This is a genomic window from Acetobacterium bakii, from assembly GCF_001263355.1.
Taxonomy (GTDB): domain Bacteria; phylum Bacillota; class Clostridia; order Eubacteriales; family Eubacteriaceae; genus Acetobacterium; species Acetobacterium bakii.
Map to the genome: position 1 here is coordinate 173,014 of NZ_LGYO01000007.1, position 55,106 is coordinate 228,119.

General features: G+C 42.8%; 52 protein-coding genes, 1 tRNA gene and 1 riboswitch (1 of these 54 running past the window's edge). Of the genes, 18 read left to right on the top strand and 35 right to left on the bottom strand.

From position 1 onward, the window contains the following. On the bottom strand, positions 1-198 hold the 5' end (the start) of the coding sequence (locus tag AKG39_RS03080) for a 5'-nucleotidase (protein WP_050738887.1). Its footprint begins 720 nt before the window's first position; 198 of the gene's 918 nt are visible here — the first part of the coding sequence; its start codon is at positions 196-198; its stop codon lies off the left edge, out of view. A 647-nt stretch (positions 199-845) separates the two neighbouring features. On the opposite strand from AKG39_RS03080, the gene AKG39_RS03085 reads away from it, so the two are divergent. The 3 genes from AKG39_RS03085 (at position 846) to AKG39_RS03095 (ending at position 4,236) form a co-directional block, all read left to right on the top strand. Beyond that, complete coding sequence (locus tag AKG39_RS03085; protein ID WP_050738888.1) at positions 846-1,886, top strand: GGDEF domain-containing protein; 1,041 nt, start codon at positions 846-848, stop codon at positions 1,884-1,886. Positions 1,887-2,039: 153 nt separating this feature from the next. Further along, positions 2,040-3,572: an ABC transporter permease gene (locus tag AKG39_RS03090; RefSeq protein WP_050738889.1), complete on the top strand. Its 1,533-nt coding sequence runs from the start codon at positions 2,040-2,042 to the stop codon at positions 3,570-3,572. Between the two features lie 13 nt (positions 3,573-3,585). Further along, complete coding sequence (locus AKG39_RS03095) at positions 3,586-4,236, top strand: ATP-binding cassette domain-containing protein (protein ID WP_050738890.1); 651 nt, start codon at positions 3,586-3,588, stop codon at positions 4,234-4,236. Positions 4,237-4,340: 104 nt separating this feature from the next. On the opposite strand, the gene AKG39_RS03100 is transcribed toward AKG39_RS03095, so the two are convergent. Genes AKG39_RS03100 through AKG39_RS03120 form a run of 5 tightly spaced genes read right to left on the bottom strand, consistent with a single transcriptional unit; the run spans position 4,341 to position 9,262 of the window. Beyond that, on the bottom strand, positions 4,341-5,282 hold the full coding sequence (locus AKG39_RS03100; protein ID WP_050738891.1) for a tocopherol cyclase family protein: 942 nt from the start codon (positions 5,280-5,282) through the stop codon (positions 4,341-4,343). 56 nt (positions 5,283-5,338) lie between these two features. Next, positions 5,339-6,184: a DUF92 domain-containing protein gene (locus AKG39_RS03105; RefSeq protein WP_050738892.1), complete on the bottom strand. Its 846-nt coding sequence runs from the start codon at positions 6,182-6,184 to the stop codon at positions 5,339-5,341. A 12-nt stretch (positions 6,185-6,196) separates the two neighbouring features. Next, positions 6,197-6,868, bottom strand: a complete 672-nt coding sequence (locus AKG39_RS03110) for a diacylglycerol/polyprenol kinase family protein (protein WP_050738893.1) — start codon at positions 6,866-6,868, stop codon at positions 6,197-6,199. Positions 6,869-6,899: 31 nt separating this feature from the next. Then, positions 6,900-7,763, bottom strand: coding sequence for a phytoene/squalene synthase family protein (locus tag AKG39_RS03115; RefSeq protein ID WP_050738894.1), 864 nt, complete (start codon positions 7,761-7,763; stop codon positions 6,900-6,902). Then, positions 7,763-9,262 carry a phytoene desaturase family protein gene (locus tag AKG39_RS03120; RefSeq protein ID WP_050738895.1) on the bottom strand — a complete coding sequence of 500 codons (1,500 nt, stop codon included), beginning with the start codon at positions 9,260-9,262 and terminating at the stop codon, positions 7,763-7,765. The genes AKG39_RS03115 and AKG39_RS03120 overlap by 1 nt, the downstream gene beginning before the upstream one ends. Positions 9,263-9,771: 509 nt before the next feature. On the opposite strand from AKG39_RS03120, the gene AKG39_RS03125 reads away from it, so the two are divergent. Then, positions 9,772-10,659, top strand: coding sequence for a LysR family transcriptional regulator (locus tag AKG39_RS03125; protein ID WP_050738896.1), 888 nt, complete (start codon positions 9,772-9,774; stop codon positions 10,657-10,659). A 1-nt stretch (position 10,660) separates the two neighbouring features. On the opposite strand, the gene AKG39_RS03130 is transcribed toward AKG39_RS03125, so the two are convergent. The 10 genes from AKG39_RS03130 to AKG39_RS03175 form a co-directional block, all read right to left on the bottom strand. Continuing rightward, positions 10,661-11,182: a hypothetical protein gene (locus AKG39_RS03130; protein WP_050738897.1), complete on the bottom strand. Its 522-nt coding sequence runs from the start codon at positions 11,180-11,182 to the stop codon at positions 10,661-10,663. Beyond that, a complete protein-coding gene (locus AKG39_RS03135) occupies positions 11,158-12,492 on the bottom strand; it encodes an MFS transporter (RefSeq protein WP_242852542.1) in 1,335 nt (444 codons plus the stop codon). Before AKG39_RS03135 ends, AKG39_RS03130 begins: the two co-directional genes overlap by 25 nt. Before the next feature lie 196 nt (positions 12,493-12,688). Further along, a complete protein-coding gene (fadK, locus tag AKG39_RS03140) occupies positions 12,689-14,374 on the bottom strand; it encodes a medium-chain fatty-acid--CoA ligase (RefSeq protein ID WP_050738899.1) in 1,686 nt (561 codons plus the stop codon). A gap of 172 nt (positions 14,375-14,546) precedes the next feature. After that, complete coding sequence (locus AKG39_RS03145) at positions 14,547-15,902, bottom strand: MFS transporter (RefSeq protein WP_050738900.1); 1,356 nt, start codon at positions 15,900-15,902, stop codon at positions 14,547-14,549. A 19-nt stretch (positions 15,903-15,921) separates the two neighbouring features. Then, entirely contained in the window at positions 15,922-16,935 is a 1,014-nt protein-coding gene (locus AKG39_RS03150; protein WP_050738901.1) for an electron transfer flavoprotein subunit alpha/FixB family protein, read from the bottom strand. 17 nt (positions 16,936-16,952) lie between these two features. Continuing rightward, positions 16,953-17,741 carry an electron transfer flavoprotein subunit beta/FixA family protein gene (locus tag AKG39_RS03155; protein ID WP_050738902.1) on the bottom strand — a complete coding sequence of 263 codons (789 nt, stop codon included), beginning with the start codon at positions 17,739-17,741 and terminating at the stop codon, positions 16,953-16,955. A gap of 12 nt (positions 17,742-17,753) precedes the next feature. After that, positions 17,754-18,896, bottom strand: a complete 1,143-nt coding sequence (locus AKG39_RS03160; RefSeq protein ID WP_050738903.1) for an acyl-CoA dehydrogenase family protein — start codon at positions 18,894-18,896, stop codon at positions 17,754-17,756. Positions 18,897-18,913: 17 nt separating this feature from the next. After that, positions 18,914-20,137 carry a CaiB/BaiF CoA transferase family protein gene (locus tag AKG39_RS03165; RefSeq protein ID WP_050738904.1) on the bottom strand — a complete coding sequence of 408 codons (1,224 nt, stop codon included), beginning with the start codon at positions 20,135-20,137 and terminating at the stop codon, positions 18,914-18,916. 83 nt (positions 20,138-20,220) lie between these two features. Then, positions 20,221-21,387 carry an acyl-CoA dehydrogenase family protein gene (locus AKG39_RS03170; RefSeq protein ID WP_050738905.1) on the bottom strand — a complete coding sequence of 389 codons (1,167 nt, stop codon included), beginning with the start codon at positions 21,385-21,387 and terminating at the stop codon, positions 20,221-20,223. A 306-nt stretch (positions 21,388-21,693) separates the two neighbouring features. Beyond that, the gene (locus AKG39_RS03175; protein ID WP_083439394.1) at positions 21,694-22,227 is read right to left on the bottom strand and encodes a GNAT family N-acetyltransferase; all 534 of its coding nucleotides are present in this window, start codon (positions 22,225-22,227) and stop codon (positions 21,694-21,696) included. Between the two features lie 203 nt (positions 22,228-22,430). On the opposite strand from AKG39_RS03175, the gene AKG39_RS03180 reads away from it, so the two are divergent. Then, positions 22,431-23,858, top strand: coding sequence for a sensor domain-containing diguanylate cyclase (locus AKG39_RS03180; protein WP_050738906.1), 1,428 nt, complete (start codon positions 22,431-22,433; stop codon positions 23,856-23,858). Between the two features lie 130 nt (positions 23,859-23,988). On the opposite strand, the gene AKG39_RS03185 is transcribed toward AKG39_RS03180, so the two are convergent. From AKG39_RS03185 to AKG39_RS03225, 9 genes are all read right to left on the bottom strand, one after another. Beyond that, the gene (locus tag AKG39_RS03185; protein WP_050738907.1) at positions 23,989-24,633 is read right to left on the bottom strand and encodes a BMC domain-containing protein; all 645 of its coding nucleotides are present in this window, start codon (positions 24,631-24,633) and stop codon (positions 23,989-23,991) included. Between the two features lie 81 nt (positions 24,634-24,714). Further along, positions 24,715-27,255 (bottom strand): ABC transporter permease, encoded by a 2,541-nt coding sequence (locus tag AKG39_RS03190; protein WP_050738908.1) that lies wholly within the window; start codon positions 27,253-27,255, stop codon positions 24,715-24,717. Then, positions 27,252-27,929: an ABC transporter ATP-binding protein gene (locus AKG39_RS03195; protein WP_050738909.1), complete on the bottom strand. Its 678-nt coding sequence runs from the start codon at positions 27,927-27,929 to the stop codon at positions 27,252-27,254. Before AKG39_RS03195 ends, AKG39_RS03190 begins: the two co-directional genes overlap by 4 nt. Before the next feature lie 184 nt (positions 27,930-28,113). Next, the gene (locus AKG39_RS03200) at positions 28,114-29,031 is read right to left on the bottom strand and encodes a sensor histidine kinase (protein ID WP_050738910.1); all 918 of its coding nucleotides are present in this window, start codon (positions 29,029-29,031) and stop codon (positions 28,114-28,116) included. Next, the gene (locus AKG39_RS03205; protein ID WP_050738911.1) at positions 29,018-29,710 is read right to left on the bottom strand and encodes a response regulator transcription factor; all 693 of its coding nucleotides are present in this window, start codon (positions 29,708-29,710) and stop codon (positions 29,018-29,020) included. Before AKG39_RS03205 ends, AKG39_RS03200 begins: the two co-directional genes overlap by 14 nt. A gap of 93 nt (positions 29,711-29,803) precedes the next feature. Continuing rightward, entirely contained in the window at positions 29,804-31,798 is a 1,995-nt protein-coding gene (locus tag AKG39_RS03210; RefSeq protein WP_050738912.1) for an FAD-dependent oxidoreductase, read from the bottom strand. Positions 31,799-31,845: 47 nt separating this feature from the next. Continuing rightward, entirely contained in the window at positions 31,846-32,301 is a 456-nt protein-coding gene (locus tag AKG39_RS03215; protein ID WP_050738913.1) for a redoxin domain-containing protein, read from the bottom strand. Between the two features lie 887 nt (positions 32,302-33,188). Continuing rightward, the gene (locus tag AKG39_RS03220) at positions 33,189-33,650 is read right to left on the bottom strand and encodes a hypothetical protein (protein ID WP_050738914.1); all 462 of its coding nucleotides are present in this window, start codon (positions 33,648-33,650) and stop codon (positions 33,189-33,191) included. A gap of 404 nt (positions 33,651-34,054) precedes the next feature. After that, entirely contained in the window at positions 34,055-35,257 is a 1,203-nt protein-coding gene (locus AKG39_RS03225) for a cation diffusion facilitator family transporter (RefSeq protein ID WP_050738915.1), read from the bottom strand. 353 nt (positions 35,258-35,610) lie between these two features. After that, positions 35,611-35,670, top strand: a riboswitch (Fluoride riboswitch). Between the two features lie 109 nt (positions 35,671-35,779). Here AKG39_RS03225 and AKG39_RS03230 point away from each other — a divergent pair. After that, a complete protein-coding gene (locus AKG39_RS03230) occupies positions 35,780-36,211 on the top strand; it encodes a fluoride efflux transporter FluC (RefSeq protein ID WP_050738916.1) in 432 nt (143 codons plus the stop codon). Between the two features lie 18 nt (positions 36,212-36,229). Then, positions 36,230-36,589 (top strand): fluoride efflux transporter CrcB, encoded by a 360-nt coding sequence (crcB, locus tag AKG39_RS03235; protein WP_050738917.1) that lies wholly within the window; start codon positions 36,230-36,232, stop codon positions 36,587-36,589. Between the two features lie 340 nt (positions 36,590-36,929). Here crcB and AKG39_RS19265 read toward each other — a convergent pair whose 3' ends face one another. The 3 genes from AKG39_RS19265 to AKG39_RS03245 form a co-directional block, all read right to left on the bottom strand. Beyond that, on the bottom strand, positions 36,930-37,316 hold the full coding sequence (locus AKG39_RS19265; protein WP_201780241.1) for a type I restriction-modification system subunit M N-terminal domain-containing protein: 387 nt from the start codon (positions 37,314-37,316) through the stop codon (positions 36,930-36,932). Next, positions 37,267-37,398: a type I restriction-modification system subunit M N-terminal domain-containing protein gene (locus tag AKG39_RS20415; RefSeq protein ID WP_242852543.1), complete on the bottom strand. Its 132-nt coding sequence runs from the start codon at positions 37,396-37,398 to the stop codon at positions 37,267-37,269. The genes AKG39_RS19265 and AKG39_RS20415 overlap by 50 nt, the downstream gene beginning before the upstream one ends. A 613-nt stretch (positions 37,399-38,011) precedes the next feature. Continuing rightward, positions 38,012-38,102: transfer RNA gene (locus tag AKG39_RS03245), tRNA-Ser, on the bottom strand. 267 nt (positions 38,103-38,369) lie between these two features. Here AKG39_RS03245 and AKG39_RS03250 point away from each other — a divergent pair. Both AKG39_RS03250 and nrdG read left to right on the top strand, forming a co-directional pair. Continuing rightward, positions 38,370-40,715: an anaerobic ribonucleoside triphosphate reductase gene (locus AKG39_RS03250; RefSeq protein ID WP_050738919.1), complete on the top strand. Its 2,346-nt coding sequence runs from the start codon at positions 38,370-38,372 to the stop codon at positions 40,713-40,715. Further along, a complete protein-coding gene (nrdG, locus tag AKG39_RS03255; RefSeq protein WP_242852545.1) occupies positions 40,699-41,154 on the top strand; it encodes an anaerobic ribonucleoside-triphosphate reductase activating protein in 456 nt (151 codons plus the stop codon). The genes AKG39_RS03250 and nrdG overlap by 17 nt, the downstream gene beginning before the upstream one ends. 16 nt (positions 41,155-41,170) lie before the next feature. Here nrdG and AKG39_RS03260 read toward each other — a convergent pair whose 3' ends face one another. Then, positions 41,171-41,848 carry an NAD(P)H-dependent oxidoreductase gene (locus AKG39_RS03260; RefSeq protein ID WP_083439395.1) on the bottom strand — a complete coding sequence of 226 codons (678 nt, stop codon included), beginning with the start codon at positions 41,846-41,848 and terminating at the stop codon, positions 41,171-41,173. A 306-nt stretch (positions 41,849-42,154) separates the two neighbouring features. Between AKG39_RS03260 and AKG39_RS03265 the strand changes: the two genes are divergently transcribed. The 4 genes from AKG39_RS03265 (at position 42,155) to AKG39_RS03280 (ending at position 44,976) form a co-directional block, all read left to right on the top strand. Beyond that, entirely contained in the window at positions 42,155-43,039 is an 885-nt protein-coding gene (locus tag AKG39_RS03265) for an ABC transporter ATP-binding protein (protein WP_050738921.1), read from the top strand. A 1-nt stretch (position 43,040) separates the two neighbouring features. Next, complete coding sequence (locus AKG39_RS03270) at positions 43,041-43,838, top strand: ABC transporter permease subunit (RefSeq protein ID WP_050738922.1); 798 nt, start codon at positions 43,041-43,043, stop codon at positions 43,836-43,838. 9 nt (positions 43,839-43,847) lie between these two features. Next, positions 43,848-44,645 (top strand): ABC transporter permease subunit, encoded by a 798-nt coding sequence (locus AKG39_RS03275; RefSeq protein WP_050738923.1) that lies wholly within the window; start codon positions 43,848-43,850, stop codon positions 44,643-44,645. A 76-nt stretch (positions 44,646-44,721) separates the two neighbouring features. After that, on the top strand, positions 44,722-44,976 hold the full coding sequence (locus tag AKG39_RS03280) for a GlsB/YeaQ/YmgE family stress response membrane protein (protein WP_050738924.1): 255 nt from the start codon (positions 44,722-44,724) through the stop codon (positions 44,974-44,976). A gap of 92 nt (positions 44,977-45,068) precedes the next feature. Here AKG39_RS03280 and deoC read toward each other — a convergent pair whose 3' ends face one another. Genes deoC through AKG39_RS03295 form a run of 3 tightly spaced genes read right to left on the bottom strand, consistent with a single transcriptional unit; the run spans position 45,069 to position 48,334 of the window. Then, positions 45,069-45,734, bottom strand: coding sequence for a deoxyribose-phosphate aldolase (gene deoC / locus AKG39_RS03285; RefSeq protein WP_050738925.1), 666 nt, complete (start codon positions 45,732-45,734; stop codon positions 45,069-45,071). Positions 45,735-45,773: 39 nt separating this feature from the next. Further along, a complete protein-coding gene (locus tag AKG39_RS03290) occupies positions 45,774-47,279 on the bottom strand; it encodes an FGGY-family carbohydrate kinase (protein WP_050738926.1) in 1,506 nt (501 codons plus the stop codon). Between the two features lie 5 nt (positions 47,280-47,284). Continuing rightward, the gene (locus tag AKG39_RS03295) at positions 47,285-48,334 is read right to left on the bottom strand and encodes a galactitol-1-phosphate 5-dehydrogenase (RefSeq protein ID WP_050738927.1); all 1,050 of its coding nucleotides are present in this window, start codon (positions 48,332-48,334) and stop codon (positions 47,285-47,287) included. A 314-nt stretch (positions 48,335-48,648) separates the two neighbouring features. Between AKG39_RS03295 and AKG39_RS03300 the strand changes: the two genes are divergently transcribed. The 5 genes from AKG39_RS03300 (at position 48,649) to AKG39_RS03320 (ending at position 52,566) form a co-directional block, all read left to right on the top strand. Next, positions 48,649-49,494, top strand: a complete 846-nt coding sequence (locus tag AKG39_RS03300) for a MurR/RpiR family transcriptional regulator (protein WP_050738928.1) — start codon at positions 48,649-48,651, stop codon at positions 49,492-49,494. A gap of 209 nt (positions 49,495-49,703) precedes the next feature. Further along, on the top strand, positions 49,704-50,747 hold the full coding sequence (locus AKG39_RS03305) for an NAD(P)H-dependent glycerol-3-phosphate dehydrogenase (protein ID WP_050738929.1): 1,044 nt from the start codon (positions 49,704-49,706) through the stop codon (positions 50,745-50,747). Between the two features lie 63 nt (positions 50,748-50,810). After that, entirely contained in the window at positions 50,811-51,452 is a 642-nt protein-coding gene (locus AKG39_RS03310) for a TVP38/TMEM64 family protein (protein WP_050738930.1), read from the top strand. Continuing rightward, the gene (locus tag AKG39_RS03315; protein WP_050738931.1) at positions 51,452-51,949 is read left to right on the top strand and encodes a hypothetical protein; all 498 of its coding nucleotides are present in this window, start codon (positions 51,452-51,454) and stop codon (positions 51,947-51,949) included. Before AKG39_RS03310 ends, AKG39_RS03315 begins: the two co-directional genes overlap by 1 nt. Before the next feature lie 83 nt (positions 51,950-52,032). Next, positions 52,033-52,566 carry a PH domain-containing protein gene (locus AKG39_RS03320; protein ID WP_050738932.1) on the top strand — a complete coding sequence of 178 codons (534 nt, stop codon included), beginning with the start codon at positions 52,033-52,035 and terminating at the stop codon, positions 52,564-52,566. Positions 52,567-52,734: 168 nt separating this feature from the next. Here AKG39_RS03320 and AKG39_RS03325 read toward each other — a convergent pair whose 3' ends face one another. The 3 genes from AKG39_RS03325 to AKG39_RS03335 all read right to left on the bottom strand — a co-directional run bounded on the left by AKG39_RS03325 (position 52,735) and on the right by AKG39_RS03335 (position 54,335). Further along, complete coding sequence (locus AKG39_RS03325) at positions 52,735-52,932, bottom strand: YwbE family protein (protein ID WP_050738933.1); 198 nt, start codon at positions 52,930-52,932, stop codon at positions 52,735-52,737. Then, positions 52,929-53,198, bottom strand: coding sequence for a TIGR03905 family TSCPD domain-containing protein (locus tag AKG39_RS03330; protein WP_242852544.1), 270 nt, complete (start codon positions 53,196-53,198; stop codon positions 52,929-52,931). The genes AKG39_RS03325 and AKG39_RS03330 overlap by 4 nt, the downstream gene beginning before the upstream one ends. Before the next feature lie 117 nt (positions 53,199-53,315). Continuing rightward, complete coding sequence (locus AKG39_RS03335) at positions 53,316-54,335, bottom strand: PLP-dependent cysteine synthase family protein (protein WP_050738935.1); 1,020 nt, start codon at positions 54,333-54,335, stop codon at positions 53,316-53,318. Between the last annotated feature and the right edge of the window lie 771 nt (positions 54,336-55,106).

The window sequence follows — 55,106 nt, forward strand, 5'->3', positions numbered from 1 at the left end:
CATGATGGTATTGAGCTTAAGTAGGGCCTTAATCAGGGCAAATCCGGTGCCGGGTTTTAAAATATCGGCTTCGTGTTCAATTTGATATTTTGTGTAGGCTTCAACACCTTCATTAATAAAAATCTGATTTTCTTCTTCCAGATCAAACAGTGCCCGGGAGGATATGCCAACCACTAAACAGTTTTCAAATTTATGCATGCTGTACCTCTTCTCTCTCAATTTTCCCACAATAACTGTTTACGCTTCTCAATCTGCGCTGTTTTACATTTTATTATTTATCCACAATTCTCAGCTTTTTATGCCCTTTTGTGGATAAGTTTTTTCTATTTTATCACTTTTTACTCAAAATAAACTAAAAAAACATACAAAACTCATTTGCATGCTTTTTTAGTTTCAAAATTGTCGGAGCTAGTTATCAACAATCACTTTCTTCCAGTGTCGGTGTCAATTTCCCCTTCTTTTGCGGTGAGCTTTTCGGACTTAATGAGAATTCCGATATTGATCAGGGTCAAAACCATCACTTTAACTTTAAGTTTCACCTCTGGGTCCGTTTTAAGAGCATTATTTTATTCTAATATATAATCGGCTTAAATTCAAATTAATTAATAACTATCCTGAATAATCACCGCAATTTCTCAGTAACTATTGTTAAATCATCTAATGGTCATGCTTGTTGTCCCAATAGCGCTTAATGAATAAACCGTCTATTATTAAATGCATAAAAGAAAGAAATATTATCCTTGTTTATTAGTACATTATGGTTCATACTATTATAATAACTCTTTATTAGGATGCATCTCAATCAACTATTTTATTGAATTTTAAAGTAAAGTGAGGTTTGGATAATGTCAAATGACCCAGAATCCACTGATTCGGAGCCAACTTTTTTTAATCATACTTTTGAGGAAACAACACTTCCCAAAGAATCAGCTTATGCTGTATGGATCAAACTGTCTCTTAGTGTTTTGCTGTTCGCCTCTATTACCATCATACTGATTAAAAGCAATTTAACCCCAAACCAACCCGGTGTGATCACGCAGTTTCAGGTGATGATTTCTGTGTACCTCACCATGAATTTCAAAAAATTGGGAACCCTGATCGCCATTGTAATAAATGGGTTTCAAGGTCTTATTTCACTTACCGCATTGGTTGTTTATTCCAATCCCAACGCTTTAGCCGGGGTGATTTTTTCTGTATCCTCGATCATCATCATCTTCATTATTTCAACCTGCATGGCTTGTCTGAGCAAAAACATGGAAGAAGTGCTTATCAAAAACACAAAGCTGGCCAGCCTCAATGAAAAGCTGGCAATGGCTCATAATGAAATGGAGCAGCAGAATGAACTGCTGATGGCCTACAACCGCATCATCAAGGAAAACGAAAAGAAGCTGAGCTACCAGGCATTCTTTGATACATTGACGGAACTTCCCAATCGAAATGTACTGATTAATCGAATGGATATGTTAATCACATCTCCGGAAAATGAGAACCTGAGTTTTGGGGTTGTTTTCATGGATCTGGATAATTTTAAAGAGGTTAATGACACGCTGGGCCATCACATCGGAGACTTATTGCTTAAGGATGTGGCCGTTAAATTAAAGCGAGTCATTCATCCCGATGATCTACTGGGCCGATTGGGCGGTGATGAGTTCGCCTTAATCATAAAAAGGCCGCTTGAAAAAGAAGCAATCCTGGCATACATGGAAAAACTTGAACTATCCCTGATGAAGGATATCGTGATTGAAAATAAAGAACTAAGCGTCTCCGCCAGTTTTGGTTTTGCTATTTATCCCCAGGATGGGCACAGCTCCACCGAGCTTTTAAAATGTGCTGACGGGGCCATGTACAAAGCAAAAAATCATAAAAAGTTGACGATTGATCTCTAAACAGAAAAGAACCCTTCGGAACGAATTTAAAAAATCGTTCCGAGGGGTTCTTTTCTGTTTACAATCACCTTATAGTCACACAACAGTCAAAGAATAACCACATCTTTAAGTTAAAATGAAAGAAGTTAATTAATTTCATTATGGAGGTTAGAGATGTACATCCTGAAAAACAGTATTCGCAACGTAACCCGTAATGCCGGACGCAATATTCTTATTGGAATGATTGTGTTGGTCATTGCCATATCCAGCTGTATTGCCTTATCGATTAAGCAATCAGCAAGCCAGCTTCAAACCACTGGTCTTAGCAAAATAGAAATCACCGGCAGTATTTCTGTTGACCGGCAAGCCTTAATGTCCCAGGCCCAGGATTCAGGCACCGATATGAGAGCTCTGATGCAGGAGTCTGAAAGCCTTACCCTGGCAGAAATGCAAAATTATGCAACTTCTGTTAATGTGAAGGATTTCTATTACACTTTATCCAGTTCCATGAGCAAAGGCACTGGCCTTGAACCGGTATCAACCGACGCGGTTACCACTGCCGCAACGACCCAAACCCAACCAACAGCACCAACCGAATCGGAAGAATCAAACAAAGCCATCAGCCCTTCGGGAATGGGCACCCAAGGTGATTTCACTCTCACCGGTTATAGCGGTGAAAATGCCATGACCAGCTTTATCAGCGGAACCAATCAAGTGACTAGTGGTCAGCTATTTAGTTTTGATACTGCTGATATGACCTGCCTGATCAGTGAAGAATTGGCGACTTTTAATGGGTTATCCCTGGGTAGCACCATCCAGTTGACTAATCCCAATGCAACCACCGAAGTGACAACCTTAACGGTTGGAGGAATTTACAAGACTACCACCGCCACTGCTGATTCGGGGGCAATGCGTTTTTCCACCGCTGCTGATCCGGCCAATCAGATTTACACCGGTTACAACACCTTAAACGCAATTAGTGGACAATCCCTCAGTGTAGCAACCCTGGGTACTGATACCAGCGGAAATCAGACAACCACCGCGCTGCGAACCCAGGAAAGCGGGATCTATACCTTCTCGGATATGACCGCCTATGAAAACTTCAAAACTGATGTCACGGCCATGGGCTTGCCCAGTTCATATACCGTTACCTCAACCGATGTCACCAACTATGAAAACAGTCTGCTACCCTTGGAAAACCTGAATACTTTTGCCACCATCTTTCTGGTCCTTGTTTTACTCATTGGCGGCAGTATTTTAGTAGTACTAAACATTTTGAGCATGCGCGAACGCAAATATGAAATTGGTGTCCTTACCGCCATTGGCATGAAAAAGAAGCATGTGGTGTTTCAGTTCATTGCCGAGGGCTTTATTGTAACACTGATTGCCATTCTTCTGGGAACAGGCATTGGCGCAGCGGTTTCTGTGCCAACGGCCAACGCTTTGTTATCCCAACAGGTCGCCTCGATTCAAACCCAGGAAGAGTCCCAGCAAAGCAATTTTGGCCGCGGGGGATCCAGTAGTGGTGGCCGTCCCGGTGAGCAAGCCACGGTTAATTATGTCCAAAGCATCAGTTCAGCCACGGATATAACCGTTGTTATGCAGCTTATCGGGATCGGTATTCTTTTAACCCTGCTTTCCAGCTGCGGCGCCATGGTCTTTATTTTAAGATATGATCCTTTGAATATCTTAAGCAATCGTTCGTAAAGGAGCAATCAATATGAGTGTATTAAAACTAGAGAATTTATCCTATACCTATCAGGGTGCACCAATAAAAGTTTTGGATCACTTGAATTATGAGTTTGAAAACGGGAAAATCTACTGCATCATGGGAAAATCCGGGGCCGGTAAAACAACCTTGCTGTCGTTGTTATCGGGTCTGACAACCCCCACCGACGGAAAAATATTTTTCAAGGATCAGGATATCAGTCAAATAAATAAGTATAACTACCGCAGCCAAATGGTCGGGGTTATTTTCCAGGGATATAATTTACTGCCCCATTTAACCGCCGCGGAAAATGTCCAATTATCGATGGATATTTCCGAGAAAATCTTCCCTGATAAAGTCCGCCATGGCTTTGCTGCTCTTGCTAAAGTGGAATTGGGCGAAGAAAAAGCCACCCGCCGCATTCTCAAGCTGTCAGGCGGCGAGCAGCAACGGGTGGCCATCGCCCGGGCTCTGTCCTATGACCCGGAGATCATCCTCGCTGATGAACCCACCGGAAACTTAGATGGCGAAACCCAGGAGGGCATCATCACTATTTTTAAAAAATTGGCCCATGAAGAAAATAAATGTGTGATTATTGTCACCCACTCTCCTGAAGTGGCCAAGGCCGCGGATGTTTTATACGAGCTAACCCCGGTAAGTTGAATAAATTGGATAATAACTCCTGCTAATTTTACCTAAATTAAATGATTATTGCCAATTTCACTACCTAAAAGCATCCTTTCATTTTATGAAAGGATGCTTTTTCTTTACAGGCAAATTTCCATGCCGGCTTCACTGCTTGATCCCTGGAAGAGAACCTCACTATGCCTGCTGACGAGGCGCACGGACACATGGGCGGTGATGCTTTCAATAATCTCCCGGTCCATGAGCCCGTCAACCGGGGCTCTGAGGGTGCCGCCGCCGGACATTTGGGCCTTAAAGCTCAGGGTTCCGGCAGGTCCCGATAATTCCCCGGAACAGGTTCTGTTCACGGGATCAACCTGCCAGTTGGCAAGTTTCGAATGGTTATAGGTGGCAAAACGGACTTTAATGTCCTTAAAATCAGTGAAATAGGCGAAAAATCCCGGGAACTCCCGTCCCAGAAACGGAATCCGCGCTCTTGAAAAAACAAAGGAGGCGTTGGATGAATCAAAATGACTGGCTTGCAGCCAGAGGTAGGTTTTCGGAAAGGACCGGCCATAATCCTTCTCGATATAACCAACACCCCCGTCAAAATCCAGGATCTCCCCATCCAACTCGATTTTTCCCTGAAGCTCATGGTATAAATGAATAATGGCGTGGTAACATTCCATCGGCAAGAATGTAAAAGGCCCCATAATTCCCGGGTTGTGCCAGGTGGTTGGAAAGGCATGAATATCCCTAAAGGCCAGGCATCCTTTTAACAAACCTTCATGAGTATCGATGTTCAGGTCTAAACCCGTTGCGCTAAAGCGATTGTTCCCGATACGCAGATCAAAATCATCTGAAAGACAGAGAAATTCTGAATAGGAAAAATGATGATACCAGGTCTTTCCGGTTACCGCATTGATCACCTGAATAAAGGCATGCTTCTGCCCCTGAGGATCAATGGCCATGCCGGGGATGATGGCAATGGCATGTTTGCGATCGGCACTGATACATTTAAAATACCAGCCTTCAAAATATCGCCTTTTACGATGCTGTCCCTGAAAATATTCCTGTTTTTTCATAAATTATCTCCACTTATTTTTCTTACCCATTTTCCTCTGATCCCTCAACCTTGTATTTAATAAAAGAATAAAACCAACACGGATGCCAGAAAAGAGCTGGCAAAATTCACGAAGTCGTTATTGACAAAGCGCCAGCCTTTATGCAATGCATTGGGTTTGTTTTCATAGGTCGGCTTTTCGGTTAATTCGCCGGTTTTCAGGCTGATATATTTGGCCTGGATGGTTCCGCCCATGAGGCTATCCAGGATGGAGCCCATAAAACCGCCCAATGTAATCAAACCCATCTGAAATAATAAAAATTCCCCGGCGTTTCCGGTCACTAACTCATAAAATCCAAAAGTCAGGGCAATGAGCGCTGCGCCTCCGCAGGAGGCAACTAAACCCAAAGGGCTGACCCCTCCCGATATCCCTCGTTTTACCGGACGAAAGGTCAGCAGTGACACCGGCGCGCGCTTGCTGAGGATCCCGATTTCGGATGCCCATGTGTCGGCATTACAGGCCGCGAAGGCGATTGCCACCGCCATTACGTAGACCTCATTCTGAGAAATCACAAAGAGGATGCCCATGATCAGTGCCGCTCCGCCATTTGCGGCAACCTGAAAGAGATCCCGGGGCCCGGCCTTGGCATGAAGCTCAGCCTCAATGGGATCTTTAATACTGGCCTTAAAGTGGGACAACAGCGTTGCGCTCACAAAGAAGACCATGAGCAGGAGTAAAAAGAGCGGTCCTCCGGTATAATAAAGAGCCACGGCCAAAAAGAAAGCCCCCACCGACGCCGCTGGCGTCAGCGACCTACGTTTAAAAGCAACTCCGGCAAAAAGCAGGGATAGCAATACGAAAAGAATCTGTTGTATATATGTTCCGGTTTGAATAACCAGGTTAGCATCAAGTATGTTTTCCAAAAAAAGTCCTCCTCACAAGACAAACCAAAGATAATAGGCCCCGGACGTCAGCAGCGGCACCGTTAAATTATCAAGACCAAGAGGTGTTACCGCTTCAACGATGGTCGCCAGCACCGCCAACACCAGCGCCGGCAACAGTACCTGAGGCTGGCCCGTGACACCCAGTAAAATGGCGGCGACTGAGAACGACACCACCAGCATGGTGGCACTTCCGGAAAGGCTCTTGGTTGCCCCCAAAATTTTATAGGGTCCCACTGGCCAACGGGTTCCCACCACTGCCGCGAAACCATCCCCATATCCCATAATTAATATTCCGAGACCACCGACCACCGGGGCCGCGATCGGGCCAAAGGTAACCAGGGCAAGAATTAGCAGCGACACCGCATAATAAACCGTCCCCAGATCCCCTTTTCCTTCCCCCCGCTCCATAGCTGAAAAAATCTGAAAACGATATGACAGGTAGTTAATGACAACAAAGCAGGCCGGAACAATGGCTGCCCAGATGGCACTGTCAAAAAACGCCATGGCCAGAAGCCACCAATTGCAAACAAGAATATGAACGGTTTTACGGCTCATCTCTTTTCCGAATCGTTCCAGGTATCGGGCTAAAAAAATAACACCAAATACATAAATAAACGAAAAAACAATCCCCCAGGCATTATGATAGTTCCAAATATTTTGCATCCGCTTTCCCCCAAATCATCTTATTCGCATTTCATTGATGCAATCCCAGTCGAAAAACCTGCCACCGGGCCAAACCAAAAAGTATTAGCTTTTGCCAACCGAAAACATAAATCCGCCGATCAAGAAAGTGATACTTAGATTTGCGACAGCGCTTTAGAATCCGGCGATAATAAAGCAGTGACAATAAAATCGGAAACCGCGCATCCTTATCAAAAGCTTTAAGTCCCTTTCTGATCCTATTATATCTGATTTCAGATTCCCCGGCAATTTTTTCCCAAAGAGAAATAAGCTGGGTTGAAGGTTCCGGTCCCGCTAAACTTTCAGTTGACACACCAAAGTCATCCATAAGATCCCGGGGCAGGTAAATACGATTAATTCGGTAATCCGTACCGATATCCCTTAAAATATTCGTGAGCTGCATAGCGATTCCCAGCTCAATCGACTCTTTTTTAGCCGCCGCCGTTACCGGCGTGGCCAAAATCGGACAGAGCATCAAACCCACGGTTCCGGCCACCAGATAGCAATAATCCAACAGGGCCTTGAAATCCTCTGGCTGCTGAAACTCAGAATCCTGGAGCTGGCCTTTAAGCATGTCCCGAAAGGGTTCGATCTCCAGGGAAAAGCTATCAAAGGCCCAACGCAGTGACCGCCACATGGGCTCATCCGGGGTTTCACCCCTGGCAAAGGCCTCGAGTTTTTGGGCCATGTCAAGGACGGCCTGGGGATTATTGTCCACATCAACATAGTCGTCCGCAATCCGACAAAACGCATAAATGGCAAATATCCCCTGGGCCCGTTCTCTGGGCAGGTTTCGAAAGGCCCGATAAAAACTGCTGGAATTTTTTCTGATCAGTGCCTCACACCAGTCAAGATCACTTTGCAGACGGGATTCCATTATTGGTAATCCCGGACTATTTCCTGAACCCCCAGCTTGGCAGAATTCAAAACAATCGGGACACCGGCACCGGGATGGGCGCTTGACCCGGCAAAATAAAGATTTTCATAATTCATGGCCTTGGCTTGGGGGCGCCAATAATTGCTTTGAAGCAGCGTCGGCCGAAGTCCGAACGTTGCACCAAAAACTGCATTAAAATCGCCCTTAAAATCCAACGGCGTGTAAACTTTTTCAAAAATAATATGCTTTTCAAAATCTTTCAGGGGGACAATTTCTTTAACCTTCTCCAAGGCCTGTTTTCGATAACCTGCCACCATTGAGGCATCGGCCCAATCCAGGGGGCCATCCTTTAAATTCGGTACCGGTGTCAATACATAAAGTCCCAGCTGACCATCCGGCGCCAGATCTTCATCCAGCAGCGCCGGAGCATAAACATAAATAGAGGGATCCGCCGGGAAATGGCCGTCAAAAATGTCCTTAAGATTTCCCCGAAAATCACCGGAGAAAACCATGCTGTGGATATTGAGTCCCGGGAAATCACGTTTATCCAGACCCAGATAAAGCACGAAAGCCGAACAGGCGTAATCTAGGTCTTTTACCTTGGCCGGAGTGTATTTTCCATGTTTGAAATCAATCGGCAACAGGGATTCCATGGCATGGGGAAAATCTGCCGAACACAGAATGATATCGCCCGTTTTTTCCAGACCCGCCACGGTTACACTGCGGGCCCGCTTTCCGTCGAAGTTGATTTTCTCAACTGGTGCGTTCAGAAATAGCTTCCCGCCCATTTCCAGAAATAATCTTTCCATAGCCACGGCCATACTGCGCATCCCACCCTTAAGAAACCAAACCCCATAGACCAGTTCAATCATCGGAATGATGGTATAAATAGATGGACCGTTGAACGGTGAAATGCCAATATAAAGGGTCTGAAAGCTGAGTAATTCTCTGAGTTTATTATCTTTGACAAATTTCCCCACTGAATCGAATGCGTTGTCAAAGGTTCGCAGCCGCAGTCCGGCTAAAAGGGTTTTGGGATTATAAAAATCGCGGGGACTCCTAAAGGACCGGTCAATAAAAAAATATTTTGCCACCAGATAGCGTTTATAAACATCGGAAAGGTAGGCTAAATAACCCTGGGCCTCTTCCGCGCTGACACTTTCCAAGGTTGTCACCAGACTGCTGAGTTCAGACGATGCCTCATGGGTGGTACCATCATCAAAATAGACCTTGTAGATAGGATCCAATCGCTGCATTTCGAGATAGTCATCAGGATTGCGATCGCAATAGGAGAACACTTCTTTAAAAATCTGGGGCATCATCAGAATCGTCGGGCCCAAATCAAAGGAAAAACCATTTCCGCTGACCACCCCCATCCGACCGCCAATGGTCGAATTCTTCTCATAGAGTTCAACCTCAAATCCCTGTTTGAGCAAGCGAACTGCGCTGGCAAGTCCGCTGACTCCTGCACCAATGACAATAACTTTCTTCTTGCTCATGCTCCCATTTACCCCTTTACTTCGATTATTCTTATTTATACCCCATATTTCCCATATAAGCTCACTTTTGAGTTTAATTCTGGAATTTAACTGCCGGTATTCATTAAAGAATGTTGAATCTGATTATATCAAAGTAGAATATAGTTTACAATGATTATAAATAATTCCCTTACTTGTTCCGGTAAATTAATTAAAAACCTTATCCCTTTTATATTGAATTCACCCGTTTTTTTTCGGTCTTAAATCTCCAGTTGGCAGCTTATAAAACCACCTAAACTGTTTTTCTGAAAACATAAAAAAATCCACTCAAACGTCATCCCAACATCCCGGAAATGGCTGTTTTTTAGTGGATAATTCTAGTTTTTTATGATAATATATTACTATCTTCTGAAGAAATAATTGATTTTTTCTTTGTCCTGAAATCGTATGCATTCTGGCTGATCATCAACTTCAAATTTATTGTTTAATTTTCAAGATTATGCCTGAAACAGGCAGAGATGGAGTATCTCATGAATCTAAACCAATTATATTATTTTAAAAAGCTGGCTGAATTAGAACATTATACCCAGGCCTCAAAAGAATTATTTATTACCCAGCCCAGTTTAAGCGGCTCTATCTCGTCACTGGAGGAGGAGCTTGGCATTGCATTGTTTCAACGACAGGGACGGAACATTAAACTGTCAAAATATGGTAAAGAATTTTATCAATATGTTTGTTCATCTTTAGTCGAACTGGAGAGGGGCATTGAGAAAGCTAAAGAAAAATCAGATTCTTATGGTGGTACTGCTGATGTGGGTTGTATTCCCACCCTGGCCGGCAATTTTCTCCCCGTAGCCGTTAATGGCTATTTGAAAAATATTGATTCAAAGACAACATTTAATATTTTTCACGGTATGACTCTGGCTGTGATTGAAGGCATTGAGTCTGAGAAGTATGATGTGGGTTTTTGTTCATATGTAGAAAATAAACCTAATCTGGAATTTCACCCGATTATTGCACAAGAACTCATTTTACTGGTAAACAACAATCACCGATTGGCCAAAAAAGATTCGATCTGTCTAAAGGAGCTTTCTGATTATCCTATCATCACCTACCGTCAAAGTCTACCCATCGGAAAAACAATCATGAAATATCTTAAAGCGAACCACTTGAAAGCGCTCTATGCCTATGATGATGAAATCACCATAGGTGGTATTGTCGCTAATACCGATAATATTGCCATTACTGCCCGCACTTCGTTTTTACTTCAGTTTCAGGATTTGAAAATGATTTCTTTAGATATTCCCAGCGATGCCCGTCTTATTTATATGGTATACAAAAAAGATATCTACCAAACTTTTCATGTCAAAGCTTTTATTACTTATGTCCTCGAAAGCCAGTGTCACTTACCAAAGTAAACTACCAGTTTGCCTGCATCCGGTCCATCGGCAGTTTAATCAGCCCGGCTTTATTCAGATACACATATATTTCAAATCCCCGTTTGCAACGAAAGGTGCATTCCAAACAGGGATCTTCATTGCAATATACATAAGCATCTTCATCTGCTAATGCAAATATAAAGGATGATTTTTCGCTGTTTTTCACATACTTCAGCTGTCCCCCTGTAAAGGTTTTAAGATAAATCCATTGTGGAGCAGCTGACGCTTCCTTTATTTGCCAGAAAACTTCGATGGCATTTTCGTTATAGCCGCCAATAATCCGGTAATTAATTAAAATCTTTGCTGAAAAATCCAAACATTCTTTGGCTTCCAGTATATCCATCGCACCATCGCAGCATATCGGAATACTTTCATTTCTTACACTGGTTCCTTGAAAGACACTTCCACAGCAGCTGCAATAATAAAATATAACCTCGGGACAATCTACCTTGGGTTTTGTTGTTTCCCGAGATCTTTTTACACCAAATTTTTGTTTTTGCAATCCTGTTCCTCCAAACCCTGAACCCGTTTATTCCAAATTCTTTCTGCTATTGGTATGATCGGCCGAACTTGACTCGTCAACAGGATAATTGCTCCCAGAATAGACATTCCCGCACCTACATATAACGCATAATTATAACCATAGGCGTCAACAATTATTCCTGTGATCAGCGGCGCTGTTATCCCGCCAATTGTTGCGCAGGTTGCATAAAGTCCGGTAATCTTCCCCGCATTCTTTGGAGAAAAAATCAGTGGCATGGAATAATATCCGCCCATCGTCAGGCATAATACGCCGTTTGATGCAGATATAAGGGCTACTGCAGAAACAGAATTGGTAGCTTGGGATCCCAATACCAATAAAATGCCCGCCCCTAACATGCCAATGAGCGGGATTAGCTTTCTGCCCATATTATGCCCGAATTTTTTAGCAGCCTGATCGGCCAGCCATCCGCCTAAAGGATATGTGACTGTTGCCACAATATACGGCATCATTGAATAGATCGCACTTGTACCCATTGAGAATCCTCTGCCATTGACAAAATACGTGGGCAGCCAGGTCATAAATAAGTAGAATAAATAGTTCGTACAAAAGAATGAGATCGCCCCAGTCCAAACGGATGGTGTGGAAAATATATCTTTTGACGTTAAATTAACCACTGCTCCGGAACTATCTACCATAACCACTTGATCTGATTTTATATAATCTATTTCTGCTTTGGTAATTTTAGGATGATCTTCCGGCTTATCCTTCCCAAACTTCCACCAAACAAAGACCCAAACAGGCGCAAGAAATGCAAATGAATGAAAGACCATCTGCCAACCCCAATTATTAATAATCCATGCGGAAAGAGGCATTGCCAGAGCGATCCCAATAGAAACACCCATGATACTTACTCCCCAGGCCAACCCGGATTCCTTTTTTGGCATCCATTGCGCAATGATTGAACCCATGGCGGGCAACGAAACGCCTTCACCCCAGCCCATTAAAATGCGGATTAATAACATCGCCCCTAATGTTGCTCCAAATGGTGTTATAAAAACAAAGACTGACCACCAGATTGCCCCAAACATGACAATCTTGCCACCGCCAAATCGGTCGGCTAACCATCCGCCGGGGATCTGGGTACAGGCATAACCAATAAAAAATGCTGTTGAAACTAAACCAAACTGCGTTGCTGTCCAACCATAGTGTTTTATCATGCTGGGGCCTGCCATGGACATACAGGATCTGTCCATATACAGAATAATATAGCAAGCGGTCAACAGAAAAACAGTATGCCATCGTTTATTGCCAATTTTTAAATTCATCATCATTCCTTGTGTAATGAACTGCAGAAAATAAAATTACACATTTTCCTCTCTGGATTTTTGATATTATTTATTATGCTGCTTTATTATTACTTTTATTTCCATAAACTTTTTTAGTTAGTCGTTTACATAGCTCTGCCTACTGCTTTGCAATTACTGCAATGATTTAACAAGGCATCCCCAAAAATAACCATAGATTTTACTGCTTCTCTGGATCTTCACTAACCAAATTTTTATTTTTGCAATAAAATTCCTCAAAATTTAACATCCGGTTTTTTAAATCCTCCTGCAACCTGTTTTTCTTCACTTTTCCACTATCTGTTCTTGGAATCGTATCGATAATTTCCAGGCGTTCCGGCCAGTAGCGTTTCGGTACCTTTCTCTTATCCAGGTCGTTCAGAAGATTTTCTAAATCCAGAAACCCCTTTCCTTTTTTGAGTACCGCATAGGCGCAAATTCGTTCACCTAAACGTTCATCCGGCATCCCGATCACTGCCTGATCCAGAACATCAGGATGTTTTGATATAAAATCGCTGATATGATTGGTGTTGAGGTTTTCTCCGCCTCTGACAATAATATCTTTTTTTCTTCCGATAACCTTGATATTTCCTTTTTCATCTGCCACACATAAGTCTCCGCTATAAAACCAACCATCGTCATCCAAGGCCATATTGGTCGCTGCTTTATCGTTCAAATAACCCACAAAGACATTTGGCCCTCTGGATGCTTCTTCACCAATGGTGCCTAATGGTACTTCCTCGCGATTGTCATCCACGATTTTTACTTCAACACCCTTAAGCGGTCTTCCTGCTACACTCCCCATTAATTCAAATGTTTCTTCCGGTCTGACAAATACATGGGGAACACTTTCCGTTGATCCGTAAACTTCACATAATTTAATTCCGGATTGATAGGCACATGCGACCATATCCCCGGGAATAGCAGCGCCCCCACAGAGATAAAATTTTAGGGTGTTCAGTTGCTCATTCCCGTTTTTCAGATTTTTTAAAATGTCATAAATAAAAGGTGTTGAACCCATGGAATAGGTGCATTTTTCCTGGTTTATCAATGCAATAGCCTTTTGGCTTTCAAACCTACTTTGTAAAACCACCTTCCCACCGATCATCATTGGTGCGATGATCCCATGATGAAAGCCCGTCGCGTGATTCAATGGTGCCGGCATAAACATAGTATCCTCATTCGTCAGACCCAGCTCTCGGGTAAAATACTTTTCGCTGAAAATAATATTGTTATGGGTCAGCATAACCCCTTTCACGCCTCCTGTCGTCCCGGAGGTGTAGAGAATTGCCGCAAGATCATTGCTATCGATTTTATTTATGTCCTTATTTTCGTTCAAAAGATATAAATCATCATTCAATATTTCGCGTAAGGTTATCGTTCCGCCGACTTTTTTTTGCAGATTATCCAGCAGAACCACACTTTTAAGACTGCCCAGCTTCTTTATCCCCCTCTGAATCACCTTTTCATAATCGGTTTTGCGATAATAGGTTGGGCAAAAGAATACCTTACTTTGGGTTAGATTCAAAAGGTACTCCAACTCATTATATGAATAACACATCCCAATGGGATTGATCACCGCACCAACTTTCAAACAAGCGATGGTAATCAAAATAAACTCGTACCACACCGGTATTTGGAAAGAAACCACATCTCCCGGAGCAGTTTCAACCTTTTGTAAATAGGCTCCGATGATGTTTGCCTTCGCATCCACATCCTGATAGGTCAAACGATTTCCCAGATCATCCACAACAAATTCCCGTTTCCTGTTTCGTTCTACTGTACGATTCCAGTAATCCAAAAGGGTTTCTTTTCCCCAGTAATTCAATTCTTCATAGATATCTTTTTGATGCTTGTTTATTTTCATTCCTTTCTCATCCCCTTGTGTTTGAAAGAGTCTTGTCTATCCTAAACAAAGGCCGGCAATCTCAATGCAATGTGATTAACAATTGTCCGATCAATTCACTCTTTGAAAAATCGCAACGACACCCGGCCTTCAGTCTTTTTTCCTAATTTTTTAATCTTGCGGTACGATTTATTTAGTTCTTAATCCTTTTTGGCTTAACCACTTCAATTTTTGCCAGCAAGGCCAGAATGGAACCAAGAATACAAACCGCCGCACAAACCCAGAGCGCATAACCATAGGCAACGGCATTGCTGGCGCCGGCATTCAAACCCGCATCAACCACCAATCCGGTAACAGTTGGGGCAAGGACACCGGCAATCGCTCCAATGATACCTGCCAATCCTGTGTAAACACCTACGTTAGCCGGACAGATCGCTGAAGGTACCGAGAAATAACCACCCATTGTCAAACAAAGAAATCCATAGGATAAGGATACCGCCGCAACAACAAGGGTTGGATCTGTTGCATTTGCTCCAATAAAAATCAAAACAGCGGCGCCGATCATGCCAACGACCTGTACTAATTTTCGGCCGATTTTGTCTCCGAGTTTTTTTGAAGCACCATCTGCAATAAAGCCACCAACAAAATATGCAAAGAATCCCACAATAAAAGGCGTTGCACCGGCACTGATGCTCATACCACGTCCAATGGTAAAATAATTGGGCAGCCAGGTTGTTGCAAAGAAGTACATATATACCGCACAGCCATATGATAAACACATTAACCAAACCGCCGGTGTTCTAAAGATATCTTTTTTAGCCAGAATCACAGGTTTCGTATTTTCCAGCCCTTCAGGCCGTTGCTGAATCCACTCAATTTCTTTCTGATTAACCCGTTTGTGTTCTTTCGGCGAGGATTTCCCGACAGTCACCCAGATAATACACCAGATGGGGAAAATGATTGCGTAAATATAAAAGAGATTCTGCCAACCAATCAGTGGCAGCATGGCTGCTGCGATATACATATTAAGGGCCGAACCCAGCGGACAACCAGCTTGTACCAATGCCGAAGCAACCCCGAATTCCCTTTTGGGAAACCACTTACCTAAATTTGACATCGCTCCTGGAACAATGCAACCCTGGGAAGCACCTTCTAAAATACGTACCAGGATCATCAGGAACATGGTGACTCCGATAATCGGGGTAAAGAACGTAAAAATACCTGACAGCAATAAACTGATGATCAAAACCTTGGTTGCACCATATTTATCTGCAATCGATCCCGAGGGAACCATTGTAATCATATAGCCAATAAAAAATGCGGTGGAAGCATAACCAAATTGAGCTGACGTCCAGCCGTACTGTTCCATAATCGCTTTTCCGGATACCGAGAAAACTGTTCTGCCCATGAACATCGCCATGAAGGAAAGGGCGAGTACCACAGCAACTGCCCATCTTACATTTGATTTTTTTTCACCTGCTGCTAATGGTACCGCTGCCACTCCATTAGTGTCTGCCAATTGCACATTTACTTTTTTTCCATTACTCATCGGAATTTCCTTTCCTGTTCTAATCCAGATTTTTTACTGCTCTTATTTCCTTGATCATTGCCGGTATCATTTCCAGTGCATCCCCCACTATACCATAATCTGCCACTTCAAAAATAGGCGCCGAGGCATCTTTGTTGATTGCAATAATGGTATCTGCTTCATGCATTCCGGCCAAGTGTTGAACCGCGCCGGAAATGCCACAGGCAATATATACTTTTGGGGTAACGGTTTTTCCGGTTTGACCAACCTGCTTGGTTTGGGGTACCCAACCGGCATCCACCGAGGCTCTCGAAGCGCCAACGGTCCCGCCTAATAAGTCGGCTAATTCCTGAAGCATTTCAAAATTTTCCGGACCCTTCATGCCCCGACCGCCGGATACAATATACTCTGCTTCCTCAAGCTTCACGCCGGACTCATCATGGGCTTTAATAAAACCAACAACTTTTGTTAAAATATCTGCCTCAGCGGTTCTGATGTTTTCCCGAATAATCACGGCTTGGTTATTTTTGCATTTTTCAAGCTTTTTAAAGGCTCCCGGTCTTACTGTGCCCATTTGCGGACGGGTTTCACTGCAAAGAATACGAGCGTAAAGGTTTCCGCCAAAGGCGGGTCTTTCCCAAACCACATTGCCAGTATCTGCTTCTACGCTAAGGGCAGTACAATCGGCGGTAAGCCCGGTATGCAGACAAATGGCCAGCTTTGATCCCAGGTCTCTGCCGTTGGCTGTTGCCCCAATGAGAATGGTATTGGGATGGTACTTTTCGCACAATTCCAAAAATGCGTGCCCATAGGCGTCGGATGAATAATTTTCATATTCAGCCCCCTGAACCACATAGATTATATCGGCACCGTATTCCGTTGCCCCTTTGATTCCTTCATCCACATCTTTACCAATAACAACTGCACATAATTTCTGCTGTAATCCATCGGCTAATAATCGGCCTTGTCCCAGCAGTTCAAAACCAACGTCTCTGGGCTGTCCCTGAAAACACTGGACAAATACCCATACATCCTGATACTCTTTTAACTCCATGCTTTTAAACCTCCTTATTAAAGTAATTTCGCTTCTGCCAGCTTACCAAACAGCACCTTTGCGGTCTCCCGGGGATCGACGATCTCGAAAATTTCACAGCAGGATTGACGTTTTGGCGTAAAGGTTGATTTAACCCGGGTTGGTGATCCTTTTAAGCCAATCTTTGTCGTATCCATGTTTGGTAAATCCGCTAAGGTGATGTCGTCAATTTCTGCTTTTAACGAATCAATTTTGCCTTTAATCGTTGCGTATCTTGGTTTGTTGGTTTCTTTGGTTGCGGTACAGAGAATGGGAAGCTTCGCTTCGACAATTTCAATACCTTCTTCGATTTCCCGTTCTACAATACATTTATTGCCGTCAATTTTAATACTCCGTATATGGGTCAGTCGGGCAATACCCAGGTGTTCTGCAATACTCGGGGCAGTCTGTCCGGTATCTCCGTCGATAGCCTGTTTGCCACCGAGAATTACATCAAATGGTCCCAGCTTTTCAATGACCTTGGCTAAAATATAGCTTGTCGCATAGGTATCCGATCCGCCAAACGCGCGGTCCGTCACCAAATGGGCTTTGTCTGCGCCCATTGACAGGGCTTGTCTTAATGTTGCCTTGGCCTGTTGCGGACCCATGGAAATAACCGTGACGGTACCGCCATATTCTTCTTTTAATTGAAGTGCCTCTTCCAGGGCATTTTTATCAAATGGGTTCATAATACTTGGGACGCCTTGACGAATCAGGGTGTTTTTCACGGGATCAATTTTAATTTCAGTTGTATCCGGAACCTGTTTTACACAAACAACAATGTTCATTTCCTCGCCTCCTTACTTGTATTCGTTTTCTAATTCGCTTGCAATGGTCATTCTTTGAATTTGATTGGATCCTTCAAAAATCTGGAATATCTTGGCATCTCTCATGAGTTTTTCAACCGGATATTCTTTGCTGTATCCATAACCGCCAAAAATTTGAACCGCGTTGGAGGTTACTTCCTGAGCACAGTCGGATACAAAGGTTTTGGTAATTGATCCTTCTTTTCGGACCAGGCTGCCACTGTCCATCATGCGCATGGTATTATTCACAAGCACTCGGGATGCTTCGATTTTAATTGCCATATCCGCCAGCATCTGCTGAACCATCTGGAACTTAATAATCGGTTTTCCAAATTGTTTTCGTTCTTTTGCATATTTCACCGATTCATCCAAGGCTCTTTGCATGATCCCCACAGCCAGGGTTGCCACAAAAGCCCTGGAGAGGTTAAGGGCATTGAGTGCCAGTTTAAAACCGGAGCCCTCCGGTCCCACCATGTTGGATGCCGGTACTCTGACATTTTCAAAGGTCACATCGGTGGTATTGGATAAGCGCAGGCCCATTTTATTTTCATGCTTTCCGATAATAATCCCCGGGGTCTCCCGGTCAATGATAAAAGCCGAAATGCCTCGGTGTTTGGCCGCTGGATCGGTTTTGAAGAAGCCAACGATCACTGAACACAGCTCTCCGTTGGTGATATATGTTTTCGCCGCATTTAAAATGTAGTCATCCCCATCTTTTACCGCAGTTCCCCGCATTGATGCCGGATCAGACCCGGCACTGGGTTCGGTCAGAGCAAAGGCTGCAAAATTACCTTTGGCGATAATATCCGCAAAGTATTTTCCCTGTTCCGGAGTCCCGGAAAGGATTACATTTCTTAACGCAACAAAGGTCGTTACCAGACTAATCGCATAACCGGCATCGACTTTTGCCAATTCTTCAAAAATCATGGCGGTGGTTTCATAACTTAAACCGGTGCCGCCATATTCTTCTGGAATCTCCAGCATATGAAGACCCATATCAAATGCCCATTTAAACAATTCTCTTGGGCATTCACCTTTTTCGTCCAGCTCCTGTACAAATGGCATAATTTCAGTTTCTGCCATTTCCTTTACAAGTGCAATGAGTTCCTTTTGTTCATTGGTGTATAATAAGCTCATTTATTTCATCCCTCCTTTTACTTTTTAAGCAACGATAAGCCCACAATGGCTCCTTCGCTCATATATTCTTTGATCTGGACAGCATCATAGCCCAGCTCCTTCATGATTTCTTCGGTATGCGCCCCCTGGGGTTTGCAGGTTTCCAATTGTGGTTCTGGCATAGAGTTAAATAAAACCGGATTCGTGGGCAACATTCTTTCCCCCGACGAATAATTAACTTTGGTTAAAATATTATTTTCCCAAACCTGTTCATCCTTATAAATATCCAGCGGTTCGTATCCGGCTTCACAGGCCAGGTCATTTTCCTTCATGATCTTCATGAATTCGGCCCGGTTAAGATTAGCAATCGCATCATCGAGAATGTCTACCACCTCACGATTGCGTTGATTGGCATTCACTACCGCACATTGATTCAATTTTGTATTACCTACCATATCCTCACGGCCCATCAGTGTCATAATCTTATTGAAATCTCGGTCATATTCGGGACAACACATAACCACCCATTTTTCATCTTTGGTGCGATAGCAATTATTAAATGGATTTGGTATTTCTTTTCGGCTTTTCGGATACTGATTGCCATACTGGGCCGATACCATCGCTACGCTTTGCATAAAGACAGCAGTATGGTGAAGACTGACGGTTACCTTATCGCCTTTTTGGGTTTTTTCCCGATTATAAAGTGCGGCACAAATACCCGATACTAAACACATGGACACCTGAAAATCACCGTAACCGTTACTGGGATTCATGGGTGTGCCGCCTTTATCGACGGTTGTCGCCAATACGCCGCCTCTTGCCATATAGCAGGTTGCATCAAATCCGGCGGTATCTTTTTCCGGTCCTTTTTCGCCGTAGCCTAATACCTGGGCAAAGATGAGTTTGGGAAACTTTTCTTTTAACGTCTCATAGTCCAGCCCCAGCTTAACCAGCGATTTTGTTCGGGTATTGGTAACAAAGACATCCGCTTCCCCTAACAATTTATAGGCAACCTCGAGGCCCCCTTTGGTTTTGAGATTAAGGGTAACAAATCGTTTATCCATATTGGCCACATCAAAGGCTAAATTTTCGCTATCTTCATAAGGCATATTAAAAACTGACCCCTGTGCTCTGGCCGGATCGCCCTTGGGCGCTTCAATTTTTATTGACGTTGCACCCCATTCGCCCATCACTCTAACCGCGGTTGGCGCAGCTAAATAAGTTGTCAAATCAACTACTTTAATACCTTTTAAAAGTTCCATTGCCCCTCCTATTCTTCCCCATTTCAACAATAGCCCTTCGAAAGATTTCGAAAGGCTATTGTTTGAAAATTTATTTTAATGGCTTAGCCAATCACGCCGCCGCTTGCAATCAATTTTCTGGACGCTGTTAAACGCTGTACTGTTCGTGGTCCTTCTTCTAACCACATTGCCCGACAATCCCGGTATAATCGTTCAACCGGTCCGTAGACACAATCTTCAAAGTAACCCACCCCGGCAAAGATTTCCAACATATAATCAGAAACTAATTTTACGGTATTAATACTGTGAAGCTTACACATAGCCGCTTTCATTTCAATGTCTTTACCTTCTTCAAAATCTTTTGCAAAATCGTAAACCATCATTCGCAGGGCATAAATCTCCGTTCCCATATCAGCAATGGTTTGTTGAATTGCTTGTCTGGCAACTAATGGTTTGCCAAATGTAACCCGGTCTTTTGCTCTGGCAATGGTCATTTCAAGCATTCTCTGGGACATCCCCAGATTACTTACCGCAATATGTGCTCGGGATACAGATAGAGAGTGTACTGCAATCTTAAGTCCATCACCCTCTTCACCCAATAAATATTTCTTATCAAGTTTCATATCGGTGAATTTTAACCCGGCATGTCCGGCACCGCGACAGCCCATCATATGGGGCATCGGTACGATTTCATAACCGGGTGTGTTAATCGGAACAAAGAAAGCCGATAAGCGTTTATCTTTGTCAGCATTCGGATCGGTAACCGCAAAAACATAGGCGAATTCACAACAGTCAGTATGAGAAATCAAATATTTTTCGCCATTTAAAACATAGTCATTACCATCTTTTACCGCTACCGTATGTAAATCCGCTCCTGAACCGCCGGTTTCTTCGGTAAGCGCGAAACAAGTGAACACACTTTTATCAGCAAACTTATGCATGTATTGATCTTTTAATTCTTTACTCCCGAAATCATCAAGGATTCGCCAGTTCATGTCCGCTGCATAATGAAGATGCATCCGCATTCCCCCAGGACCACGACTGAATTCTTCCTGTACTTTCAGGATCTGCAGTTCATCCATTCCCCAACCGCCGTATTCTTCGGGCAGACTGAATCTGTATAGATCATTTTCAATTGATAAGTCGAAGAATTCTTGAGGAAACTTATTGGTTACCTCTACTTCTTTTTGAATTGCTTCAAAAGGACCTTCAGCCAAAGTTCTAATCTGTTTCAGATATGCTTGAAATTCTTGTTCATTTAATTTTGCCATTTTTTTTCCCTTCGTGTTTTATTTAACAATCTTTCTGTGGTTATTATAACTTTAGTATGAAAAAAGATCCAATAGCTAATATCCACTGTTTCTGGGGTTATTCATCGTTTACATCTATGTATCGGTTTGTCTCTTGTATTGACTATATTTGTATGTTAAGATATTTTACTTTTTTTTACAATTAACCGACAAGCGTTTCTTTTTCTGATTTATCCCAAAATTAAAAACGATAAGTGATGGCTATTTAGCCCTCTATCACTTATCGTTTTTAACTATGCATGCCAAACTTTTAATTGTTTCGGTAAATTAATTGGAAACCTTATAGATCTTACTGAAAACCTCGTTTTTAAAGGTATTAAAATCCTGTTCTGTAAGTTTATCCGAAAAGCTCATGATTCGAAGCGGTATTTCTTTGCAGGTGTCCCCTCTTAGAATCGGCTGGAGATACCCAAATTCAGAAAGATGGAAACCCATTCTTTGATAAAAGCCAATCCGCCTTTTTTCAATTTCCGTGTCATAGTCTTCGACCTCCAGTATAACGGTATTGGTGGCTTGATTCAAATAGGTTGCCAGCATTGCCGAACCGATCCCTGCGCCCCGATACTTGGTGTCGACAGCAAAATGTTCTAAAAATATAAATGATTCCAATTCCCAGTCGGCAATGAAACCAATGATGTCGGCGTCTTTGTTTCTAACCGTTAAAATCCGATAATTGGTATATTCCAGCTGTTTTAATCCGCTTTCGTAGGTTCGTATTTCTTCTTCCTGAAACGAAGCTTTCATAAGGTCATGTATTCTGTCGTAATCTTTTTCGTCCAGCTTATTTAATTCTAATTTCATATTTCACTCCTGTTTCTTTCACTATAAACAGAATAACATAAAAGTAGAAATTGGAGAAAAAAAACATAGCCGGTTTGCCCTGAAAAGGTTACAATATATAAGATGTTTTCTGAACGCCTCCTCATTGAAGATCATTTTTTCGTTGAATACAGGCTTGGAATTAAAACTTCATTGCTATAAAATTATAATCCGGGAGGCATTGCATGAAACAAAGAAATAAAGTGGGATTACTGATTTCACTGATTATACTCATTGGCATTGCTGCCATTGTTTGCTTTAGTTTTTTCCTTTACAGCACAATCATCAAAGATGATATTTTGAATATTTCCAAACTCACATCAACGAATATTTATTCTGAAATCAATAACGAACTCACAAAACCCATATTTGTCAGCCTAACCATGGCTAATGATACCTTTGTCAAGCAATGGTTACAGCAGGAGAACACCATGGAACAGCAGGATATTATCAATTATCTTAATGGGATTCGGAATAAGTATAACTATCATTCCGTTTTTTTAATCTCCGAAGCATCCCACGACTATTATCATTATAACGGTCTTTTTAAAACTATTTCGAAGCAAGATAGTCACGATCAGTGGTACTATGATTTCATCAGCCAGGATAATCTCTATGCTTTGGATGTGGATCAGGACGAAGTCGATCACCAGCTTCTGACCATCTTTGTGAACAGTAAAATCTTAGATGATCAGAGCAACTTACTGGGGGTTGCGGGTGTGGGCATTGAGATGACCTATGTCCAAAATCTTCTGGAGAATTTTGAAGAGGCTTATGAGCTGGAAGCCTTTCTGGTAGATGAGAACGGCCTTGTTCAAGCTCATACCAATGCTGATTTCATCGAAACACGAAATTTAAATGATCAGGAACTGTATTCAAAAATAGGCCCCTCGCTTTATGATAAAACGAATACCATCAACGTCTTTGCTCCCAATGACTCAAATAATCAGCAATACATTATCAGTCATTATATTGAAGAACTTGACTGGTACCTGATTGTGCGTAAGGACACCGCCATCTTAGCCCAATCCTTTAATAAACAAATGTATTATGATCTATTCATTATTATTTTAGTTCTGGCTTCGGTGCTTTTTATTGTTCAGAAAATCCTTAAAAGTCACGATAGCGAAATGCAAAATTTAGCTCTGCTTGATACCTTGGGTATTTTATCCAATCGAAAGGACTTCGATCAGAAATTAAAAACGACCCTTTTACAAAACGAAGGCAACGACTTAACCTGGTCGGTATTTCTGATGGATCTGGATCACTTTAAAATAATTAACGATACCCATGGTCACTTACAGGGCGATCAGGTTTTAAAGCATGTAATGACGCTTTGCAAATCCGCACTGAAGGACCATCTGATCACCCGCTGGGGCGGTGACGAGTTTAGCGGCATCCTCTATCTGGACGGTGTTAAAGCGGTTGCAACCCTTGAAGCATTACGACTTCAAATCATGAACGATCCGATGCTTTCCGAATTCAATATCACTGTCAGCGTGGGGGTGACCGAGGCACGTGACATCGATACCGAGGATACGATCATCAAACGGGCGGACGGGGCATTGTATCACTCAAAGAGTTGCGGTAAAAATCAAGTTTCGCTGGCATAACCATAACTTGTTTAAGGACTTTTTCAGGCAGAAAAGAGGCAATCGCAAATAAATGCAACTGCCTCTTTTCTTATTATTCATGCCGCTTATTTTTATTTCCCTGGGATTGCTAACCCCAAAAGTTTATGCTTTACAACTCAACTTGTGCTTTAACACAATCGATTACGGCCTTGGCAAAAGCACGACAGGCCGCATCGCAGTCTGATGAGGTACCGGTGAGAATCGCCCCGCTTCGGTTTGCGCTCGTTGGCGTGTCCCAAAATTCAACAACCTTCACCTCGGTGGTTCTCAGTGCCTCATCAACGCCGACAATCCCCTCTAGTGGCGGTGCGGATACATAGGCGATGGATGACCCTTCGGGAAGATTCAGTCTTGTGGCAAAATAACTTCCGATACTGGCAATGGTCTGCGTAAAATAGGTAATGCTGCCATCATCATTGGCACTGTATAAGCCTGACTTATTGCTCACAAAATCAACGATGTAACTAAGCCCGGCTTCCACATCGTCAATGGAAGTCCCAGAAATAACCCCAAGCATTTGACCCCCGTTTTCGCAGCCTACCCCACCATAGCTTGACCTTGCATAGGCTGCACATATATTGGCCCCTTTGGTCGCCTCATCAATGGCCACATAGCCGGCTTCATCGGTTTCGGTGGTAAAAATTCCAATATCGGAATGTTTTTCCGGAAGCCCGAATTTTTCTTTCATAATATCTTCCACGGCGGTTAACAGTTTTGCTGAAACAATCTTCGCTTTAATTAAATCACCGGTCATTTTTTCCTCCTGGTATTAATTATTTTTCATTAGTTTATTAATACCCAAGTTTAGGAAAATAACTCTTTATCTTTATTTATCCTACTCGGCCTCCCGCAGCCTTTCGACGATGCTTTGCTTATCCGTCACGGTAAACAACACCAGCGGAATAATCACACCCAATACAATAAGCAGCGGCAATACCAACACCAAGGGCCAGATAATAAAGTGATAGCTGAAAAACCATAACTGTCCGCAAAACCATTGGACAATTAAGAGTGAAAAAATCACGCCAAAGAGCAGCGAAAACACCGCGGTACCCAGAGCATAATAAAGACCTTCACAACCCAGCATCCTGCGGAGTTGTGGCCTTGTCATCCCGATGCTTTCCAGCATCGCAAATTCCTGACGCCGGGTGATGATGCTCGTCAGCATGGCATTGATGAAATTGAGAATGCCGATTAACCCAATGATAACACTGAGCGCTCCGCCGATCATGATCACCGTACTGCGCATGCCTTCAAATTCAGTGGCCGAAACCAGTTTTGAGGTATAATTCATTACCGGCTCCACATTTTCAGTGTAATTTCCCAAATAGTTGCCCATCGCGGCTTCATAACGGTCCTCGACATTAAAGGCATAGCTCATCATCGCAGGCTGGGCCACCAGTTGGGTGTACACATCGGCCGGCAGGTAAAAGGTGTAGCCCCAGGCAATCCGGTCGGAATTTGAATAGGTTTTGATTGCCACATGACCCAGCACCGTAAATTCCCGGGCAGTGTATGCCCGCTCGTCGAGGCTCTCGCCGGTTCCCTTCTCGTTGTGGAGCGTCATCGTTTGCCCGGTCTGATAATGAATGCTGTCCATTTCCGGATTTCCGTTATCATCCAGTTTCACCCCCTCTAAAATATAGTTTCCGGTCGCCAGTTTGTCGTAATCAAGCGCGCCGTCAATTAATTCCAGCCGTTCCAGAGGCAAGCCATCAAGACCATACACCGCGGCAATAAAATCCCCGTATTCGTTACTGTTTATCCCGGGACTGGGATTGTTTTCATCGGTGACGGTAAACGGCTCTTCTCGGCCGCCGTATAAACCGCCGCCTTTTTCAAAACCGGGTTGGCTTTCCACTGCACTGACAAAGCTTGCCGTGGTTTCATTCGCCTTCCCGAAAAAGTCGTTTTGGAAGTAATCTGCGTGGGCAATTAAAAAATCCGTATCCACAAATTTGGACAGATATTTATCCATATCGATGCTTTGGGAAAGGGTAAACACTGTATTTAAGAGCACCAGACTGAGGGATAAACTGACGATTACCAGCACGGTGCGCTTTTTATTTCGTCCCAAATTAGCCAGCGCCATTTTTATTGGTTTCCCGCCAGCTTTCGATTTTCGGATTTTATTTCCGGATTTTACGTTCCCATCCGTATAGCGGACCGCTTCCACCGGAGAAACATCCGCCGCCATTTTCCCGGGTTTACGGGTGCTGATTAGCACCGTCGCGACCACGAACACCGTTGATCCAATGAAAATCCAGGGATTTGGCGCCACCGACACCGAACTTTCGGAATAACTGGACTGTTTGATAACTAAGGGTACCAGGGCTTTCCCGATGAAAAATCCGGCCAGTAATCCAATTGGTATGCCAAGCACCGAAAGGAAGATTGCCTGCCTGCGAATCAGACCCCGGATTTGCCGGCCGGTGGTCCCAATGGTTTTCAGCAAACCGTAAAAACGCATGTCCCGGATAACCGATATTTGAAAAATATTATAGATAATCAGATAGCCGGTGAAAACAATCAGGGCCAAGGCTGACACCAGCGCAATCATCGTTCCCGCATCGATGCCAAAATTCGTGGAAAGATAGGCCCAGTTAACGTTATGGTCCAGATAATTGGGGGCCGTCTCATCAAGCGAATAGCCGCTGTCAACAAGAACGGTATTTAGTTTGCTTTCCAAATCGAGACTGTTTTTGAACATAATAACGGGGTTGATCGCTCCGGTCAGAGAGTGATCCTCGCTGTAGTTGTTTTGCAATTCTGCCATATGCGCATCGACATAGGCCCGGGATGTGAGAATCTGTCCCACATTGAAGGTTGGATCGCTTTCCCACCAGCCAGCCAGCACAAAATCCCGTTGGACGTTCGCACCCCGAATGTTCAGGGTTAGGGTGATGGGCGCCCCGACTTCCTGGGGCACACCAAGCAGGGACAGGGTTTTTGTATCGGTAATGATCTCATTTTCTGCCGCCGGTTTATGTCCGCTTGTGGGCTCGCAGAAACCTAAACGCAATCCGACATCATCCAGATACCATAGCTCCGCATGACGTTTAAGGAATTCCGGATTCTCCAAACCATCACAGAGCATCCGGTTGTAGGAAATCTCTTTAATCAGCGGATGATCTTTCACCTTATTAAAATCGTCGTCGCTGATGTACTTCAATACCGCATGCCCGTCGCCGCCGGCCTGGCGCATGGTGGCTTCCTGAAGACTTTTCACCGTGCCGATGCCCAGGGTAAAAAGCGTGGTGAACAGAATGGCCGTCAGAGCGATGGCACAAACTGCAATGATGTTTCGTGAGCGATTGGCTTTCAGACTCCGCCAGGAGAGCTTGGCAATAACCTTTTTGCTGTTTACCTTAATCATTTTCGCGCTCCAACCGTTATTTTTCCGTCTTCAATCCGGATGATGCGATCTGCCAACTGGGCAATTTCCTCATTATGGGTAATCATTACTATAGTCTGCTTAAACTGCTGACTGGTTACTTTTAAAAGCCCCATCACATCCAGACTAGTTTTACTGTCGAGATTGCCGGTTGGTTCATCGGCCAGAATAATGGCTGGTTTTGCGGATAATGCTCGGGCAATGGCCACCCGCTGCTGCTGTCCTCCGGACAGGTTATTCGGCAGGTTTTCCAGTTTGCTGTGAAGTCCCAAGGTGTTGATGATCTGATCCACATAGGCGGTATCCGGTTCATTTCCATCCAGCTGAATGGGCAAGACAATGTTTTCATAAACATTCAGAACCGGCACCAGATTGTAGTTCTGAAAAACAAAACCGATTTTTCGTCTCCGGAAAATGGTCAGCTCCTCATCTTTAAGTGAAAAAATTGGTTTGCCATCGACGATAACGGTACCGCTAGAGGGCCTGTCCAGCCCGCCCAACATATGGAGAAAGGTGGATTTCCCGCTGCCGGAGGTTCCGACAATAGCCACGAACTCACCATTCTCTATGGTGAGGTTTATCCCATCCAGAGCTTTCACCGTGGTATCACCGGTTCCATAATATTTCTTTAAATCGTTTGTTTCCAAAATTGTCATTGCTTTCCCTCCAAATGATAAGAATATGGGTATCCGAAATTCAGCCTGTTGCCAAACAAAGGGATGTCAACTTACTGAGTTTCTTGCGTCAATAAAAAAAGACTGTACAGAATTTCTTCATTTGTACAGTCTACCATAACAATCTATCGACGTTCTTTCCAGAATCTAACAGTTTTGACAGATTCTATTTCGCCATGGGCAAAAAAACCGAAAACGTCGCACCGTTACCCCGGGATGAAGCAACCTTGATATAGCCCTGCTGCCGCCCGATAATCTCCCGGGCCAGGAAAAGCCCGATGCCCGCCCCTTCCTGGGCCATTACTGCCTGGGAGCGGTAAAAGCGGGTGAATATCTGGCTCTGTTCCGCTTCATCAATGCCGATCCCCTCATCGATGACATCAATGCGATAAAACAGTTCATAGGGCCTGGTTTTGATGATAATGGCGGTGCCATTCGGTGAATATTTAACCGCATTGTCGACCAGATTATAAAGGGCTTCGATTGTCCACTTCATATCAAAATGAGCATGATCGGATGTCTCGTTGATGATGACGGCGATGTTTTTCTGGTCCGCCCGGGGTTTGACTTCCGCAGCCACTGAATCCAGCAGCGTCTGCACCGCTGCATTCTGAGGAGAAACAGTGATGATCCCGGTTTCAAGCCGTGATGTTTTCACCAGGGCTCCGATCAAAAAGCTCAGCTTTTCTGCCTGTTGGGACAAAGCGTTGACGCAAATCTTGCCCTCCGCGGTTAGCTCATATTCGGAAAGAAGCTGAGAATACAGCAAAATATTGGCAATCGGAGTTTTGGTCTGATGCGAAATATCGGAAATAAGGGTCTTAATTTCTTCCTTTTCGGAGGTCAGATTTTTTGAGGATACCGAACATCCGGACAGATACCGGCTCATTTTTGCTTCAAGCGCCGATAGCGTCGATTCATCGTAGATTTTCTCAGAAAAGCTGCCATCAATTGCGCTATCAAGCATTTTATTCAGACTGTCCATAAGTCGTTTGCTTTGATTCCGGGCCCCAACAACACTGCTGACCGCCACAAGCAGTGCCAGTAGTGCGCCGGTCATACAAATCATATCAAATGCATTCATATGACCTCATCACCCAGGTGTAGCCAATCCCATAGACGGTCTTTATATACCGGGGTGCCGAAGGTCTCTCCTCCAGTTTATCCCGGAGCCGTTTAACCGTTACCGATAAGGCGTTTTCGTCCACATATTCAGCACCGTCGGTCCAAATCCGATCCACCAAATCAGCCCGGGAAACAATATTGCCTTTGTTTTCGATCAATACTTTGAGCAGCTTTTGCTCTGTTTTGCTGAGTTCAATGGGGATCCCATTTTTTGCAAAGGCCATCCGGTCAAAGGCAAATTCAAACCCGTCAATCTGAATGATGGGTGGTGTTCCCGTCTTTTTTTTGCGCAATTGGGTGCTGACCCTGGCTCTGAGCACCATTAAGCTGAAGGGTTTCGTGATGTAGTCATCCGCCCCCAACTCCAAACCGGTGACAATATCCGTTTCCATATCATTTGCCGTTAATACGATCACGGGCACAAGGGAATCTTTACGCAGCTCGGCCAATAACGCAAGGCCGTTGCCATCCGGTAAATTTATATCCAAAATCACCAAATCAAATGCCTGGTTCTCCATTTGTCCTTTTGCCCCGGCAATCGTGTCTGCCTGAAAGAAACTATATTTATCATCTTTGAGGGCCAACACAATCCCATTACTCAACGCCATATTATCTTCAACAATTAAAATCTTATCCATCGTCCACCTCTATTGCTAAAGATTATACCACTGACCAAACTAAATTTCTATTTCCAATTCATTTAAAAAAACGGCGGTTCTTTAGCAACATTTTTAAAGCTCTCTGGCTATTTCATAGGCATCCCAAATGGCATACATGATGTTATTGACATGTCGGGAATCCCCCACATTGTAAACCGGAACCTTACTGTCAAGTTTAATCTGATTATACAGGCTGTCCTCAGCTTTATAGCCAATGGCGATAATAACGGTATCCGCTAACATTTTCACCTCACCATCCGGGGTTTTTAGGATGATACTTTCTTTTTCAACGCTGAGAGCCTTGGTGCTTTTATAAACTTTAACCTGATGGTAGGCCAGTTCATCTTTCAACATATCATAATTCATAAAGGGCATGCCATGGGGGCCCCCGGCGATGTCCGGCGACATCTCAACAATGGTCACATTTTTTCCCTGTTGGGCCAGCCACAGTCCGGTTTCACAGCCGACCAATCCGCCGCCGATGATCAGAACTGTATCACCGATGGGTTTCGTCCCCAGTAAGGCTTCACTGGCGGTGATCACTCCCCGGGCATGGCCGAATTTGCCAAGAATTGGCTGGGAACCGGTTGCCACCACCACAATGTCATCCCCCTGAATGGCAATCTTTCTTTTATCCATAGTTGTATCTTTTTTGACCATGACCAACAGCAGTTCAAGCTGTCTTTCATACCATGCCAAAAGCTTTTTATCATTGCTTTTAAAATCCGGAATACTTCCGGGGATTAAGTTACCGCCTAGTTTATGGGACTTTTCACAGAGCGTCACCATATGTCCGCGGAGGGCGCAAACCCGGGCCACTTCCATTCCGGCCAAGCCTCCGCCGATAACCAGAACCGTTTTCTTTTTACTGGCCGGCTCGATGCCATATATTTTTTCCCGTCCCACTTCGGGATTCACCGCACAGCACAGCGGCCCATGAGATATTCTACCAAGGCAGCCTTCATGACAGGACAAACAGGGGCGAATCTCATCCAGTCGTCCCTGTCTGACTTTTTCCGGATAATAGGGATCCGTGAGCAGGGGGCGGCCATAGCTGACAATATCACAGGAGTCCCCAATGGCTTCGCAGGCCATGTCCGGGTCATCCATTCGGCCCGCCAGAATGATCGGCACATTGACATGTTTTTTTAGAATTCGGCCAAACTCCCGATACATGCCGCCGTCTTTAAAATACATGGGCGGATGGTTCCAATACCAGGAATCATAGGTGCCAGCGTCCACGTTCAGGGCATCGTATCCGGCGGCCACCAATAGCTTCGCCGCTGCGATGCCTTCATCAACATCTTTTCCGACCTCGTCAAAGGTTTCTCCCGGCAAAGCACCCTGCCGCAGGCCTTTCATAAAGCTTTTAAGACTGTAACGCAGGGTAACCGGATAATCCGCGCCGCAGACACCTTTAATAGCCTTTACAATCTCGGTTGAAAATCTCAAGCGGTTTTCTAAACTACCACCAAAGGCGTCTGTCCGTTTATTGAAAAATGAAATGGCAAACTGATCCAGAAGATAGCCTTCATGAACCGCATGAATTTCCACCCCGTCAAATCCGGAAGCTTTGGCAACAGAAGCCGACATTGCAAATTTTTTAATGACATTTTGGATTTCGTCAACCGTCATTTCACGGTGAATAATTGATGGATCCCATCTATTTTCCTGGTCGGATGGGGCGATATACTTTTTAACAAATCCCGGCATCGCACTTCTTCCCAAACCTGCCGTTAATTGCATAATGACCTTTGCGCCGTAGGCATGAATCCGCTCGTTCATCTGGGTTCCCGCATAAATGAAGGCAAGGGGATTAATGGTTGGACAGGGAATAACGGGTTTGGCCATGTCTTCAGCATCCAAATCAACACTGCAAATTCCCGTAATAATCAGACCGGTTCCACCTTTCGCTCTTTCCACATAGTAATTCTGGCCCTTCTGGTTAAATGCACCATTATCATCGGCAAAGCCGATGGGTCCCATGGGAGCCATGGACATTTTATTTTTAATCTGAAGCGTGCCGATGTTTGTGGGCTGAAACAGTTTTGCATACTTGTTCTCCATTAATCTTCTCCTTCCGCATTTCAGGTATTTATCTTAATCGCTGAATATTATAATTGCGCCAGTACTTCCTCCACATCCGGAAGGGCATGGATATCATATTTTTTCACCCAAATGACAATGCCATCCGCACCGATGAGCACATTTGCCCGATCTGATGACCCGCGTTCTTCACTGAATAAGCCATAATTTTTGGTAACTTCGCCTAAGGGATGAAAATCAGCGAGTATTCTAACACCATCCAAACACAATACCCTGGCCCATACCGATTTGCTGGGCTGCGAGTCAATACTAAAACCCAATACCACCGTATTCTTTTCTTCAAAGCTTTTAAAATTTCTTTCCAATGATCGCATCTGATCCATACATACCGCCGTCCATGCCAATGGATGCCATGATAAAAGAACTTTTTTTCCGCTAAAACTGCTGAGTGATATTTCTGCTCCACTTTGATCTTTTAATTTGAAATCCGGAGCCATTTCGCCTACTTTAATGAGGTCTTTCATTGTGATTCCTCCTTCTTTTTTATCGCTTGGGGCATTGCAATACTGTGATGCGCTTTGCAATCTCCTGTTTATATAATCTATAATACCCCTTGATATCTAAGCTTAATCTTAAATTATTGCCTGCCAGCTGAAAAAAACTCAAATCAATCTGCAAACTAATTAATTGCATTATAATCATAGCGGTATTCTCCCGGCGATTATTAAATCATTTTTACAAAAATATGAAAGCACTTACCAAACTCAGTCGCTCCTGGTTTCTGGCGCCTTTATCAATTTGAGTGGTCGCTATTGATCCCGCCTTAAATGCTTTTGAAAACGGACTTTTCGCATAACCCTAATATAGTCATCCTCTGGATTATTCATCTCTCATTATCCGATAATGCTGGCTTTCCTGGCTATCTGTGAAATATTAATCGGGAAAGCCATTTTGAATGTGCTGTTATTTCGCAACGTTATCGAGCAAAGCCTTACTAAACTTTAGGGCGCATTGATATTGGGTGTCTTATTTATATTAATGCCGTTCTGGCTTAATGTCTTTGCTGCGTTGAAAACCCTTATATTGTCAGCATTACTTCATTGTCAATTCTTTAAAGCAGTTGTCAAGCTGATGATAATTTCCTACTTCGGTAGTTGATCAATCATTTAACATTCAATTGATTGATCAACTTTACGATGATGGCTTTAATCAAGAAACGTTTCACAACTCATTAAACTACCTTTCAATCAACTTGATCAAGTAAATGAGTAAGTTGATTGAAGCGTTTGAATTTTGTATAGTTTCGCAACAAAAGAATACCGCCATATTAATATGGCGGTATTCTTTTGTTGCCTATTCAATTATTCTTAACGCTTCTTTTTATCCAAGCTTTTGGGGTTGATTGCTTTTCTCAATCCGTTGATCTTTTGGTAAGTCGACTCCATAAGCTTCTTTTTTCGGGTTCTTGTACCTGTTGAATTTCCTCAATTTGTTTCGGCTGTTCCTGCTGACGACCGATAAGAATCTGGTTGTTTCGATTCAATTCATTGGATTCTTTCAGTCGTTCATTGAGCTCGGCGATCTGCTTGTCTTTTTCCGCAAGCTGTCCGGTTAACAGATTTAAGGTCTCCTTTAAAGTGATTGCCAAGTCATCCTCAATTGTTTGATCAACTGGTTGTCCTGATGATTGATCAACTGGTTGGTCGGCTGATTGCATCACAAAGAGATCCAAAGCTTTTATGCTAAGCGCTTTCTTTCCTTCAATTAATTTAAAATGTTCTTTCAAGTCCTTGTCAAGTCGTTGATAAACCGCTTGAGGGCTTACCCCGGCACGACCTGAAAACTCTTTTATACTTAAGTAAGTGTCTTCCATTCTATGCCCTTCTGCTTATTCCCATTCACGGGATTTATTTTTTTTTAATTCGATACTGGTATTATACACTTAATCTGCATGGACTGTCAGCAATAATTTGCAGATTTTCATAATTTCAATTGAATTAATCAAGACCTGCATAAGCATTCGCCCAATAATTCGAACGATATTTCTCTGCCTTCACATGACAGCATTGCCTTTAAACGTGTTGTCAACTTCTTGTTAAAGCTTGATCAACTTCTTCGTTTCAAACAGCTTGATCCCTTATTTAAAAGCTTTTTCGGATTCAATCGCTTTAATTTTATTGTAAACCATTTGATTTATAATTGAAAACCCACTTGAAAACTTAACCGCGAAGGGCCTTCAAGTGGGTTTAGTATAACCATCTTTGTTTCTTTTTGATACTACTCATCACAATCGATAAGCTCATCTTCTTCAGGTATATAATAATAGTGATCAACAATAATAACTGAGTGGTAGGTATAATCAATCCTGTATATCTCTTCCGAAATAGACTTTTTCAGATCATCATCGCTCCAGTTAATATCAAACGGAACCACAATATCGAAGATCAGATTTGAGTAGTTTTTACCCCAAACCACCCGAAAATCATGCATCCTGATATCCGGCGAAATTTTCTCAATCAAACCCTCAACATTATCTTTTAAATCATTGGTTCTCCCATCATTGGTGACTACCGGGTCAAGATGAATAACCAAATGAATTCCCAAATCCTTTAGAAAATCCCGTTCAATCGTGTCGATGATTTCATGGCTTACTATAATATTCTGCTCCGCCGGTACTTCGCAATGCACCGATGCAAAAAATTTAGTGGCACCGTAACTATGAATATTCAGATCATGAAGACCAATGATATTATCATAACTCAGTATTTTCTTATATATGGTATCTACCATTTCCTTTGTGGGCGCAGTTCCAAGTATGGGATTAGCGGTATCTATAACCAATCTTATGCCGCTTATAATAATAAACAGGGCCACGACGACACCCATATACCCATCCAGATTAAAACCGGTTAAATACGTGATGATGGCGGCAATAAGTACCGCCGATGTCGCCAGAATATCATTTCGGCTGTCAATGGAAGTTGCCAAAAGACTAACCGAGTCAATAATTTTACCAATTTTTTGATAAAAAACGTATTGCCAGCATTTGATTAAAATAGCCATAATGAGAACGAACAACGAAATCATACTGAACTCCGGCATTTGCGGATGCATGATTTTATCGATGGAATTCAGGATCAACTGCAGCCCTAAAAAAAGGACAATGAAGGATACAATTAATCCGGAAATATACTCAATGCGTTCGTGACCATAGGGGTGCTCTGCATCTGCTGGCTTCCCGGCAATTTTAAAACCTACCAGAGTCACAATGGATGACCCGAAATCCGAGAGGTTATTAACCGCATCTGCTGTAATAGAGATACTATTGGAAAGAAAACCAACCGTTATTTTAGACAAAAAAAGCACTAAATTCGACGCAATCCCAAAGATGCTCGCTAATTTACCATAGCTCTCCCGAACTTGGGGATTTGCTGTCTTTTCGTAATTTTTCACGAATATTTTTATTAATCTATTTATCAAAGTTGAACCTGCTTTCCTATAAAAATAAATGGGTAATACATTTAATCATAAGTGTAACCCATAATACCCTGAATTTCAATGCTGTGCAAAAATCAAGAGATATAAATCTGTTTGGAAATTCGAGAATGATACCAGGACAGCCCAAAACTCCCCCGACCAGTATTAAATTATTCCGTCTGATTATATCGACTCATGATTCGATAATTACGACTTTAGCCTATGCTCAACCACTTGATCAAGTGAGTGATTGAGTGGATCAATCTCCTTAAGATGATTTCGATTATATTTTCTGATTACGATTTCATCGATAGTTTCATTGACGCACACATTGCCATATGATACCCTTAGATTAAATTAACGATGGTGATGGAGTTCACCCAAATTGCTACTTAGCTAATGACTCCTGCAGGCTTAGTTTTTTTATTCTGCAGATTTTTTATTGCCCAAAAGGCAGATTTTCTTTTTTTACAACAGTTTGAAAAACTTCGCGACTAAATTTTATCATTTGAGTAGGAGGACTTTATGCGAAAGTATTATTTCATTGCGGCCGGAGGAGCTATTGGCGCTCTGTTACGGTATGAATTAAAAGCATCTTCAGCTATTTTTGAAACATCGAGTTCATTATTAAGTTTATCTTTTAATATACTGCTTATCAACTTATTCGGTTGTTTGCTCTTAGGTATTTTAAACGCCGTTTTTTCCAAAACCGATCGTATCAATAATGATCTGAAATTAGGGGTTACTGCTGGCTTTGTGGGGGCTTTTACAACGTTTTCCACCTTTTGCAAAGAAAGCCTGAGCATTCTTGATGCCGGCTTGATCAGTACTTTTTTCTATTATATTGCAGCGTCTATTATTTTCGGTGTCGCCGCTGTTTACCTTGGTCATCAAATCGGTCATCGTGTTATTCACCCGCTTGGAAAAAAGATTGTTTCTCAGTTTAGCTATAACTAGAATTAGGAATCTTATATTATGGAAACTTTATGTGTCGTTCTAGGGGGTGCATTGGGAAGCACCACACGATTCTTTCTCGGAAAAAGATTTGCGTCGCGATATCACCATGTCCCCATTGGTACTTTTATCCTTAATGTATCTGGAGCATTCCTTTTAGGTTTCGTAACTGGATCTGATATTTCACAACTGCTATATGGATTGTTTGCCGAGGGATTTCTAGGTGCTTATACCACCTTTTCAACTTTTATGTATGAGGATTTTGTGCTTTTACAAAACAATCGAATTTTAAGTGCCCTCATTTATATTGTTGCAACACTTATATTTGGTCTTGCTGCTTTTACCTGTGGCAACTTTGTTTCAATTTTAATAATCCATTAAATCCAGAATTCCGGAATGATTCTCCGGGTTTTGAAAAATATAAAGATCCTCAACATCAGCCACCATCCTGACGCTCCATAATAACCACGCTGACGAAAACCAATCCTTATCCACTTCGATTCAAGCACTTTAAAATTCTTTTAAATGCTTGTCAATTCATTGATCAACCGATTGAACCAAAAGCTTCTTAAACCCCTTAATACAGGCGTTTAAGAAGCTTTAAATATAGTTTAAAAAGCTTTCAATTCTTTCACCACATTGGGATCAGTTTCACATTCCATAACAGCCGCATCATAATATAAGCTATTGATCTCTCGTTCAAGCTTTCTGGTACTCCATTCTAAGTTGGATATTTTATCGGGATGTAAATCGGCATTAGGCGTGGTAAACTCCTGAATGACAATATACAACAGTTTTTTTCTGCCAGGGTTGCAATGTGATTATCAAATTTGAATTTTTCGATGATATTGCGAACATTCTCCGAAAATCCATTGAGATATGATCTGAAATTGGCTTCGATCCCGTCCGGATCATTCAACAATTTTTCAAAATCAAAGGGACTGGTATTATAAAAGGAATAACCGGCTTCTCGGGAAAGAAAGGTATCTTTCGTGGCCAGCTTTCCCACTTTTTCATTCTTTTTGAGCACTGCTGCTTTAGTCGCTGCCAGGATACAGTCAAATCGACGGATCACCGTGAGTGGCAAAATCACTTCCCCCGTATTCATGGGGCTTATAGACGCCGGTCAGTTTATCAGCAATTGCCCATATCAGACTCGCTTTTTCGTTAATATTAGCACTGATGCTCATTTAGTCGTCTCCCTCTTGAATCTTATGTCAATTATGCTTTCGGCCATGTGTTTTCCTCTTTTCGCTGTTATTGTTAGGCCAATTCTATCATACTATCGGCATCTACTTCAACTTACATTATAAACACCTTTTTCTGTTTATCGATTCCTTTCAATAACTAACATTCACTTTTTAAAAGCACTCATCAGATGCTTCGATTCAACCACTTTAAACTACATTTCTTGTCAAGCGATTGATCAACCAGTTGACAAGATAATAATTACAAACCTTTCTATTATGCCATCTATTGCTTTTAAGCGCTTTAAAAAACAATCAATTCCTTGTCAATCAATTGATCGATACCCTGGCATCGAAGGCCAACTAATTGCAAACTTTTTTATGCAAAGATAACCTGGTGTCCTCTCCTATTAATCATTCTTTAAAGCCTTGTTTATTATATCCATATAATTTTTCTGCTATTTATTTTCAATTACCTATCCAAGTTACATGGCTCACTTTTTTTTTTATAAGCACTTCGTACAAGTGCGAAAATCTGCAACGAGTAAATTAAAGGGAAAACTCCAAAACCGTATAAAAAAAACAGCCTCAAGGCTGCTATTATGCGGTTTTATTATGGCGGAGAGAGAGGGATTCGAACCCTCGGTACACTTACGTGTACACACGCTTTCCAGGCGTGCTCCTTCAACCAGCTCAGACATCTCTCCAAGGTTGTTTCGTTAAACTTTTTATTTTTACATGCTCAATGATTATACGGTATTCTGATTTAAAAGTCAATGCTTTCTTTGCCATTGAAAATTCGCAAAAATTCCACTCAATTTATTTTCGTAAATACAATTCCATTTCTATTTTTCGAAAACCACAAAATATAGTTTATTATTGACAATTATAACTATATATAGTATTATTGTGCTTGCCACTTTAAGCTTTATCCCTTTGGGAATCGCTAATAATATTTGAAAGAAAAGAGCACTATGATAGAAAAAATCGTTAAACGCAATGGACAGGAAGTCCCTTTCAATCTTCAGAAGATCAGTACTGCGATCTATAAAGCCAATATCAATGTAACCGGAGATTCGATGATCGACCGGGATCTTCAGACTTTAACCGACCAGGTCATTTCCCAGCTTGAACCGTTGGGAATCCCCACCGTGGAACAGATTCAGGATCTTGTTGAAGAAACCCTGATCTCCGCCAATTATGCCAAGACGGCTAAGGCCTATATCCTTTACCGGGCGGAACACGCCAAAACCCGCCAAGCCGAAGGTGACCTGATGAACATTTACAAGGAACTGACCTTTCGCTATGCCGAAGATGCGGATCTTAAACGGGAAAATGCCAACATTGACGCCGACAGCGCCATGGGAACCATGCTGAAATACGGATCCGAAAGCTCTAAATATTTTGTCGACAATTATATTCTACCCAAGGAAATTGCCCAGGCTCACACCTCTGGCGATATCCATATCCATGACAAAGACTTCTATATGCTCACCGAAACCTGCTGCCAGATTGATTTGCTCAAACTTTTTCAAGGCGGCTTCTCCACCGGTCACGGTTTTTTAAGAGAACCCAACGATATCCGGAGCTACTCTTCCCTTGGGTGTATTGCCATTCAGGCTAACCAAAATGAAATGCATGGTGGCCAGAGTGTGCCTAATTTTGATTATTCCATGGCTCCTGGCGTGGCCAAGACCTTTCGCAAGCTTTATTATAAGGCCCTGACTGACTACCTTCAGATTCGTTTTAATCTGGATTTGGCTATTGTCGCACCAATTATTCCGCTAATCAGGAATACGCTCAACGACGAAGTCATACTGGGGCATAAAACATCCCTCGGCAAGGCCCTTTCGCTTTGGTTTTTAAACAATCCGATTTTGGCAAATCAGGAACCCATCACTGCCGGGGATGCTCTTAAAGCCAATGCCTTCGCCTATGAAACGGCTATGAAGGAAACTGAAAAAGCAACCTACCAGGCCATGGAGGCCTTGATCCATAACCTTAACACCATGAATTCCCGGGCGGGTGCCCAGGTGCCTTTCAGTTCCATCAATTACGGCACAGATACCTCTGCCGAAGGCCGGATGGTTGTTAAAAGCATTCTTCACGCCACCGATGCGGGTTTGGGAAATGGTGAAACGCCCATCTTTCCGGTTCAGATATTCAAGGTGAAGGAGGGTATCAATTTTAATGCTGATGATCCCAACTATGATCTTTTTAAATTGGCGCTGAAAACCTCTGCCAAACGTTTATTTCCAAATTTCAGCTTTATTGATGCCCCTTTTAATCTTAAGTATTACAAGGAAGGGGATTACAACACCGAAGTTGCCTATATGGGTTGTCGAACCCGGGTAATGGGGAACCATTACGACCAAAACCAGGAGGTCACCTGCGGTCGGGGTAACCTGAGCTTCACCTCGATAAACCTTCCCCGGATTGCTTTGGAAGCAGACAAGGATTTGGCAAAATTTTATGCCATTCTCGATGTACGCATTAAGCTTGTCGTGGAACAACTGCTCCATCGCTTTAAAATTCAGTCCAATAAAAAAGGCCGAAACTACCCGTTTCTGATGGGACAGGGGGTCTGGATTGACTCTGACAAACTGGGTCGCGACGCCAGCCTCGATGAGGTGCTTAAACACGGCACTCTGAGCATGGGTTTTATCGGTCTTGCGGAAACCCTCAAAGCCCTTACCGGCAAACACCATGGCGAGAGTCCCGCAAGCCAGGAACTGGGATTGGCTATTCTCGGCCATATGCGCCGCCGGATGGATGAGGAATCCCTCAAAACCGGACTTAACTTCACGCTGCTGGCAACCCCGGCGGAGGGTCTCAGCGGCCGTTTTGTGGCCATTGACCAAAAACGTTTTGGCTCTGTCCCCGGCGTCACGGACCGCGAATTCTATACCAACTCTTTCCATATTCCAGTTTATTACCCCATTAAGGCCTATAAAAAAATAAGTCTGGAAGCGCCTTACCACGAATTGACCAATGCCGGGCACATCAGCTATGTAGAACTGGATGGCGATACCACCGCCAATCCCGATGCCTTTGAAAAAATCATCCGATACATGAAAGAAGTTGGCATGGGCTATGGATCGATTAACCATCCGGTGGATCGGGATCCGGTTTGCGGCTACAATGGCATTATCGGCAGCGACTGTCCCCAATGCCACCGCACCGAAGCTGACGGTGAGCCAAGCTTTGAACGCATTCGCCGGATCTCCGGATATCTGGTTGGTACCATGGACCGCTGGAACAACGCCAAGCGGGCTGAAGAAAGGAGCCGCCTTAAACATGGGATTGCAATTACGGATTAATTCCATTCTCGAAGAATCCATTGTGGATGGCCCCGGCCTGCGCTATGTGATTTATACCCAGGGCTGTGATCATCACTGCCCTGCCTGCCATAACCCCCAAACTCATGACAGGCAGGGTGGGATGCTGATGGACTGTGATGCGCTTTTGAGTCAGATCGCCGAAGACCCCCTACTCCAGGGGGTCACCTTCAGCGGCGGCGAGCCCTTTCTCCAGGCCGGTGTTCTGGCGGAGCTTGCGAAAAAGATTCACGCCCTGAAATTGGATGTGGTCACCTATACAGGCTACACCCTGGAGGCTCTACTGGATATAAACGATCCGGATATTACGGCACTTTTAACTGAAACCGACATTCTGATTGACGGGCCTTATGACCATTCACAGCGGGATCTTTCCCTTCAGTTTCGGGGCAGCCGCAACCAACGGATTATCTCACTGTAATTTTTCTGGCAGCCGCTTATTCGACGACTTCCATGACTTCTTCCAGGGATCGTCTTGTTTTCGGTCGGTGCTCCCTGTTTTTATACCCAAAGGCAATCATGGTGGCCAGCCCGAAATGTTCGGGATCTAAGACCCCCTCCTCAATGAGAACTTTTTCGACTTTTTCCTTGTCGAAGCCCTCCATTGGGGTTGAATCAACTCCGAGCAGGGCGGCGGCCGTAAGCATGTTGGCCAGGGGAATGTAGGTCTGTTTACAGGACCAGTCGAAAAAGGCCCGGTCGTTTTCCAGCAATTTTAAATCATCTTCCTGAAAGCTTTTTAACTTATTTTTTCTGGCGGTTCTTAATTCATCAGTAAAATGCTGAATGTCATTCATCATATACTCTACATAGTCCGAGTCATATTTCATATCCTTTTGTTTTCTTGCCAGAATCAGCACAAAATGACTTGCCCCGTCAAGACTCACTTCTGCACCCCAGGAGTAGGGTTTTATTTTTTCTTTGATGTCTTTATTGTTGAGCAACACAAATTTCCATGGTTCCAGCCCCATAGAACTGGGTGAAAGCCTGGCCGCCTCCATAATGACCCTGAAATCCTCATCGGATACCTTCTTCGTGTTATCATAACCCTTACAGGTATACCGATTGTTAAATGTATCCAGTATCAATTCTCTCATTTCCTGTTGATCTTTCATCACTTCATCTCCTGTTATTTGTTTTTAACCGCTAGGTTATTGAACCTATTTTCTTTTGTAAATCATTATACTATATTCCCATAATCTAAAAGTTTACCCACTAAAAATTTACAAACCTCTTTTTTATGAATACCATGGCTATTGTACCCTTGAAAATGGTTGAATGATCCTAATCTGGGGTATATAATCATTCATAATCCAAACAAAGGCTGATGCTTGTTTTTCAAGTGCCCGGGCTAAACAACCCAGTCACAATCATGAAAGTGATTTGTCTCAACTGATATTTCAAAGGAAAGTAGGAGAGTTATGAATGTAATTGAAATTAATCAACTCACAAAGTATTACGGTAAACATCGCGGTATTGAAAATGTATCCTTTTCGGTTGAAAAAGGAGAAATATTTGGTTTTATCGGACCCAATGGCGCCGGTAAATCCACTACCATTCGGGCCCTGCTATCTCTTATTTATCCAACCAGCGGAACTGCTACCATTTTTGGCAAAGACTGTATTAAGTACGGTAAGGAAATACGAAAAGACATCGGTTATCTCCCTTCCGAAGTTTTTTATTATGAAAATATGAAGGTTATTGAGGTCCTCAAGTATTCAGCCAGCTTTTACGATGATGTGGACATGTCCCGGATTCAAACCCTGTCTCAGACCATGGATTTGGATTTGAATAAACGCATCGACGACCTGTCCTACGGCAATAAAAAGAAGGTGGGAATTGTTCAGGGCTTACTGCATGAGCCAAAGCTGATTATTCTTGATGAACCCACCGGTGGCTTAGACCCTTTAATGCAGCAGAAATTTTTTGATTTAATTCGTATCGAAAATGAGAAAGGCGCAACCGTCTTATTTTCTTCCCATATCCTCACCGAGGTTCAAAAGCTCTGCCGCCGGGTGGCCATTATTAAGGATGGCAGTATTGTCAAGGTCGAAAACCTTCAGGATATGCGCCAGCATAATTATAAAAAATTCACCATCGAATTCGAAAATGTCGTTGATCCGGCTGCATTTGGCTTTGAAGGCATTACGAGTCTGACCCAGGAGGAAACTACCCTTCATTTTCTTTATAAAGGGGATATTAATAAAGTAATCAACCGCCTTCAGGGCAAGGTGCTGCGCAATATGCTGGTTGAGGAGCCAACCCTGGAAGAGATCTTCATGCACTACTACCAGAAGGAGAACTGATATGAACATTTTAAAGCAAGAGCTTAAAATGGGACGGAAATCCTTAATCGTCTGGTGCGTCTCGTTAATCGGAGTATTTCTGCTCTTTATGCTGATGTATGTCTCCATCTCCGATCAACTGGCAGAATTCCAGAAGGTTTTCGACAGTTTTCCCGTTGAATTTCGACGTGCCTTTGCTGCTGAAAATTTAAATTTAGATACGGTTATGGGTTTCTATCCCTTTGCGATGACCTATATTCTCCTGGCCGGAGCTGTCCAGGCCATGAATTTAGGCGTTTCAGTTCTTTCATCGGAGGTTAGAGAAAAAACCGGTGATTTTCTATTTGTCAAGCCCGTTTCCCGATTTCGGATTGTTTCAATGAAAATGATGGCTGTTTTTGTTCAAATTGTGATTATAAATGCGGTATTTTTCATTGCCTCCCGGTTGATTCTGGAAATGATCAGTACCGCCGATTATGATAACAACCTTTACCTGCTGTTGACCGGAACTTTGTTTTTTATTCAGATTTTTTTCGCCAGTTTCGGATTTTTTATCTCGGCTTTTTTAAGACGGATTAAAACAGTACTCCCGATTAGCATGGGGGTGGTATTTTTGTTTTATATTATCTTTTTACTTAATGAAACTTTAAAGGATGTCAAGCTTGGTTATATTTCACCTTTTGATTATTTTGCTCTCGCTGCTATTTCAAAAACGATGAGTTATGATTCTGTATATCTCGTCGTGTGGACTTTTTTAGTATTTCTGTTTGTCTATTTAACGTTCTATTTGTTCGCTAAAAAAGACTTGCCGTCAATATAGGAGGCTCTTATGAATATTTTTTTCAAAGAACTCAAAGCGAATTATAAATCCCTGCTGATATGGAGTTGTGCCCAAGTTTTTATTATCTTTGCCGGCATGATGAAATATAAAGGATTTGCGGATTCCGGAGTAGATATTAACAGTCTGTTTGCAGGATTTCCGAAGGAATTACTGGTGGTTTTTGGTATGGGTTCCACGGATATTTCCCAGGTCGCCGGATTTTATTCAGTATTCTTTCTGTACTTTATGCTTTTAGCGGCGGTCCATGCGGTGATGTTCGGTGCGGTGGTGGTTTCAAAAGAAGAACGAGATCACAGTGCTGATTTTCTTTTTTCGAGGCCGGTAAAGAGGCATGAAGTCATTACACCTAAACTGTTAGCCGGCGTTGTCAATATTCTGTTTTTCAACCTGGTTACTTTTGGGGCTTCGGTGTTTTTTATTGGGCTGTACAATAATGGTGATGGACTTGTAGACAAGGTCGCCATTACCATGGTTGCTCTTTTTGTGCTGCAATTGTTCTTTTTAGCCCTGGGTGCCATGCTCGGTGCTTCGCTAAAAACCACAAAGATTGCAACTTCCGCCGCCGCCGGGATTATTCTGGGAACATTCTTTTTGTCGGTTGCGGTAGATTTAAATGCTAATTTTGACATTTTAAAATATCTCACGCCGTTTAAATATTTCAATGCCAAGATGCTGGTGATTGATGGCACGCTTTCCCTAAATTCTGTTGGAATTTTATTGGTAGTAACGTTCATTTTAACCACTTTGTGTTATCTGATCTTCAATAAACGGGATTTAAGTACTTAATCCCTATCTTGTTAGATTAGATTTTGAATTAACGGGTATATTAAATAACATACAATTAAAGAAAGGAAGTGTATTAATGGGAATTATAGCGTGGATTGTTCTTGGTGGTCTGGCTGGCTGGCTGGCCAGCATCATCACAAAAAACAATGCCAGCATGGGTTTGATAAAAAACATTGTTGTGGGTATTTTAGGCGCAATGATTGGTGGTTTTGTTTTTAGCTTTTTCGGAGGCACCGGCGTCACCGGTTTTAATCTTTGGAGTATCTTTGTAGCTTTTATTGGCGCTGCCATACTCTTATTTATCATTAATCTTTTTACAAAAGGAAACTGACACAAACAATGCGAAATCTTTCGCATCTTAAAAAGCGTCCTTAGGCCAATGGCCTAAGGACGCTTTTATTGTTGATGCTTTTTTATGTATTTTTAGTAGCCGCTAACTTCTTCACCTTTTAGCATTTTAACGGCTGAGCTGGTTCCAATTCGGGAACAGCCTTCATTAATAAAGGCAATCAGATCATCGACGCTTTTAACCCCGCCGGCAGCCTTCATTTTAATATTTGGACCAATGTTGGCTTTAAATAACCGGATATCTTCGATGGTGGCTCCACCGGTGCCAAAACCTGTTGATGTTTTAATATAATCTGCTCCGGCATTGGTTACCAGCTGGCAAACCGTTACCTTTTCTGCTTCGGTCAGGAAGCAGGTTTCCACAATGACCTTAAGTAGTTTGCCGTCAATGGCTTTTTTTATTTCTGCGATTTCATTTTGAACATAGTCAAAATCCTTATTTTTCAGCGCGGTGATATTGATTACCATATCAATTTCATTGGCGCCGTTTTTAACCGCATCAACGGCTTCAAAAACCTTGACGGCGGTTGTATTGTAACCCAGCGGAAAACCGATAACCGTACAGATATTAAGCTTATCGCCGTAGGTTTCTTTGATTTGTTTAACATAGCCAGGTGGAATACAAACTGAAGCGGTTTGGTATTCGATGGCGTCATTGCAGATCGTCTGGATGTCTTCCCAGGTTGCGAATTGTTTTAAAAGGGTATGATCGATGTGTGCTAAAATTTCCTTGTTTGTCATTTTTTTCTCCTAATTTTCTTGAATTTATAGGTAAATTCTTTATTTGGCCATGATGCCTTTTAAATTGTCATAAATTTCGGTGTAGGTGTTGAAAACTTCCTGGTAGGTGTCGTACAATTCTTTGTTTGGTTGTACCGAGTAAGCTTCCTTAACCATGCCATTGGTAGCGGCATCAAAGGTTTCGTAGGCTCCACATCCAACCGCGGCAACGATGGCACAACCCAGTACGCTGGCACTGGCATCTTCGGTAACGATAATCGGTTTACCGGTAACATCCGAAATAATCTGCATCCAGGTTGCGTCTTTGGTGACGCCGCCGCAGCCGACAATAATATCAATGGGACAGCCCTGGGCTTCGAAGTTATCAATGATGTTTTTGGTGCCGAGCGCCACGGATTCCAATAAGGCCCGGTAAATATGGGCTTTGGTGTGGCTGAGGGTCAAGCCGTAAATAACCCCTTTAGCGTTGGCATCCTTGTAGGGTGTCCTGTTTCCCTGGAAGAAGTCCAGCGCCACTAATCCTTCAGAGCCGGCAGGTATTTTGGCCACCAAATCATTCATATAAGCATAGGGGTTTTCATGAGCGGAAAGATCAAATTCACGCATGAACCATTTAATGATGGAGCCGGCTGAAATTTGTCCGCCTTCCAGCAACCATTGATCGGGGACAATGGCGTTATTGTAAGGTCCCCAGATGCCGGCCAGGTTTAATTTCTTTTCGGAAAAGGCCAGTTGAACGAAGCTGGTTCCCATGATCATGGCCAGTTTACCGGGTTTGGCAACGCCAAGACCCAGCATCCCAATATGGGCATCAATGCCACCTTGAACAATCTTCATCTCGGGGTTGATGTCATAGCGATCGGCAAATTCCGGGATGACCGTCCCAACCAATTCGCCAACGTGTTTAACGTCTAAGACAAGTTTATCTTCATAATCTTCCAAACCAACTTGTTTAAAGAATTCTTCATTCCAGCCGCCTTCACATTCAATGTAATTCCATTTACAGGTGGCATTACAAATAGAGGTGGCAAATTTTCCGCACAGCTGGTAGTTCATCCAGTCCAGTTGCTCAATGATTTTATAACTTTGTTCGTAAATATCTTTTTTGTTATTTTTAAGCCATAACACTTTGGGAATCATCCACTCAACCGAATCTTCTCCGCCGCTGTATTCCAGTACCGGGTTTTTGGTGGCATTGATGATTTTCATTTCTTTTTTAGCCCGGGTGTCCATCCACATAATGGCATCGGTTAACGGGTTACCGTTTACATCTATGGGCACAACTGTTGATGAGGTTGAGCAAACACTTAATGCCTGAATATTATGTCTGATTTCTTTTGACAAAGAGCCCATGACATTCTTTGTGGCTTCGTTAAAACACTTCCACCAGTCACCCGGTTTCTGTTCTGCCCAGCCGGCCTGAGGATAAAAAGTCTCGTAGACTTGTTCATCCCCTGAAATAACAGTACCTTTAATATCGGTAACAACCACTCTGACACTCTGAGTTCCGGTGTCAACGCCCATAAAATATTTAGCAGTATTCATTTTAATTATTCCCCCCATGGAAAAAACATTATTTTATTGTAAAAATAACCGCCTTTGGCTATTTCAGCAAACACATTAGGCACTTCATCTAGAGGTAAACGGTGACTGATAATATCCTTAGCGGTCATGCCTTTTTCAGCAAACATTTTAAGAGATTCGGTCCAATCTTCACCAGGATAAGGACTGGTAAAAGAATTCCATGAACCGATCAGGCTTAACTGACTTCGCATTAAGGTATCCAGTTCTTTTTCACTGAGGTCCAAACCCTTATGGGAAATGCCCAGGTAGACAACCCGACCCATTTTACTGGCCATCAGGATACATTGTTTCTGAGCCGTAGGGGCTCCGGAAAAATCAATGACGATATTGGCACCTTTGCCGTCCGTGGCTTTTTTGACTGCTTCAACCGCATCTTCATTCAATGAGTTGATAATCACATCGGCGCCGACTTTTTGGGCAATGGCTAATTTTTCATCCCATACATCCACTGCAATGACCTGGGATGCTCCAGCCAGTTTGGCGTATTGTGCTGCGAAAAGACCGATTGGACCGGTTCCCACCACACAAACTGAATCGCCGGCCTGAAAATTGGCCCGGGCTAAAGCATGATACGCATTGGCACAAGGATCAATGGTAGCCGCATCTTCAAAGGATACATTATCCGGAACCTTTAACAGATTGCCTTCTTTAACCGCAACGTATTCAGCTAAAGCACCGTCACGTCGTGAACCATAGTAGTCATAATGTTCACACAAAGAGTAGTTTCCCTTTTGGCACCATTCACATTCAAAACAGGGAATCAACGGTGGCACAACCACCTTGTCGCCAACCTTGAATTTTTTAATATCAGCGCCTAATTCGGTGATTTCACCGGAAAATTCATGGCCAATAATGATTGGTGACACATGGGCGCCATAGGTGAGGGCTCGGGGAATATCTGAACCACAAAGTCCAACCGCCCGAACCTTAACCATTACCTCGTCCGCCCGGACTATCGGTAGGTCAACTTCTTCGACTCGTAAATCACCTGGTTTATACATACGTACTGCTTTCATATTTTCCTCCTAAATGAAAATAGTCACTTAAATTAAAATAGCTTCCTGACATAAAAATCCATTGAATGAAAACCTTTTCTTTTAAGGTAAATAGTTAAGCAGAATAAAGTATCCTGCTTTTGAAAATCATCAGTTCGTTTAATGTTAACGCTCTTTTGTTTGCAACCGTTGATTTTAAACTTATTCTACCACCATAAACAAACGCTGTCAACCCCCCATGCGTTAATTCTTAACGAATTCTTTTTTCAGTAATTTACAAACCCACGGATTTAACGTATAATGATACTACAAATTAAATAAGGAGGCTGTTTCTGTTGATTTCATTGCTCACTGCTTTACGAACAAAATACAATCTTTTTTCAAGTACTCAAAAGGTCGTTGCAAATTATATCCTGGATCATCCTGACACGGTATCATTGCTTTCTATAACGGATCTTGCGAGAAAATGCAATACCAGTGAAACGACGGTTATGCGCCTGCTGAAAAAATTGGATTACAGTTCCTATCAGATTTTTCGAATCAATTTAGCCAAAGAGTTCTCAAGCAGCCCGGCGGAAAGTATTATCGAAGAAATTCTGGGGGATGATGACATTGGTTCTATTAAGAAAAAAGTTATTGGACACACCATCACAGCTATCAATGATTTGGATTATTATCTGAAGGATGATGTCATTGAAAAGGCCCTTGACTTCATTATGTCTTCCAAGCGTCTGTTGTTTTACGGCGTCGGGGCATCGGCTTCGATTGCTGCGGATGCGATGCATAAATTTGCTAAAATTGGTTTGAATGTCTGCAGCTATCCGGATCCCCATCTTATGAATATTATCTGTTCCCATGCCAGCTCGGATGATGTGTTAATCGCTGTTTCACATACCGGTGAAAGTCTTGAAGTATTAAACACAGTTTCCCTTGCGCAAAAAAAGGGGGCGAAAATTATTGGATTGACGAGTTTTAGCAATTCAACCCTGGCGCAGAAATCGGATATCTTCTTATCCAGTTCAACCAATGATAAAAAATACCATTCGGAAGCCATGGCCTCACGCATTGTTCAGCTGGCGATCATCGATATTCTGTACCTTTGTGCTTTTATGCGCAACGAGGCCGAATACTTTGATGCTTTAAGCGAGTCCCGGGATGCGGTTGGATTAAGCAAAACCTGATCCCGCTATCACGGTTTGTTTTTTGAAATCGTCATGGGGACAATGGTAAATCGTTGTCGGCTGCATGATCGGACAGGCTATCGCCTGTGCGCGATGATGCCGACAACTGATGTTACCATTGTCCCCAGGACTTACTTTTCTGCTTTGTCTATATTCTAAATTGATAACACTATCACGGTTAACAAATTGAATTAAAGGAGTCTTAAATTATGAGTATTCTTACTTTTGTTGGTGCCGGACAAATGGCATCGGCCTTATCCTTTCCGGTGACTCAAAACGGCCATCAAGTGCGCCTTGTCGGCACCCCTCTGGATCGCGATATTATCGACGTGGCTCGAAAGACCGGCTTTCACGCCACCCTGAAACGACAATTGCCTCCCAAAGGCGTTAAATATTATCAAATTGAGGAAATCACTGCTGCTTTAGACGGAGCCGATGCCGTTCTTTGTGGGGTGAGCAGTTTTGGGGTTGACTGGTTCGCCGATAATATTCTGCCCCTTATTCCTGAGAATATACCTCTGCTTTCAGTAACCAAAGGAATGATTGATCTTGAAGATGGCTCGATGATTACCTACCCCCATTACTTTGCCAGTAAGCTCCCTCAGGGTAAAAAACTTTCAATTAATGCCATTGGCGGGCCCTGTACCAGTTATGAACTGGCGGATGGGGATCACTCAGCCGTTGCCTTCTGTGGGGATGATATCGAAATACTGAGAATGTTTAAACAATTATTTGAATCTCCCTACTATCATATCAGTCTTTCAACCGATGTGATTGGGGTTGAGTGTGCGGTGGCCCTTAAGAATGTCTATGCCCTGGGGGTTTCCCTAGCCGTTGGATTGGCCCAAGGCCCTGATGGTACCGGCATTCAGCATTTTAATTCCCAAGCGGCTCTTTTTGGGCAAAGCATGAAAGAAATGAAAAACCTTCTATTATTAATGGGCGGGCATGAAGACAACATTATTTATGGCGCCGGGGATTTATATGTCACAATTTTTGGTGGCCGAACCCGGAAAATAGGTGCTTTATTGGGTCGTGGTTTTTCATTCGATGACGCCATTTCCGAATTGGAGGGCGTCACGCTGGAATCCATTGTCATTGCAACCCGTACGGCCCGAAGTGTCCGTCGTCTGGCAGAAAAAGGGATTATTGATTTAAGTGATTTTCCGCTCCTTATTCATGTCGATAATATCATCAATAATGGCGCTGCTGTTGACATTCCTTGGAAATCCTTTGAAACCGAAAAAATTTAGCCCATCCTAAAGCAGATTTAAACAAATTATGCTAGAATGTGTGAAAGATATTCGAGGTAAATTATGGAAATTTTTTCAACCCTGGAAACCGTGCAGGCTTTTCTTTTACAATTTGGCGTATGGACGCCATTGGCGTTTTTTGTTTTGCAGCTTTTACAAATTATTATTGCACCAATCCCAGGCGGCACCGTCGGTTTAGTCGGCGGCGCCATTTTTGGAACATTTTGGGGCTTTTTGTTAAGCATGTCTGGCACCCTGATTGGGTCCGCACTTGTTTTTGTTCTGTCAAAGCGGTTTGGACGACCATTTGTCGAAAAATTTGCCAGCCCTAAAATAATGGACAAATATGACAATATCAAGGAATCAAAGCTTAATGCCGTGCTTTTTGGAATATTTTTGTTCCCATTATTTCCGGATGACATTCTCTGCTTTATTGCCGGTCTTTCACCGATGAAATTTAAAACTTTTTTAATTATTGTAATTCTGGGCCGCAGCCCCAGTGTTTTTCTCAATACCATGGTTGGTGCCGGTGTTATGGCCGATAATCCTACCCAATTTATTGTGGCCATTGGACTTTATGCTGTTTTTGTCCTGGTCCTCTATTTAAATCGCAAGCGATTGGATACCTTCATTCATCACAGCAAAAAAGAAAACAAACTTTCACCCGATCAACCAACCAACAAATCAACCAATAGGAGCCGTTAATGGAAGAAAAATCAAAAAAAGAACTCAATCGATTATATATGAGTGAACTGGTTACTGTTCTTGTGTGTGGCTCCCTGATTTACATGCTGTCTGATTCATCCATGGGGCAATTGGATATCAGGCTTATTATCCCGGGTTCCATCCTTATTTTTATTATCCTTCAAAGCGCCGGGTATTGGTATTACCGCTATCGGCTTGCCGAAAATCCCGGAACTGATTATCCCTGGGTAATGCCACTTTTCAGTATTTTCAAAAAAACAAACCGTGTTTTATTTTTTTCGTATCCCATATTTTGTATCTATCTTTTAATCGTTGATCAAGGTATGTTATTTATTCCCATGAATATTTTTGGACTGATCCTTTATGGTTTTTCTATCCTTGAAAATATCAATTATTTCTATTATAATGTAACCATCGGGAATCTCAGAGCAAAGATGCCCTCTGATCTGGCAATTGAACTCTCAAACTATGAAGTAACGAAAGGAAAAAAATCATGACATTCATTTTTACTGCATTTTCATCAAAATTCAAGAAGGGTGGTCGCACTCCCTTTTGGATTGCATCTCTGGTTAACTAGATAATGAATTATTTTATTTCTATTTTAAGTTCGTTTAACCCGCTTTTTTTCGTACTTTTCGTACTGGCTCTGGTGATTATTGGAAAAGCCATATTTACCTTTAAATCTTTTCCTGAACTCCGGGGAAAAGCTATTCGGGAAATGGTCGTCGGAGGATTTTTTTCCATTCTGATTTTAGGGCTATTTGTGGTGGTTCCCTTAATCTCCGGAATTACCATCAAAAACAACGAACTTTCGCTCAGACTTCCTAGCGGCATGACCTTTGTGACCTACACCGGCGATACGGTTCTTTCCGCCACGCTTATTGACATCGAAACCCAGCCCCAATATGCTATTAAATCCAAAGTGGTCGGCACCGAGATGCGTAATTACCGGGAAGGAATTTTTAAATTGGAAAATGGTACTGAGGCCCAGGTTTTTCTTAATGGCACCAAGGCAATATATGTTGAAACTACTGGTACACCCCTTATTTTGGGACCAGACCACTTTGATCAATTTTTAAAATCGTTTAGCGAGAACATAAAACCCATACAATAATAAGCAAAAACAAAGGACGTACCTGGCAGGTACGTCCTTTGTTTTCGTCGACAAACTCGTCCTGTGGACAATGATAAATCGTTGTCCACAGGACTTACTTTTCTATTTTGTCTACAATCTGAAAGGACGCACTTAGTAGTTAAGTCCTTCTTTTGCGTTCTATTCTAATTAGCCTTCATGGATCTTTGCAACACGTCCAACCTGGCCATCCGTCAGCATGACTTTAATACCATGGGGATGCGTGGGGCTTTTTGTGAGCAGTCGGGCCACCCGGCCCTGGGTTAGTTTTCCGGTTCGCTGATCAGCTTTTAAAACAATATCAACTAATCCGCCAACCTTTACATCACTTCGCTTTTGTCCGTTCATCTGGCTTCCTCCAATGCATTTTCCAATGAAATAACCAACTGATCCATACAGGAGCTTTCTTTTTTCCCACAGGTCTGGCCTTTAAAAAGCGTACTGATCTCTTCCACTGTTTTTCCATTTATTAAGGTAGATAAGGCTTTTAAATTACCATTACATCCACCAACAAAGGACAGTTTTTCAACTGTATCTCCATTTAATTCGAAATTTATTTCCCGTGGGCAAACACCCTCAGGCACATAACTATACGTCATCTTTACCTCTTTCATAATGTTAAATCTATTTTTTATCTACAAGACGTAACGCCCAATAGTATCACTTCACTAAACAAGAACTTACATTCTACCAATTTTTCCTTAACATAATCCCTACTTTGAAATTTTTTATTATTTTCTCACTTCAAAATCCAGAAGCTTCACGTCCTTGGACAAAAAGTCTGACTTCACCGGTTCAACCCCAACATAGTCTGTACTCAGATATTTTTTATTATCATCAGCAAAAACGGTTACCACAACAGCATTGGGATCCTCCAATAAATCCTGGGCGATGATGGCCGCTATAAAATTGGCACCGGATGAAATACCAACCCCTAATCCCAGTTCTTTCGATAACTTTTGAGCCATAATGATGGCATCCCCATCCGCCACAGCAATGATCTCATCCAATTCATTTAGTTTAATCAGATCTGGCACGAATTCATCTGAAATTCCCTGGATCCGGTGGCTGCCAACCTTGTATCCGGTGGACATGGTTGGTGAACTGGCTGGTTCCATCGGATGAACTTTGATCTCTGGATTCTTTTCTTTAAAATATCGGCCTAATCCCATTACGGTTCCTCCGGTTCCAACCCCGGCCACCAATGCCTGGGGTTTCACATCAAATGCCGCTAATTGAAGATCTATTTCCGGTGCAGTCCGTTCATATTGAGCCTGACTGTTTTCTTCATTGGAAAATTGACAGGGTAGGAATGCATTGCCCTCGGCCGCCAAAACGCCACATTGGGCAATGCTTCCTAAAAAACCGCCATCTTCCCGTGAAACCAGCCGAACTTCTCCGCCATAGCTTCTAATCAGATTTTTTCGTTCATCACTCATCCAATCCGGCATATAGATCACTACCGGATGTCCTAAACAAGTTCCTACCGCGGTAAATGCGATTCCGGTGTTTCCGCTTGTGGCCTCCACAATGGTTTCGCCCTCATGGATTTCACCTTTTTCATAAGCTTTTTTTAGTATATGCAATGCAACCCGATCTTTAATGCTTCCCGTAAGATTATAATGCTCGGCCTTTGTATAAATACTTCTGGGTTGCCCCTTATATAAAAAATTAATTTTCAATAATGGTGTATTTCCAATAAGTTTTTCTAATTCCATGAATTTATTGTGATTATTTCCCTGCTTTTCCATTCAAGTTAATTGCCTTCCTTGCTTATATTTCTTAATTATCTGTTATCATAATATTTAATATTGTAACATAAATTAATCACTATGAGAGGAAGAATTTGAATGAATTAGTTGAATTTTAAAAACCCTGGGACTTCGTCGCGCCAGTCGCCAGATGGCTCCTGGTTAAAAAAATAAAGAAGCTATAAAAGCACAAGTAAACTTACACTGCGTTCGTCTAAATGACTCGCAGCTTGACTGCCGTTAAATGAAGATGTGCAACTCAGTCGTAGCTAGCGCTGCGCCTTCGTCACGGGCTTCGCCCTATAAAAAAATAGATATGTAAGCTTTGATTTTAAGTGAACTTACACTACGTTAGGCTAGATACCTTGTAGCATGACTTTCGGTGAATGAATCCGTGCAACTCCGTCTCCGCTATCGCCTGGACAACTTTTTAAACTACTGTCGGTTTAAGCCGTGCTAAAACTGCGTCTCCGCTACGCTGCGCCTCCGTTGTGGGGCTACGCCCCATAAAAAAATAACTATGTAACATCTGATTTTAAGTGAACTTAAATGACGTTAGACTAGATCACCTGTAGCACTACTGCCGTTGAATGCAGCCGTGCAACTCCGTCGCTGCTAGCGCCGCGACTCCGTTATGGGGCTTCGCCCCATAACAAAAATAGATATGTAAGCTTTGATTTCAAGTGAACTTGAATCAAAGCTTACATATCTATTTTTTTTGCACGGCTTCATTAAATATAAAAATCCCGCAACGTCCTATCCTCCCAGGCA

Excerpts from the sequence above, each read along its gene's own strand:
- AKG39_RS03085 (WP_050738888.1), top strand. The coding sequence starts at position 846 with ATGTCAAATGACCCAGAATCCACTGATTCGGAGCCAACTTTTTTTAAT.
- AKG39_RS03205 (WP_050738911.1), bottom strand. The coding sequence starts at position 29,710 with ATGGATAAGATTTTAATTGTTGAAGATAATATGGCGTTGAGTAATGGG.
- AKG39_RS20415 (WP_242852543.1), bottom strand. The coding sequence starts at position 37,398 with ATGAGCATCAGTGCTAATATTAACGAAAAAGCGAGTCTGATATGGGCA.
- AKG39_RS03145 (WP_050738900.1), bottom strand. The coding sequence starts at position 15,902 with ATGAGTAATGGAAAAAAAGTAAATGTGCAATTGGCAGACACTAATGGA.
- crcB (WP_050738917.1), top strand. The coding sequence starts at position 36,230 with ATGGAAACTTTATGTGTCGTTCTAGGGGGTGCATTGGGAAGCACCACA.
- AKG39_RS03305 (WP_050738929.1), top strand. The coding sequence starts at position 49,704 with ATGAGTATTCTTACTTTTGTTGGTGCCGGACAAATGGCATCGGCCTTA.
- AKG39_RS03290 (WP_050738926.1), bottom strand. The coding sequence starts at position 47,279 with ATGAATACTGCTAAATATTTTATGGGCGTTGACACCGGAACTCAGAGT.
- AKG39_RS19265 (WP_201780241.1), bottom strand. The coding sequence starts at position 37,316 with ATGAATACGGGGGAAGTGATTTTGCCACTCACGGTGATCCGTCGATTT.
- AKG39_RS03220 (WP_050738914.1), bottom strand. The coding sequence starts at position 33,650 with ATGGAAGACACTTACTTAAGTATAAAAGAGTTTTCAGGTCGTGCCGGG.
- AKG39_RS03295 (WP_050738927.1), bottom strand. The coding sequence starts at position 48,334 with ATGAAAGCAGTACGTATGTATAAACCAGGTGATTTACGAGTCGAAGAA.
- AKG39_RS03315 (WP_050738931.1), top strand. The coding sequence starts at position 51,452 with ATGGAAGAAAAATCAAAAAAAGAACTCAATCGATTATATATGAGTGAA.
- AKG39_RS03155 (WP_050738902.1), bottom strand. The coding sequence starts at position 17,741 with ATGAACATTGTTGTTTGTGTAAAACAGGTTCCGGATACAACTGAAATT.
- AKG39_RS03335 (WP_050738935.1), bottom strand. The coding sequence starts at position 54,335 with ATGGAAAAGCAGGGAAATAATCACAATAAATTCATGGAATTAGAAAAA.
- AKG39_RS03150 (WP_050738901.1), bottom strand. The coding sequence starts at position 16,935 with ATGGAGTTAAAAGAGTATCAGGATGTATGGGTATTTGTCCAGTGTTTT.
- AKG39_RS03125 (WP_050738896.1), top strand. The coding sequence starts at position 9,772 with ATGAATCTAAACCAATTATATTATTTTAAAAAGCTGGCTGAATTAGAA.
- AKG39_RS03215 (WP_050738913.1), bottom strand. The coding sequence starts at position 32,301 with ATGAAAGACCTCATTAAAGTAGGCGAAATGGCTCCGGATTTCAAATTA.
- AKG39_RS03320 (WP_050738932.1), top strand. The coding sequence starts at position 52,033 with ATGAATTATTTTATTTCTATTTTAAGTTCGTTTAACCCGCTTTTTTTC.
- AKG39_RS03170 (WP_050738905.1), bottom strand. The coding sequence starts at position 21,387 with ATGGCAAAATTAAATGAACAAGAATTTCAAGCATATCTGAAACAGATT.
- AKG39_RS03135 (WP_242852542.1), bottom strand. The coding sequence starts at position 12,492 with ATGATGAATTTAAAAATTGGCAATAAACGATGGCATACTGTTTTTCTG.
- AKG39_RS03115 (WP_050738894.1), bottom strand. The coding sequence starts at position 7,763 with ATGGAATCCCGTCTGCAAAGTGATCTTGACTGGTGTGAGGCACTGATC.
- AKG39_RS03160 (WP_050738903.1), bottom strand. The coding sequence starts at position 18,896 with ATGAGCTTATTATACACCAATGAACAAAAGGAACTCATTGCACTTGTA.
- AKG39_RS03180 (WP_050738906.1), top strand. The coding sequence starts at position 22,431 with ATGAAACAAAGAAATAAAGTGGGATTACTGATTTCACTGATTATACTC.
- AKG39_RS03185 (WP_050738907.1), bottom strand. The coding sequence starts at position 24,633 with ATGACCGGTGATTTAATTAAAGCGAAGATTGTTTCAGCAAAACTGTTA.
- fadK (WP_050738899.1), bottom strand. The coding sequence starts at position 14,374 with ATGAAAATAAACAAGCATCAAAAAGATATCTATGAAGAATTGAATTAC.
- AKG39_RS03280 (WP_050738924.1), top strand. The coding sequence starts at position 44,722 with ATGGGAATTATAGCGTGGATTGTTCTTGGTGGTCTGGCTGGCTGGCTG.
- deoC (WP_050738925.1), bottom strand. The coding sequence starts at position 45,734 with ATGACAAACAAGGAAATTTTAGCACACATCGATCATACCCTTTTAAAA.
- AKG39_RS03095 (WP_050738890.1), top strand. The coding sequence starts at position 3,586 with ATGAGTGTATTAAAACTAGAGAATTTATCCTATACCTATCAGGGTGCA.
- AKG39_RS03090 (WP_050738889.1), top strand. The coding sequence starts at position 2,040 with ATGTACATCCTGAAAAACAGTATTCGCAACGTAACCCGTAATGCCGGA.
- AKG39_RS03165 (WP_050738904.1), bottom strand. The coding sequence starts at position 20,137 with ATGGAACTTTTAAAAGGTATTAAAGTAGTTGATTTGACAACTTATTTA.
- AKG39_RS03275 (WP_050738923.1), top strand. The coding sequence starts at position 43,848 with ATGAATATTTTTTTCAAAGAACTCAAAGCGAATTATAAATCCCTGCTG.
- AKG39_RS03330 (WP_242852544.1), bottom strand. The coding sequence starts at position 53,198 with ATGAAAGAGGTAAAGATGACGTATAGTTATGTGCCTGAGGGTGTTTGC.
- AKG39_RS03120 (WP_050738895.1), bottom strand. The coding sequence starts at position 9,262 with ATGAGCAAGAAGAAAGTTATTGTCATTGGTGCAGGAGTCAGCGGACTT.
- AKG39_RS03260 (WP_083439395.1), bottom strand. The coding sequence starts at position 41,848 with ATGAAAGATCAACAGGAAATGAGAGAATTGATACTGGATACATTTAAC.
- AKG39_RS03210 (WP_050738912.1), bottom strand. The coding sequence starts at position 31,798 with ATGGAGAACAAGTATGCAAAACTGTTTCAGCCCACAAACATCGGCACG.
- AKG39_RS03310 (WP_050738930.1), top strand. The coding sequence starts at position 50,811 with ATGGAAATTTTTTCAACCCTGGAAACCGTGCAGGCTTTTCTTTTACAA.
- AKG39_RS03250 (WP_050738919.1), top strand. The coding sequence starts at position 38,370 with ATGATAGAAAAAATCGTTAAACGCAATGGACAGGAAGTCCCTTTCAAT.
- AKG39_RS03325 (WP_050738933.1), bottom strand. The coding sequence starts at position 52,932 with ATGAACGGACAAAAGCGAAGTGATGTAAAGGTTGGCGGATTAGTTGAT.
- AKG39_RS03195 (WP_050738909.1), bottom strand. The coding sequence starts at position 27,929 with ATGACAATTTTGGAAACAAACGATTTAAAGAAATATTATGGAACCGGT.
- AKG39_RS03190 (WP_050738908.1), bottom strand. The coding sequence starts at position 27,255 with ATGATTAAGGTAAACAGCAAAAAGGTTATTGCCAAGCTCTCCTGGCGG.
- AKG39_RS03230 (WP_050738916.1), top strand. The coding sequence starts at position 35,780 with ATGCGAAAGTATTATTTCATTGCGGCCGGAGGAGCTATTGGCGCTCTG.
- AKG39_RS03175 (WP_083439394.1), bottom strand. The coding sequence starts at position 22,227 with ATGAAATTAGAATTAAATAAGCTGGACGAAAAAGATTACGACAGAATA.
- AKG39_RS03200 (WP_050738910.1), bottom strand. The coding sequence starts at position 29,031 with ATGAATGCATTTGATATGATTTGTATGACCGGCGCACTACTGGCACTG.
- AKG39_RS03270 (WP_050738922.1), top strand. The coding sequence starts at position 43,041 with ATGAACATTTTAAAGCAAGAGCTTAAAATGGGACGGAAATCCTTAATC.
- AKG39_RS03110 (WP_050738893.1), bottom strand. The coding sequence starts at position 6,868 with ATGCAAAATATTTGGAACTATCATAATGCCTGGGGGATTGTTTTTTCG.
- AKG39_RS03100 (WP_050738891.1), bottom strand. The coding sequence starts at position 5,282 with ATGAAAAAACAGGAATATTTTCAGGGACAGCATCGTAAAAGGCGATAT.
- AKG39_RS03265 (WP_050738921.1), top strand. The coding sequence starts at position 42,155 with ATGAATGTAATTGAAATTAATCAACTCACAAAGTATTACGGTAAACAT.